The following is a 57315-nucleotide window of genomic DNA, read 5'->3' on the forward strand; positions in this document are numbered from 1 at the left end:
TCAGCGCCTCGATCTGCTTGGTTCTCTAAATCCTCCTTTTTAAACGTGTATTGAAAGGAAGTTTAAAAAGTCCGGTTTAGATAACTGTCGTATCTCATCGTTGCTTCGCCAGTCCGGTGCTCGAGTAGTATTTTTCTACACTGCGCTCCTCCTGGCTTCAGCGCCTCGATCTGCTTGGTTCTCTAAATCCTCCTTTTTAAACGTGTATTGAAAGGAAGTTTAAAAAGTCCGGTTCAGATAACTGTCGCATCTCATCGTTGCTTCGCTAGTCCGGTGCTCGAGTAGTATTTCTACACTGCGCTCCTCCTGGCTTCAGCGCCTCGATCTCCTCGGTTCTCTGAATCCTCTTTTTTAAACGTGTATTTAGGAAGAAATGAAATTCTGGTCTATGTTTTCATTTTCGAAATATGTATTTTTAGGAATTCTATAACTTTTTCTATACAAATAGTCGGAAAAACGCTAGAATACATGGTAGACCATTTTTGTAATAGGAGTGTAGAGCTGAATGTTACATCAATTTTCACGTAATGAATTAGCCTTCGGTAAAGAAGGACTTGAAATATTAAAAAATAGTACAGTCGGTATTTTAGGAATTGGCGGCGTAGGTTCATTTTCAGCTGAAGCGTTAGCGCGTTCTGGAGTAGGACGTCTCGTATTAGTTGATAAAGACGTTGTAGATATTACAAACGTAAACCGTCAAATTCACGCTTTAGTATCTACTGTAGGACGTTCAAAAGTAGAATTAATGAAAGAGCGTATTGCAGACATTAATCCGGAATGTGAAGTAATTGGACTAGAAATGTTTTATACAGATGAAACATATGAAGAGTTTTTTAAACACGGTTTAGATTTCGTAGTGGATGCATCTGATACGATTACGTTCAAAATCCATTTAATTAAACAATGTTTACGTCGTAAAATTAAAATTATCTCATGTATGGGTGCAGCAAATAAAATGGACCCAACTCGTTTCCGTATTGCGGACATTTCTAAAACACACACAGATCCGATTGCGAAAGTCATTCGTACGAAGCTTCGTAAAGAGGGTATTAAAAAAGGTGTAAAAGTTGTCTTCTCTGACGAAAACCCAATCGTAATTCGTGAAGAAGTACGTAAAGAAATCGTACCAGACGAAAATGCAAAAATTCGTAAAGCGAAATTACCGCCTTCATCAAATGCATTCGTACCATCTGTGGCAGGCTTAATTATGGCAAGTCACGTTGTACGTGAACGTATTAAAAATGTAGAAGTGAAACGTGTAGGGCAAGAATAAAAGAAAAGCATATATCCATTTTGGATATATGCTTTTTTATATGTATTAAAGAAATATGGAAATTTGCATCACTACTAGTTCAAATGTAAGTAAGGTTAGTAAGTAAAAATCATATTTATCTGATTTATAGGCGGATGTCTTTTTTAGACTGTTAATGGTGAAAAGAGCTAAAGTCAGGACGAGAAGGCCAAGAGTTATTTTGAAGATTATTAATGAAATAGCAACCATCCCCCTTTAAAGGTATATGTTTATAATAACATTTTAGTAAAAAATATCTAATCCGTTTTAGGAGTTTCCTTGTATGACAAGGAGGAATGTTATTGTCAATCTTTGTCGTTAAATCGATATCCTTTATTGAATCGTTGATATATTGCAAATTGTGATAGATATATTCGAAAAATCGTTGATATATTGCAAGTTACGATAGATATATTCGAAAAATCGTTAATATAATTTCATTTACCGACATGTATATATATGATTTACCGAAAACAAACAAGGATGTCACTCAGTTAAAAAAGTGACATCCCTGTTTTTAATTCTCAGCAGAATAAATAATATCTAAATTCCCGTTTTGATCGGTTTTGAAAATCGGGGCAATTTGCTCTTCTTGCTCTTCGACCGAAACAAGTTTTCGAGCACGATCCATAATTCGAACAAGCATCGCGTAATCTTCTTCGATTGCTTGTTGTTTTTTTGTGAGTACCGCTAATTTCGTTTCAAGTTCATGATTCGTTTTTTGCAGAGAAGTGAGCTGAGCTTGTAATACATCATTTTCAGTTTGCAACTTTGCGAGTGAAGGGTTATTATGCTCCAAGTTTTGCAAAAATGAGATGACATTTTGCATCGTAAGTTCTTGTTTACTTGGCGTAATATCTTCAGAAAACTCAGCATCGATTACGAGTTGTTTCGTTTTCGTGAACTGATTTTTTTCTATTTTAGCTTCAGAGCGCTTTAATTCTTTACGTTGTTTCTTCGCAAGCTGCACAGCATCTTCGTAATTCGGTCTTACTTCAGCATTCCATCTAAAGCCGCAAGCTGCTGAAGTCCGATTCAACGTATCGCCGACTTCATCAAATGCTTTTATTTGTGTACTTCCACTGCGAATATGTCGTAAAACAGTTTCTGCTAAAAGGAGATCATCTTCTTTTGTCCATGCATCTTGACGTGTTTTCATAAGCGAAGCCTCCATAATGGTGACGTTTTCGTTTATGTTACCCTTTATTTTTCGTTTTATTCGAAGTTTGTAATCTTTCATAAACAGTAGAAAGGGCTTGCTCAAATTTCCCTGTCGTTTTCGGTTTATAATATTGCTTGTTTTTTATTTTATCAGGTAAGTATTGTTGCCTTACCCAGCCGTTTGGATGGTCGTGTGGATATAAATATCCAATGCCTCTTCCAAGTGATTCTGCGCCTTTGTAATGACTATCTTTTAAATGGCTTGGAATGTCACCTGTTTGACCGTTGCGTAAATCGTGTAATGCAGCATCGAGTGCTTTATAAGCTGAATTTGATTTTGGTGATAAGCATAGCTCGATAACGGCATTTGCAAGTGGGATGCGTGCTTCTGGGAATCCAACTCGTTCAGCTGATTCAATTGCAGCTAGTGTACGTGGTCCAGCTTGTGGGCTAGCAAGTCCAATATCTTCATAAGCCATAATAAGAAGGCGTCTGCCAATACTTTGTAAATCACCTGCTTCAATAAGGCGTGCTAAATAATGGAGCGCTGCATTTACATCACTTCCGCGCACTGATTTTTGAAATGCTGATAATACGTCATAATGAGCATCGCCGCCTTTGTCGTGAACGAAGCTCTTCTTTTGTAAGCATTCTTCCGCAATCTCGAGTGTGATTTCAGCCGCTTGATCGTCTGTAGTAAAGCTAGATAATACAGCAAGCTCAAGTGCGTTATAAGCGGAACGCATATCACCACCAGAGGCGTTTGCAAAGTGATGTAGTGCTTCATCTGTTACCGTTACAGCATATTCTCCAAGGCCTTTTTCTTTATCTTCTAAAGCTCTTTTTAACCCAATTAAAATATCATCTTCTGTTAGTGCGTGTAATTCGAAAATTTGACACCTGCTTCGAATAGCGGAGTTTATTGCATGGAATGGATTACTTGTCGTTGCGCCAATTAAAGTAAGAAGTCCGCTTTCTAAGTGAGGTAATAGAAAGTCTTGCTTTGCTTTATCTAGACGGTGAACTTCATCTAAAATTAAAACGAGGTGTCGATGCATCTTCGCTTCTTGTACGACAACTTCCATATCTTTTTTATTGTGAGTAACAGCATTCAATAGACGAAACGGGGTACCGGTACTTCCAGCAATTGCACTGGCAATGGATGTTTTTCCTGTACCTGGAGGACCGTATAAAATCATAGATTGAAAATGATTGGCTTGGACCATTCGCCATAAAATCTTTCCTTCACCAACTAAATGTTGTTGCCCAATAATTTCTTGAATATTTGTAGGGCGCATTCGATGTGCGAGTGGTTGTTTCATTTGGACCGTCTCCCTTAATATATAATCTCGTTCTATCGTATCATTTTTTTCTACGAAATTTGAAATAGGATGCTGTTTTATGGGAAAAATAAAGGATAATATTTTCATTTTTCTTTCAATTGTAATAATTCCCGAGTTTTTCAATGTGATTTTATGTTATCATTTTGATACACAAGTTGAAATTTCTTATAATACTATATTATGCTATAATTTCATAGGATTTTAAATTGTGTTCTTTTTATAAATAAGATATAACCAATAGAAGTGAAAATTTGAAAAGAGGTGCAAAATAGATGAAAATTTCAACGAAAGGCCGCTATGGCTTAACAATTATGATTGATCTTGCAAAAAAGTTTGGTGAAGGTCCGATTTCATTAAAATCAATTGCGCAGGCGCATGACTTATCCGAGCATTACTTAGAGCAATTAATTTCACCACTTCGTAACGCTCGTCTTGTAAAGAGTACGCGCGGGGCATATGGCGGATATGTATTATCTGATCAACCGGCTAACATTACAGCTGGGGATGTAATCCGTGTATTAGAGGGACCGATTAGTGTTGTAGAAATGATAGAAGAAGAAGAGCCAGCGCAGCGCCAGTTATGGATGCGTGTTCGTGATGCGGTGCAAGAAGTGTTAGATAGTACAACGTTAGAAGATTTAGTACGTTATGAGGAAGAAAATCACGGGGGCTATATGTTTTACATTTAATTCCTTGTGAAACGATTTGGAAAGAAGGAGATTTAATGGAACGCATTTACTTAGATCATGCTGCGACATCTCCGACTCACCCAGAAGTGGTCGAAAAGATGATTCCATATATGACAGAAATATTCGGGAACCCGTCTAGTATTCACTTTTATGGACGTCAAACTCGTCACACAGTAGATGAGGCGAGAAGAGTGTGTGCACGCAGCATTCATGCGAATCCGAATGAAATTATATTTACGAGCGGTGGTACAGAAGCTGATAATTTAGCGCTTATCGGTGTAGCACGTGCGAACCGTCATAAAGGTAACCACATTATAACGACGCAAATTGAACATCATGCGATTTTGCATACGTGCGAATTGTTAGAGCGTGAAGGGTTTGAAGTGACATATTTACCTGTCGATGAAACAGGGCGCATTCAAGTTTCTGACATACAAAAGGCATTAACAGAAGAGACGATTCTTGTATCTGTTATGTTTGGGAATAATGAAGTAGGGACGATGCAACCGATTGTGGAAATAGGAAAGCTGTTAAAAGAGCATCAAGCGTATTTCCATACAGATGCGGTACAAGCTTACGGTTTAGTAGAAATTAATGTGAAAGAGTTTGGTATTGATTTATTATCAATTTCAGCTCATAAAATTAACGGGCCAAAAGGTGTAGGTTTCTTATACGCTGGTGCAAATGTGAAATTTGAACCGTTATTAATAGGCGGAGAGCAAGAAAGAAAACGCCGTGCTGGTACGGAAAATGTGCCTAGTATTGCTGGGCTTCAGTATGCAATTCTTATAGCTGAAAAAACTCGTGAGCAAAAAAATGCCCAATATGAAGAGTTTAAAGATATAATGGTATCTGTCTTCAAAAATGAAGGCATTACTTTCGAGGTAAACGGAAACTTAGAACATCGCTTACCGCATGTACTTAATGTAAGTTTTACAGGAATGAACATTGAACCGTTTCTTGTGAACTTAGACTTAGCTGGCATTGCAGTATCAAGTGGTTCTGCTTGTACAGCTGGTTCGATTGATCCATCACATGTATTAGTAGCGATGTTTGGAAAAGACTCCGATCAAATACGTTCATCCGTACGCTTTAGTTTTGGACTTGGAAATACGAAAGAGCAAATTGAAAAAGCGGCGTACGAAACAGTGAAAATCGTGAAGCGATTAACACAAAATTAGCATGGGAGGTGACATGATGAACAAACTACCTCACGAAACACGCGTTGTCATCGGTATGTCTGGTGGCGTCGATTCATCTGTAGCAGCACTTTTATTAAAAGAGCAAGGTTATGATGTAATCGGAATTTTTATGAAAAACTGGGATGATACAGATGAGAATGGTGTCTGCACAGCAACAGAAGATTACAATGATGTAATTGAAGTGTGTAACCAAATTGGTATTCCGTATTATGCAGTAAACTTTGAAAAACAATACTGGGATAAAGTATTTACGTACTTCTTAGATGAGTACCGAGCTGGTCGTACACCAAACCCAGATGTAATGTGTAATAAAGAAATTAAATTTAAAGCATTTTTAGAGCATGCAATTGCGCTTGGTGCGGATTATGTGGCAACAGGCCATTATGCACGCGTTGCTTATATGGACGGCGAATATAAAATGCTTCGCGGTGTTGATGACAATAAAGATCAAACATATTTCTTAAATCAATTAAGCCAAGAGCAATTATCAAAAACAATGTTCCCGTTAGGTGAATTAAAGAAACCGCAAATTCGTGAAATGGCGAAAGAAGCTGGCTTAGCGACAGCGGCGAAAAAAGATAGTACAGGTATTTGCTTCATTGGTGAGCGTAACTTTAAAGATTTCTTAAGTAACTACTTACCGGCACAACCAGGTGTAATGCAAACATTATCTGGTGAAGTGAAAGGGAAGCATGACGGTTTAATGTATTATACAATTGGACAACGTCATGGCCTTGGAATTGGTGGTAATGGTGATCCATGGTTTGCTGTTGGGAAAAATCTAAAAGAAAACATTTTATATGTTGATCAAGGATTCCATAACGAACTTCTATATGGTGATGAAGTTATTGCTACGAATGTAGGATGGGTAAGTAACAAAGAAAAAGAAACAGAATTTAAGTGCACGGCGAAATTCCGTTATCGTCAAGAAGACAATAAAGTAACGGTTCAAATCGTTGATGAAAATACAGTTCGTATTCTTTGTGATGAGCCAATTCGTGCAATTACACCAGGACAAGCAGTCGTTTTCTATGATGGAGATGAGTGCTTAGGCGGTGCTACAATTGATGAAGTATACCGTAGTGGTAAGAAATTGGATTATTTAGGATAAATGAGAAGCCTCTGCCGATTAGCGGTTAGAGGTTTCTTTTACATAAAGCGAATTTTCGTTCGCTTGGAAAATACATTCTTTGTTATAATTTGTTGTAGAGGTGAAGGACATGTCAAACAAACTTGAAACAGGTATTCAATATATGCAAGAAGGAAACTGGGAAGAAGCAGCTAAAAATTTTACAGAAGCAATCGAAGAAAATCCGAAAGATGCGCTTGGGTACATTAATTTTGCAAATTTATTAGACGTATTAGGTGATAGCGAGCGAGCGATTTTATTTTATAAACGTGCACTAGAGTTAGATGATAAATCTGCAGCAGCCTATTATGGTTTAGGAAATGTATATTATGGCCAAGAGCAATTTACTGAAGCGAAAGCTGTATTTGAACAAGCAATGCAAGCTGGATTACAATCAGCTGATGTAACATTTATGTTAGGTATCACACATGTACAGCTTGGAAATGATCGTCTTGCACTACCATTCTTACAAAGAGCAACAGAATTAGATGAAAACGATGTAGAAGCTGTATTCCAGTGCGGACTTTGCTTCGCGCGATTAGAACACGTTCAAGAGGCGAAACCTTATTTTGAAAAGGTATTAGAAATGGATGAGGAGCATGCAGATGCGTATTACAATTTAGGTGTTGCGTACGTATTTGAGGAAAATAATGAGAAGGCTCTCGCTTTATTTAAGAAAGCAACTGAAATTCAGCCAGATCACTTTTTAGCGGGTAATGGCGTTCGTTTGTTAGAGCAAGAAGCTGAATAAGATAAAAATATAGTTTAATGGGTAGTTATCCCTCATCTAAAAAGGTGGGGGATGTACTGCTCATTAAAGTGAAAATACCGGAAAGGAGAGGAAAAATGGGAAATCAACATGCAATGGATTTGTTTGAGGAAGAGAAAAAGTTTATAAAAGCGCAAGTTCTTCATACCATTTTCCACAACGAAGAAAACCTCTATTCCGTTGTCAGTATGAAAGTCATTGAAACGAATGAAACGTATGACGAAAAGAAAGTAATGATAAACGGTCATTTTCCCCGCATGCATGAAGATGAAGTGTTTACATTGACAGGTCATTTTAAGGACCATCCAAAGTATGGAAAACAATATATGGTTGAAACATTTAAAAAAGAATTGCCGCAAACAAAAGCAGGTATGGTGCAATATTTAGCGAGTGATTTATTTAAAGGGATAGGAAAGCGTACAGCTGAAAAAATTGTGGACCATCTCGGAGAACATGCTATTTCTAAAATTATGGATGACCCTGAGGCATTAAATGGTGTCGTTAATAAACAAAAGGCTCAGGAAATATATGAGACAATTGTTGAACATCAAGGGCTAGAGAAAGTAATGAGCTTTTTAAATGGCTACGGTTTTGGAACGAAACTTTCTATTAAGATTTACCAGCAATATAAAGAGATGACATTAGAAGTGATTCGTAATAATCCGTATCAACTTATCGAAGAAGTGGACGGGATTGGTTTTGGAAGAGCGGATGATATAGGGCGTGCGTTAGGGATATCGGGTAATCATGACGACCGTGTACGCGCAGGATGTTTTTACACATTAGAGAATGTCTCATTACAACTTGGTCACGTTTATATGAGGAAAGATCAACTTGTAAGAGAAACGATGTCACTTTTAAACAATCAAGAAGGAAGAGTGACTGAGGAAGATATTATAGGTTGTATTGAAACGATGCAAAGTGAAGGGAAAGTCATCATAGAAGAAGAACGAGTGTATTTAGCAACGTTATTCTACTCTGAGAAAGGTGTTGTAAAGTCTATTCGCAGGCTTATGAATCAAGAAGAAACACCTTCATTTCCAGAAGCAGAAGTGTTAAAAACGTTAGGTGAAATTGAAGAACAACTGAACGTACAATATGCACCGTTTCAGCAAGAAGCAATTCAAACGGCACTTCATAAACCGATGATGTTATTGACAGGTGGACCAGGAACAGGGAAAACAACAGTTATTAAAGGGATTGTTGAAATGTATGCATCACTACACGGGTTATCGTTAAATCCGAATGAATACAGTGATGATAATCCATTTCCAATACTATTAACAGCTCCAACAGGAAGAGCAGCGAAGCGGATGAGTGAATCGACAGGACTTCCAGCTTGCACAATTCACCGTTTACTTGGTTGGACGCCAGAAGGATCTTTCCAGCGTAATGAAACGGATCCTGTCCAAGGTAAGCTCCTTATTATCGATGAATTTTCAATGGTTGATATTTGGCTTGCAAATCAGCTATTTAAGTCGTTGCCGACGAACATTCAAGTTATCGTTGTAGGTGACGAAGATCAGTTGCCATCTGTAGGACCTGGACAAGTATTAAAAGATTTATTAAATGCAGGCGCAGTTCCGACAGTGAAGCTTACTGAAATTTATCGTCAAGCGGAAGGCTCATCAGTGATTCAACTTGCCCATGCGATAAAAAATGGAACTCTACCACCAGATTTAGCACAAAATCAAAAAGATCGTTCATTTATCGGCTGTACAGGAGCTCAAATTGTTGAGGTTGTGAAAAAAGTTTGTGAAAATGCTAAAACAAAAGGCTTTAGCGCAAGAGATGTACAAGTATTAGCACCGATGTACCGCGGGCCTGCTGGTATTAATGTATTAAACGAAGCGCTGCAACAAGTATTTAATCCGAAGAGGGAAAAGAGTAAAGAAATTGCTTACGGTGATGTTGTGTACCGAAGAGGCGATAAAGTACTGCAACTCGTGAATCAGCCGGAGAGCCAAGTGTTTAATGGTGATATTGGGGAAATTGTTTCGGTGTTTTATGCGAAAGAAAACGTTGAGCAACAAGATATGATTATCGTTTCATTTGATGGAATTGAGGTAACGTATACGAAGCCCGATTTAAATCAAATTACGCATGCATATTGTTGTTCCATTCATAAATCACAAGGTAGTGAATTTCCGATTGTTATTATGCCAATCGTGAAAAGTTACAACCGTATGTTACGTCGTAATTTAATTTACACGGGCATTACAAGAAGTAAGAAGTTCCTTATTATTTGCGGAGAGGAAGCAGCTTTCCAATCTGGTGTAAATCGCCTTGATGATGCAATGCGTCAAACAACCTTAGCTAGTCGCTTGCAAGAATCACAAGGAGAAGTACAGATGGTCACAGTTAATGGCGAGGAAATGGACGTGGAAAACATTTCACCGTATGATTTCATGTAACAAGGTGAAATTATATAGTGAAACTTTCAAACGCATAGCGTTGAAAGGCTCCAGTAAAATGTATAAATGAATGCAGTTTGGACATAATGGCGAATAGAATCTGGGAGACTGTAAGGAGATGAAAGCCATATGTTTATTTGTCCAAATTGCAAAGGGAAAGACATTGGAAAAATAGGTGTCAACCAATTTTATTGCTGGAATTGTTATATCGAATTATCGGTTTCAAAGGGGAAAATCCATACGCATCAAGTTGAGGAAGATGGTTCACTAAGCTCTCTTGATGATTTATTTGATGAGAATGAAAGAACGATCGGATAACGAAAAGGGGGATTTACTTTGAATCTACGCAATTCATTAATCGCATTAGGTGTTGGAGCTGCAGCATATCAATATGCTCGTAAGCAAGATGTATTTTCAAAACGCAATATGAAAAAAGCACGTAAGATGATTAAGTCTTACTTATAATCATTTCGATAAAGTGAAAAACTCCCTTGTAGACAAGGGAGTTTTTTTATGCACCCATATGCAAATAAAAAAGTCCGATCTCTGAGAAAAGATAAGATAGACCGTAGCAGCCAACGCCAAGTATTCCATACTGCCATAATTGCTTCGCTTTTTCTTTACGTGAGGAATGAATAAAGAACCCCTTCCAAATACCGAACCCGATACAAATCCATTCAAGAATCATAAAAAGTGCTGATAATCCAAGCATAAACAAAACCATAATTAGCCCTCCTGATTATATTAATTCATGCTGTATTCTCAGGGGTGGTTGTCCTTGTTATGTTATTTATATGTACGTCTTTAAAAAACAGTATGGTCCGTATGAAAAGATTTTAAAAGTTTCGCACATAACCTACCCCATTTATTTTCAAAATAAAGGTGGAGGAGGTTTTTCATGTGAAGAATCTTAAAATCATTTGGATATATCGTTTAGGATTATTGTTACTTGTTTTTCTTTGTCTGCTCGTCTTTTTAAAAATTAAGCCGCTATGGGCACCGATTATTTTTGTATTTAAAGTAGCAATCACGCCGTTTCTTATCGCGTGTTTTATTGCGTATTTATTGCACCCTTTAATTGAAAAAATTCATAAGGAAGGGATGCCCCGTACACTTGCCATTTTGCTCATTTATATCCTTTTCTTTGGCGGAATTGGTTATGGGATTTATAAAGGAACACCAGTCGTTATTAAACAGTTACAAGAGATTAATGAACAATTTCCGCAGTTTACAAAAATGTACGATTCGTGGATGGATGGCGTTACAGAACAAACGGCGAATTTCCCTTCGTTCATTCATGAAAAGGTGAAACAACTTTTTGTGGGTGTGGAAACGAAGATTCAAGCGCTTTTAAATAAAGTGATGAGTACAGCTCGTGGTGTACTCGATTCATTGCTCATTATTTTCTTAATACCGTTCATTGTATTTTACATATTAAAAGATTATGGTGAGTTTTATCATATCTTTTGGAAACTAGTCCCAAGTAAATGGCGAGGTACGGGGCAAATGCTTGCGAAAGAAATTGATAAATCACTTGGAAGTTATATTCGAGGACAGTTATTTGTTTGTTTAGTATTAGGGGGAGTATCAGCTCTTTCTTTTTGGTTTATCGGTATGAAATATCCATTATTGCTTGGCATTATTATTGGGGTAACGGATATAATCCCGTACTTCGGTCCTATTTTAGGAGCAATCCCGACGTTAATGATTGCAGCAACAGTATCAACGAGTTTACTTATTAAGGCGGGGATCACAATTGCGATTTTGCAATTTGTGGAGAGTAACATTTTATCGCCTTACATCGTTGGTAAGTCACTTCGTATGCATCCCGTTATTATTATGCTTGCCTTACTAGTTGGGGGAGAGGTAGCTGGGATTGTAGGGTTGCTAATATCGGTTCCGATTTTAGCAGTTATTCGCACTGTCATTGTTCATGTGAGACCGCTCTTGAAAAAAGAAGATGTGTAAGTATAGAAGCCCTCTATGTAAGAAATAGAGGGCTAATCATATATTTATTTAGAAAGCTGCTCGTGTATCTTTTGAACGAGGGAGCTCACATCATTTGTTTGAATATGTTTTATTTTTTTCCATTCGTTATCATACATAAATACAATTTGATTGTTGAAAAGACGCTTTTGTTCTTTTAGATTAGAAATTTTTGCGAAAGAGTACTCTTCAAATATTGGATTCTTACTTACATCTGGCCCATAAAAGAATAGCCTTTTGTTCGTTAAAATTAGCAATCCTGGCCTTGCGACGGAACGATAAATAAATATGTCTAATGAACATGCTGCGTAAAATAATATCGTTTCGTCAGTCGCTAATATGTTTTTAGCTTTGCTAAGTAAGGTTGTCATTGTGATCGCTCCTTTATTTTATTAACAATAATTTAATTATAACAAAAAAAGTAATATTTAGAAATTTTTATAAATTATTCTTATAAGGAGATTCCGATTTATTAATAAATGCATACTATATGAAAAGGCTGTTAAGAATGAATAGTAGAATACTTATGATTAATAAGTAATTAATCCAATATAAATGATTATCTACATTGACAAACTTAAGAGAATTCTATTATATTTAGTCATATAATACATTAAATCAATGACGGAACAAGTACGTTACAGTCCATTTATAGAGAGAAGCTTCCATATGGCTGAAAGAAGCTTTAAATGAAGGGTAACAGAAAGCTAATCCTGAGAGCAGCTAATCACTGCCGTCTTGCCACGTTACGGCACCATGAGGTGATGAATTGATTGTTATTGTAATCAATTCATAATTAGGGTGGTATCGCGAGTTAACTCTCGTCCCTTTTATAGGGACGGGAGTTTTTTATATTTAAGGAGGAAAATACAATGAAACAACTAACAGGCGCACAAATTCGTCAAATGTTTTTAGACTTTTTCCAAGAAAAAGGACATGCAGTAGAACCTAGTGCATCACTAGTTCCGCATGAAGATCCATCTCTTCTATGGATTAATAGTGGTGTAGCTACATTAAAAAAATATTTTGATGGACGTGTAATCCCACAAAATCCACGTATTACAAATGCTCAAAAATCAATTCGTACAAACGATATTGAAAACGTAGGGAAAACAGCTCGTCACCATACATTCTTTGAAATGTTAGGAAATTTCTCAATTGGTGATTACTTCAAAGAAGAAGCAATTACATGGGCTTGGGAATTCTTAACGAGCGACAAATGGATCGGATTCGATAAAGAATTACTATCAGTTACAATCCATCCAGAAGATGAAGAAGCATTCACAATTTGGAATGAGAAAATGGGCGTTCCAAAAGAGCGTATTATTCGCTTAGAAGAAAACTTCTGGGATATCGGTGAAGGACCAAGTGGACCGAATACAGAGATTTTCTATGACCGCGGAGAAGCCTACGGTAATGACTTTAGTGACCCAGAATTATATCCAGGCGGAGAAAACGAGCGTTACTTAGAAGTATGGAACCTTGTATTCTCTCAATTTAACCATAATCCAGACGGTTCATATACACCACTTCCTAAGAAAAACATTGATACAGGGATGGGTCTAGAGCGTATGACATCTATCGTTCAAGATGTGCCTACAAACTTCGATACAGACCTATTCATGCCGATGATTGGTGCAACAGAAACAATTTCTGGTGAAAAATATCGTAATGGCGATTTAGAAAAAGATATGGCATTCAAAGTAATTGCTGACCATATCCGTACAGTAACATTCGCTGTTGGTGACGGTGCTCTTCCATCTAACGAAGGCCGTGGTTATGTATTACGTCGTTTATTACGCCGCGCTGTTCGTTATTCGAAGAAATTAAACATCAATCGTCCATTTATGTTTGAATTAGTACCGGTTGTTGGAGAAGTAATGAAAGACTTCTATCCAGAAGTACTTGAAAAGAAAGATTTCATTGCGAAAGTTGTGAAGAATGAAGAAGAGCGTTTCCATGAAACACTTCATGATGGTGAAGCGATTTTAGCTGAAGTAATTGCAAAAGCAAAAGAAGAAAAAACAACTGTTATTTCTGGAGTAGATGCGTTCCGTCTATATGACACATACGGTTTCCCAATTGAATTAACAGAAGAATATGCAGAAGAAGCTGGCATGACAGTTGATCATGAAGGTTTTGAAAATGAAATGGAAAAACAACGTGAGCGTGCACGTGCTGCTCGTCAAGACGTTGATTCTATGCAAGTTCAAGGTGGTGTCCTTGGAGAAATTAAAGTAGCGAGCGAATTCGTTGGTTACGGTACAGTTGCAACAGAAAGTAACGTTGTTGCACTTGTGAAAAACGGTGAATACACAGACAGCTTACAAGCTGGTGAAGAAGGACAATTAATGCTTGATGTAACACCATTCTATGCTGAGAGCGGTGGACAAATTGCAGACCGTGGTTACCTTCTTGCGGATGGTGTGAAAGTTCTTGTAAAAGACGTACAAAAAGCACCAAACGGCCAAAACTTGCATAAAGTTGTTGTTGAAGAAGGTACATTAACGAAAGATGCGGCTGTAAAAGCTATTATCGATACGAAAAACCGTAGTAGCGTTGTAAAAAATCATACAGCAACTCATTTACTACACCAAGCATTAAAAGACGTACTTGGAACACACGTTAACCAAGCAGGTTCTCTTGTAACTTCTGAACGTCTACGCTTTGACTTCTCTCACTTCGGTCAAGTACAAGCTGACGAATTAGAAAAAATTGAGCGTATGGTAAACGAGAAAATTTGGGAAAGTATTGATGTTGAGATTTCTCAAAAAGCAATCGAAGAAGCGAAAGAAATGGGCGCAATGGCATTATTCGGTGAAAAATACGGAGATGTTGTACGCGTTGTACAAGTTGGCGATTACAGCTTAGAGCTTTGTGGTGGTTGTCACGTTGATAATACAGCTTCTATCGGTATTTTCAAAATCGTTGCTGAGTCTGGTATCGGTGCAGGAACTCGTCGTATTGAAGCAGTAACTGGTAAGTCTGCATACGAATTAATGAACGATCAAGTAGGTTTATTAAAAGAAGCAGCAGGAAAAATGAAAACAAATCCGAAAGATATTTTAACAAGAGTTGATGGTCTATTTGCTGAAGTGAAACAACTGCAAAAAGAAAATGAATCTCTTGCTGCGAAATTAAGCAATATCGAAGCTGGAAACTTAACTGATTCTGTAATGACAGTTGATGGTGTGAATGTATTAGCAGCGAAAGTAAATGTTGCAGATATGAATAACTTACGTACGATGATGGATGATCTGAAAAATAAATTAGAGTCAGCAGTTGTTGTATTAGCGTCTGTTAATGACGATAAAGTAAACATCCTAGCAGGTGTAACGAAAGACTTAATTAGCCAAGGTTACCATGCTGGTAAACTTGTGAAAGAAGTAGCTTCTCGTTGCGGCGGTGGCGGTGGCGGCCGTCCTGATATGGCACAAGCAGGCGGTAAAAACCCAGCTCAAGTCGAAGAAGCTTTAGCATTTGTACAAGAGTACGTTAAATCTGTTTCAAAATAAAGAGATAGTAGTGTACAATGGTAGGGAGAGGAGAAGTTCTTCTCCCTATACTTACTATATAAGTGAGGTGCTTGAAATGGACGGTTTTGATAAAACAATGAAGTTTAGCATTCAAGATGAAAAACAGAGTGTCCATGTAAATGATGTACTTTTAACTGTGTATGATGCACTTCAAGAAAAAGGCTATAATCCGATTAACCAAATCGTCGGTTATTTATTAAGTGGAGACCCAGCATACATACCTCGCCATAAAGATGCACGTAGCATCATTCGCAAGCTTGAACGTGATGAGTTAATTGAAGAGCTTGTGAAGTCTTACTTGAAACATCATCGTGAGGAGTAGTTTATGCGGATATTAGGTTTAGATGTAGGTACAAAAACAGTCGGAGTTGCAATTAGCGACGAAATGGGCTGGACAGCACAAGGATTAGAAACAATTAAGATTAACGAAGAACGAGGTCACTTTGGTTTTGATCGTATTTCTGAGTTAGTAAAGCAGTACAATGTGGACAAGATAGTAGTAGGTTTACCTAAAAATATGAATGGTACAATTGGCCCGCGTGGTGAAGCGTGCCAACAATTTGCAGAAAACCTACGAGAGCTGTTACAATTAGACGTTGTAATGTGGGACGAGCGTTTGTCAACAATGGCAGCGGAACGTCTGCTCATTTCAGCCGATGTAAGCCGTAAGAAGCGAAAGCAAGTAATCGATAAGATGGCTGCAGTCGTAATCTTACAAGGATTTTTAGATAGAAAATAAGAGGTGACCAAAATGGAAGAACGTCAAATTACAATTGTAGACGAAAAAGGTAACGAACATTTATGTGAAATTATTTTCACTTTTGATGCTGACAAATTTGGTAAAAAATCATACGTAATCTTCTCTCCAATCGGTGAAGTAGATGAAGATGGAGACCCAATTTATGATGCAATGGCTTATGAACAAAATGAAGAAGAGGGCGGAGTTTTACTTCCAATCGAATCTGAAGAAGAGTGGGAAATGGTACAAGAAACGTTTAACACTATTGCTGATGAGCAAGAAGCTGAATAATAAGTACTGAAAAGATGGACGATATACAGTCCATCTTTTTTTGTATTTATATGTAAAATGAAAGATTTTTTGTCGAAACTGTGTAAGTCTTTGTAGTATAATGAGACGGATTGTAGAAAAATAAAGTGTCAATTAAAAAAGATAAGTAAATTTTTAGCGTTTTTACATCGTGCTGTATAGAAAGGTGTACATACGGTCTACAATTAAGTAAGGAGGAAATGTTTTGATAGAGAATCAAGTGAAAAAGAAGCGTAGACGCATCTTTTTATTTTCGATTATTGCACTGCTTTTAGTTTGTGGTTCAGTCTATGCGTATATTTCATCCGCATTAGGACCAGTTGATAGCGGGAATAAAAAAGAGATTGAAGTAGAAATTCCGAAAGGATCATCTACAAGTAAAATTGGAGAAATTTTAGAAGAAAAAGGCGCTGTAAAAAACGGTACAGTTTTTAGTTTTTATACAAAGGCTAAATCGAAAAGTTTACAAGCAGGTACATATTTATTAAATCCTTCAATGAATGCTGAAGATGTGATTGAACAAATGTCATCTGGCAACGTGCATCGTCCAGCTCTTTATAAAGTGACGATTAAAGAAGGGGCGCAAGTAACTGAAATTGCAGAAACGATTGCGACAGAACTAAAGTGGAATAAAGATGATGTTACGCGTCAATTAAACGATAAAGCATTTATTCAAAAAATGCAGCAAAAGTATCCGAAGTTATTAACGGATAAAATCTTTGATAGCAATATTAAATACCCATTAGAAGGTTATTTATATCCTGCAACGTATTCGTTTTATAAGAAAGATACGACGTTAGAAGAAATTGTAATTCCAATGCTTGAGAAAACAAATGCAATCATTGTTCAAAATGAGGCGAAAATGAAAGCGAAGAATTGGGATGTTCATCAGCTTTTAACATTATCTTCACTTATTGAAGAAGAGGCAACTGGTTTTACAGATCGTCAAAAGATCTCTAGTGTCTTTTATAATCGTTTAGCAAAAGGTATGCCGCTTCAAACGGATCCAACGGTATTATATGCACTTGGAAAGCATAAACAACGTGTATTATACGAAGATTTAAAGGTCAACTCACCGTACAATACGTATGTTGTAAAAGGATTACCGGTAGGGCCGATCGCAAACTCTGGTAAACATTCAGTAGAAGCTGCGTTAGAACCTGCGCAAACAGATTATTATTATTTCTTAGCTGCACCAAGTGGTGAAGTGTACTATGCGAAAACATTAGAAGAGCATAATGCATTAAAGCAAAAATACATTACGAAAAAATAGTGAAATGGGGAGGGATAGCGAAAAAAGTCGCACATCCCTCTTTTTTGTGGTAAAATATATCGGGTTAAAAACTGGCAGAAGAATCGTTTTTAATATCAAAACGGGACGTACAAGCTAAGGATAAAGCTGGCTTGTATTTTTATTGCATTCTATGTGTGAAAAGACGTCATAGAGGCACTTCTCCATGTAAATAAGGAGGACCATTTATGGAGGATGCAGTTAACGAGTACCTATTATCATTTATTGATCCGAAAGATAAATTAATTCTTGAAATGGAAGAATATGCAACAGAAAATCATGTGCCGATTATGGATCGACTTGGAATGGAATTTATGCTGCAATTTTTACGTTTAATTGGACCGAAAAGCATTTTAGAACTTGGAACAGCAATCGGTTATTCTAGTATTCGTATGATGCAAGCTATTCCAAATTCACGTATTGTGACAGTTGAGCGCAATCGTGAGCGATATGAAAAAGCACTTGAATATATAGAACGTTCCCCAGTAACAGATCGTATTTCAGTTATTTACGGTGATGCGTTAGAGACAGGTGAACAAGTAAAAGAACACGGGACATTTGACGTTATTTTTATTGATGCAGCAAAAGGACAGTATCGTCGCTTTTTTGACTTATATGAACCGTTATTAAATCCTGGTGGCGTAATTATTTCAGATAATGTTATGTACCACGGTCTTGTAACGACAAAAGAGAAAATTGAAAACAGACGTACACGTGGTTTAATCCGTCGTATTAAGACGTACAATGAGTGGCTTATGAACCATGAAGGATATGATACAACGATTTTCCCAATTGGTGATGGAGTAGCTGTTAGTAAAAAGAGAGGGTGACCAAGGTATGAAGAAACCTGAATTGTTAGTAACGCCAAGAGCGGTGGCGGATATCGAACAACTTGCGAAAGCAGGAGCAGATGCGGTAATGATCGGTGAGCAAAAGTTTGGTTTACGTTTAGCAGGGGAGTTTTCACGTGAAGATGTAAAACAAGCTGTGAAGATTGCACATGAAAATGGTGTGAAAGTATACGTAGCCATGAACGCTATGTTCCACAACGATAAAGTAGAAGAATTAACAGATTACGTTTCATTTTTAAACGAAGTAAATGTAGATGCAATTGTTTTCGGAGATCCAGCGGTATTAATGGCTGTTCGTGAAGTAGCACCAAATATGCAGTTGCACTGGAATACAGAAACGACAGCAACAAACTGGTTCACTTGTAATTACTGGGGACAAAGAGGATCAAAGCGTGCTGTATTAGCTCGTGAGCTTAGCTTAGATGAAATTGTTGATTTAAAAGAAAATGCTGAAGTGGAACTGGAAGTACAAATTCACGGTATGACTTGTATGTTCCAATCGAAGCGTTCATTAGTAGGAAACTACTTTGAGTATCAAGGACGTAATCTTGACATTGAAAAGAAAAAATATGAAGAGAATATGTTCTTATATGACCCAGAGCGTAACAATAAATATCCAATTTATGAAGATGAAAATGGTACTCACATTATGAGTCCGAACGACATTTGTTTCATCGATGAATTAGAGGAACTAATCGATGCTGAAGTTGATAGCTTAAAAATCGACGGTGTACTAAAAAGCTCTGAATACATTATTGAAGTAACGAAGAAATATCGTCAAGCGATTGATTTATGCGTAGAAGATCGTGATGCATATTATGACGTGAAAGATGATCTATATAAAGAAATAGAAGAAATGCAACCAGTAAATCGTCCGTTAGATACAGGATTCTTCTTTAAAGAAACGGTTTACTAAACGAGGAGGGTGTAGGAAATGACTGTACAAGAAATTTCACGAGTGATCGATGGCAAACGTGTTATTGTGAAGAAACCTGAACTGTTAATCCCTGCGGGTAACTTAGAAAAATTAAAAGTAGCTATCCATTACGGGGCAGATGCTGTATATTTAGGTGGACAAGAATTTGGTCTTCGTTCGAATGCAGGTAACTTTACGCTAGAAGAAATGGCAGAAGGCGTTGAGTTTGCAAAGAAGTATGGAGCAAAAATATACGTAACAACAAATATCTTTGCACATAATGAAAATATGGACGGGCTAGAGGAATATTTAAAAGGGATTGAAAAAGCTGGCGTAACGGGAATTATCGTTGCTGATCCGCTTATCATTGAGACTTGTAAACGCGTAGCGCCTTCTGTTGAGGTGCATTTAAGCACACAGCAATCACTATCCAACTGGAAAGCAGCACAGTATTGGAAAGAAGAAGGTTTACATCGTCTTGTATTAGCTCGTGAAGCAAGCTATGAAGAAATGAAAGAAATTAAAGAAAAAGTGGATATTGAAATTGAAGCGTTCGTCCATGGTGCAATGTGTATCGCATATTCAGGAAGATGTACATTAAGTAACCATATGACAGCGCGTGATTCTAATCGTGGTGGTTGTTGCCAATCTTGCCGCTGGGATTATGATTTAGTTCAAACAGTATCACAACATAAAGATGCAAAAGAGCTTCCTCTATTCCAAGAAGGAGATGCTCACTTTGCGATGAGTCCAAAAGATTTAAATTTAATTTTATCAATTCCAAAAATGATTGAAATCGGAATCGATAGCTTAAAGGTAGAAGGACGTATGAAATCAATCCATTACGTAGCGACTGTAGCAACTGTATATCGTAAAGTAATTGATGCGTATTGTGCGGATCCAGATAACTTTGAGTTTAAACAAGAATGGTTAGATGAGCTTGATAAATGTGCAAATCGTGATACAGCTCCTGCATTCTTTGAAGGGGTTCCAGGACATCAAGAGCAAATGTTTGGAAATCATAGTAAGAAAACAACGTATGATTTTGCTGGTTTAGTGTTAGATTATAATGAAGAAACGGGCATCGTAACGATTGAGCAACGTAATCATTTCAAACCAGGACATGAAGTGGAGTTCTTTGGACCAGAAATAGAAAACTTTACGCAAACGGTGGAGAAAATTTGGGATGAGGATGGAAACGAATTAGATGCAGCGAGACATCCGTTGCAAATCGTGAAATTCAAAGTGGATCAACGAGTGTATGTGAATAATATGATGCGCAAAAGCATACTTCAATAAGAAAGAGTGATAGTCGAATGGGGACGAATAAGCCTGTTGTAATTGGAATTGCTGGTGGTTCGGGATCAGGTAAAACGAGTGTAACGAAAGCGATTTTTGACCATTTTAAAGGTCATTCTATTTTAATCTTAGAGCAAGATTATTATTACAAAGATCAAAGCCATTTACCAATGGAAGAGCGTTTAAAAACAAATTATGATCATCCGCTTGCGTTTGATAATGATCTGTTAATTGAACATTTGCAGCAGTTGCTTGCATATGAGCAAATTGATAAGCCTGTATATGACTATACATTGCATACGCGTTCAGAAGAAATTATTCCGGTTGAGCCGAAAGATGTAATTATTTTAGAAGGAATTCTTATTTTAGAAGACCCACGTCTTTGCGAGTTAATGGACATTAAATTATTCGTTGATACGGATGCTGACCTTCGTATTCTGCGCCGCATGCAACGTGATATTAAAGAGCGCGGTCGTACGATGGATTCAGTTATTGATCAGTACGTAAATGTTGTACGTCCAATGCACAATCAATTTATTGAGCCTTCTAAGAAATTTGCGGATATTATTATCCCTGAAGGTGGACAAAACCACGTTGCAATTGATATTATGGTGACAAAAATTGCAACAATTCTTGAACAAAAAGTAAATTTGTAATAGCATAGTAAAAGATATACGGTAGGAAGGGATTTTTTCCCTTCTTATCGAATACAATGAAACATGCAACCTCATCTATATATAGGTGAGGGCATATTTATATCAACTTTCCATACATATCTTCTTTATATAAAGAAGAATTGGAAATACGGGGTTGTATGTGACAACTCCGCTAGTGCAAGGGTACTAGAAACCTCCGCTAACAATGGAAGCGGAGGAGTTTTCATATGGAACTCCTCTTTTTTTTCGGGGGATTGGTATATAAAAGGAGTGGAAAATATGTCAACAGAAAAAACATACCCTATGACGCAAGAGGGTAAGCAAAAACTAGAGAACGAACTTGAGCAATTAAAAACAGTAAGACGTAAAGAAGTAGTAGAACGTATTAAAATCGCACGTAGCTTCGGGGATCTTTCTGAGAACTCTGAGTACGATGCAGCGAAAGATGAGCAAGCGTTCGTAGAAGGACGTATTACACAATTAGAAAATATGATTCGTAACGCAGTTATCATTAAAGATACTGGCGAAGTATCTACTGTTGTTACATTAGGTAAAACAGTAACATTTAAAGAATTACCAAACGGAGATGAAGAAGCGTATACAATCGTAGGTAGCGCGGAAGCTGATCCATTCGAAGGAAGAATTTCTAACGATTCTCCAATCGCAAAAAGCTTATTAGGTAAGCAAATTGGTGAGAAAGTAACAATCCAAACACCAGGCGGAGAAATGCAAGTAGAGATTGTCTCTGTAAAATAAAAAAAAAGATTCTCCTATCGGGAGAATCTTTTTTTTTCTGTAGAATGAAAAAAATTGTGTAAACCTTAGAGTGATTCGACAAAAAATGTCAAAAAAACACTTTAAGCTTTGATATCATAATTAGAGACCATAGGTTTTAAAAGGGAAAAGGGGCTAATTATGAAACATAAAATCTTTACAGGATTGGTTTGTAGTATCTCCATATTAGGACTTGCTGCATGCGGAACGAATGAAGAAACTACATCATCAAAGGGAGAAAAAGTGAAGCAAGAAGAAAAAAAGGATATTAAAGCAACTGAGAGTTCAAAAGCCTTAGAAAATCCACAAGATAAAAAGGAATTTAATGATTTTGATGTAGCGTATCAATTAGCAATTGTCATGAAAATATTTCAAGATGTAACGATTAAGTATGATTACGCAATTGGGAATCCAGATTATTTATTGCGAGATTCGATGGATCAAAAAACAATAGATGATATGAAGAATATGTTACAAGAACAGGCGAAGAATAATGATAAAATTTTAAAAGATGAAGTGAATCAAGCATATACATATTTAAAACAATCGAAAGTAAGTAATAAAGATGATATTCAAAAAATAATAGATGCACAAAATAATTATTTACATATTGTAGATAAGATGATTACTTGTATTGATTCTGTAACAGTTGAGAATGCAAAAGAAAAAAGAAATGAAATGGATAATCTTAGTAAGGATTATTTAAAAATAGCGGCTAATGTAACAACCACTGTAATTGAAGTTGCTAAAAACACTGGAGTGAATGAAACTGAATTTAGATCGCTTCTTATGAAATTTTTAGAGAAGCCAAAGAAACAATAATAGCCTTATATAATATCTGTTTTTGTTTTGGAGATTGTATAAATAAAATAGTACCTCGTCTAAACTACAATAGACGAGGTGTTTTTTATGAAAATAAAACGGAGAATTACAATTGTTTTAATTTGTTTTATGAGCGTTATGTTTGTATTGCTTTGTCGTTTAATCCAAATTCAAATTATAGATACAGAATCATTTACTGATCGCAAAATAAATTTAATTGAAAAAAGTGTTACGCAACGCACACAATCCATTACAGTAGACGATGGACGTGGGCAGTTTATAGATCGTAATGGTAAAAAAATAGGTGAGGAAAAATATCCTGTTTTAATTATTTTTCCATTTTTACAAATAAAAAATGACATGTTAGAGAAAATCGCGCATATCATTGGTGTGTCGAGACAAGAGATTAGAAGACAAATGAAAAATAATAAAAATGCATTTACACTACAAGGAGAAACGGCTCCATTTCGAGTGACACGAGAGCAGATGGAGAAGGTAAATGAATTACATGTATTAGGTATTGTAGCAGCTGAAGTGCGATTAAAACAAACTGGAGAGATAAATCATTTAATTGGTGATGTAGGGGAGAACGAAAGGGAGTTTCAAAAGCGATATGGAGAATTGAAAAGAATCTCAAAACAAACGCCGATAGGTATTTCAGGATTACAGCAATCATTTGATGAATTTCTATTGACTGATGGAGAGGCAAAAGTATTATATCAAGTAGATCGGCAAGGAGAACCAATTTTCGGAAAGCAAGCGAAATACACTTCACCAGGAAATCCATTTTATCCAGTTAGGATTCAAACTACTTTACATAAAGAGTTGCAGCAAAAAGCAGAAGAAGTGATTGAAGCGAATGAAATAAAGAAGGGGGGACTAGTATTACTTGATGTAAAGACAAATGAAATATTAGCGATGGCTAGTAAGCCGTCTTTACAAGTAAGGGATGAGAATTTATATAAAACTACACTTGAAAATCAAATGTTAACGCCACATTTTCCAGGCTCTGTTTTTAAAACAGTAGTTGCAGCTGCAGTCATTGATCAAAAAGTAAATTTGTTTAATCGGACATTTAACTGTAATAAAGATTTATATGGTGAAAACGACCCGCAAGTTAGGATGGGTACACTTAATTTTAAAGAGAGCTTTGCTAGGAGCTGTAACAGGACATTTTCCGAGTTAGGTAACGAGCTATTACAAAAGGATAAGACGGTGCTAGAAACATACGTAGCAGCTTTAGGAGCAAATGAAAAGGTTGGATGGAAAGGTTCTGTATTTCATACACCTCATTTTGAGCAAATGCCAGAAGAAAAGGGTACTACTATTTGGGGGAATGAAGAAAATAAAAAGAGTAAAAAAGCGGTAGAACAAACAGCAATTGGACAGAAAGATGTACGTATATCACCTCTAGCAATTGCAAATATGATGGCGACGATTGCGAGGAATGGAGAAAAGATGGAAGTGAAAGCAGTTGAAAAAATAGTATATAAAAATGGAGCGGATTTTTTTACATTTGAGAGCCATACGTTAAATGGAAAACAGCTTTCGTATGAAACAGTGAAAACATTACAAGAGTTATTAAGAGGCGTTGTAACAAGGGAGAAAGGAACAGGAACGGCATTCCGTTCGTTGCCACTAAGTGTCGCTGGAAAATCCGGGACAGCGCAAACAGGGAAAGGGACGAGGGTGAATCGCTGGTTTGCAGGTTATTTTCCGTATGAGAATCCAAGATATGCTTTAGTTGTTGTTGATCTAGAGACTGATAGCAAAGTGAATAAAGTTACACCTATTTTTAAAGATATGGTAGGAGCAATCTATCAATTGGAGAATGAAAAGTAATCTTGCAATTTATAGTGAAATGTCTTCATTTCATGAAAATATCATTGTAAATGTTCAACCTTTCTAGATTTAATGTTACAATAGCAATTAGGAAAAACTGCATGGAGGTTTGGAGAATGGCAGGAGGATCAAGATTCCAACAGAAACAACAAAAACGTCGTCAAAACGGTGTTTTAAATATTGCAATCGCTATTGTATTACTATTAGTAGCTATTGTAGCATATCAATTGTTCGTTCCTAGTACGAAAGAGCAAGCATCTTCTACTGATAAGAAAGTCTCTCAACAAACAACAAAGAATGAGAAAGCTGGAAAATCAGAAGATAAAGAATCTGCTAAGAAAAAAGAAAAAGAACAAGAGCAAGCAGAAGCTAAGAAAAAAGCTGAAGAAGAGAAGCTAAAGGCTGAAGAAGAACAGAAAAAAGCTGAAGAAGAAGCGAAAGCTAACGAGAAAGTATCAGCTGAGAAAACTGTATCTAAGGCAAAAGAGGCGTATACAAAACCTTCTTGGAAAGCTGTAGGAACAGAACAAGGTTCATCACCAGCGATGACGTTTAAACAGGGTTCATCAGATTGGAATGAGATGCAAAGTGCAATTGCTGCAGGTGTTGAAGTACCAAAAGAGCAATTAGTATTCCATTTTGTTGGAAGAGACAAAACTGGAAAGAGCAAAGCTTATGGTGATGTTCAAGATAAGCAAAGTGGGAAAAGATATTATGTAAATATTGATTGGGTAGACAATGAGGGCTGGAAACCAGTACTTGTTCAAACTCTAAACTAAAAAAGAGAGGCTCCTTAGGAGCTTCTCTTTTTTGTTAACGCAATTTCTTTAATTTAAAATGAACAACCGCGCTATAATACGGTCTTTTACTTTCAGGATCCATAACCATTTGATGTGAGATGTGATGAACTTCAAGCATAAGTGCTTTATTATTATCAATTTGTTCACTAATTTTTCGTTCTAAAGAAGCTAAGTCTCCCGCTTCAAAAAACTCTACTTTATCTTCTAACATTTCAAAGGTAAATGACATGAAGACGGCCCCTCTCCTATGTAATCAACTATAGTGTAACAAAGAAAAGAAGGAAATACCATGTACATTTCAATTGACATTTTTAGAAAGAGGGAATATCATACTGATAAAACCGATAAGAAAAAGGGGAATTTTTATGGGTACAGAATTTAATGGTTTATTTGATGAGTGGGCTCATACGTACGACTCATTTGTACAAGGCGAAGATATACAATATAAAGAAGTTTTCGCCCATTATGAGGACATTCTAGAGGATGTAGTTAACAAGTCATTTGGTAATGTATTAGAATTTGGTGTCGGTACAGGTAATTTAACAAATAAATTATTACTTGCTGGCCGCACAGTTTACGGTATAGAACCGTCGCGTGAAATGCGCATGATTGCAAAAGAGAAATTGCCAAAAGAATTTTCAATTACAGACGGTGATTTTCTTTCGTTTGAAGTTCCAAATTCAATTGATACCATTGTAAGCACCTATGCATTTCATCATTTAACAGATGATGAAAAAAATGTAGCGATTGCGAAGTATAGTCAATTGCTAAACAAAGGTGGTAAAATAGTGTTTGCTGATACGATATTTGCAGATCAAGATGCATATGATAAAACTGTTGAAACAGCAAAACAAAGAGGTTTCCACCAGTTAGCAAACGATTTGCAAACGGAATACTATACACGTATTCCAGTTATGCAGACTATTTTTGAAAACAATGGCTTCCATGTAACGTTCACGAGATTAAATCATTTCGTTTGGGTAATGGAGGCAACTAAGCAATAGAAAGAGGGATTAGATTGAGAATTGCTGTAATTGGAGCAATGGAAGAAGAAGTACGTATTTTACGTGACAAATTAGAACAAGCAGAGACAGAAACGGTTGCAGGTTGTGAATTTACGAAAGGGCTATTAGCAGGGCATGAAGTAATCTTGTTAAAGTCTGGTATTGGTAAAGTAAACGCAGCGATGTCAACGACAATTTTATTAGAAAAATATAAGCCTGAAAAAGTAATTAATACTGGTTCAGCTGGTGGATTCCATCATTCTCTAAACGTTGGTGATGTAGTTATTTCCACTGAAGTTCGTCACCATGACGTAGATGTAACAGCATTTAACTATGAATATGGTCAAGTACCAGGAATGCCGCCTGGATTTAAAGCTGATGAGGCGTTAGTTGCATTAGCTGAGAAATGTATGCAGGTTGAAGAAAATATTCAAGTTGTAAAAGGTATGATTGCAACAGGTGATTCATTTATGAGTGATCCGAACCGCGTTGCAGCCATCCGTGATAAATTTGAAAATCTTTATGCGGTAGAAATGGAAGCAGCAGCTGTTGCACAAGTATGCCACCAATATGAAATTCCGTTTGTTATCATTCGCGCACTTTCTGATATTGCTGGTAAAGAATCAAATGTTTCATTTGATCAGTTTTTAGATCAAGCAGCTCTTCATTCTACAAACTTTATCGTAAAAGTGTTAGAAGAGTTAAAGTAATGTAACAAAAAGGCAACTGTCTCATATAAAGAAAATACATACAGTTGCCTTTTCTTTATTGGCAAACAAGGGGGAGAACACGATGAATGTATATCGTGGAGTTCATGAGTTAATTGGTCATACACCAATTGTAGAAATTACTCGTTTTTCACTTCCGAAAGGAGTCCGTTTATTTGCAAAGCTTGAATTTTATAACCCAGGCGGAAGCGTTAAGGATCGTTTAGGAAGAGAATTAATCGAAGATGCGCTAGAAAAAGGGCTTGTGACCCAGGGTGGAACAATTATTGAACCGACTGCTGGGAATACTGGTATTGGACTGGCACTTGCAGCATTAGAACATGATTTACGTGTTATTGTTTGTGTACCAGAGAAATTTAGTATTGAAAAACAAGAATTAATGAAAGCACTAGGTGCAACGGTCGTGCATACACCGACTGAGCAAGGAATGACCGGTGCAATTGCTAAAGCAAAAGAGTTAGTAAATGAACTACCGAATTCATACTCTCCAAGTCAGTTCGCAAATGAGGCAAATCCTCGTGCATATTTTAAAACACTAGGACCTGAACTGTGGGACGCATTGAATGGAGAGATTAACATATTTGTTGCTGGAGCAGGAACTGGCGGTACGTTTATGGGGACTGCATCTTATTTGAAAGAAAAAAATATAGATATTAAAACAGTTATCGTAGAGCCAGAAGGATCTATTTTAAATGGTGGTAAGGCTGGTTCACATGAGACCGAAGGAATTGGACTGGAATTTATCCCGCCATTTTTGAAGACATCTTATTTTGATGAAATTCATACGATTTCTGATCGAAATGCATTTTTACGAGTGAAAGAATTAGCGCAAAAAGAAGGACTTCTCGTTGGGAGCTCTTCAGGAGCAGCATTTCATGCGAGCTTACTGGAGGCAGAGAAGGCAGCACCAGGTACAAATATTGTAACGATTTTTCCTGATAGTAGTGAGCGCTATTTAAGTAAAGACATATACAAAGGATGGGAATAAAAAATGAGAGCAAAGACAAAGTTAATTCATGGTATTCGCATAGGAGAACCTTCAACTGGATCTGTAAACGTACCGATTTATCAAACAAGTACGTACAAACAAGAAGCAGTTGGTAAGCATCAAGGATATGAATATTCACGTACAGGTAACCCAACACGTGCAGCTTTAGAAGAAATGATTGCTGTATTAGAAAATGGGCATGCTGGATTTGCATTTGGTTCAGGAATGGCTGCTATTACAGCGACAATTATGTTGTTCTCAAAAGGTGACCACGTTATTTTAACAGATGATGTTTATGGCGGAACATACCGCGTTATTACGAAAGTATTAAACCGTTTCGGTATTGAGCATACATTTGTAGATACAACAAACTTAGAGGAAGTTGAAGAAGCGATTCGTCCAAATACGAAAGCAATTTATGTGGAAACACCAACGAACCCACTACTAAAAATTACTGATATTAAGAAAATATCTACTCTTGCTAAAGAGAAAGACTTATTAACAATTATTGATAACACATTCATGACGCCATATTGGCAGTCGCCGATTTCTTTAGGAGCAGATATTGTGCTTCATAGTGCAACGAAATATTTAGGAGGTCATAGTGATGTAGTTGCAGGTTTAGTAGTTGTAAATAGCCCACAACTAGCAGAAGATCTTCACTTTGTACAAAACTCAACAGGAGGTATTCTTGGGCCACAAGATAGCTTCTTACTACTTCGCGGTTTAAAAACATTAGGAATTCGTATGGAAGAACATGAAACGAATTCACGTGCTATTGCTGAGTTCTTAAATAATCATCCAAAAGTAAAAAAAGTATATTACCCAGGTCTTGAATCACATCAAAATCACGAATTAGCAACAGAACAAGCAAACGGGTTTGGTGCTATTATCTCATTTGATGTAGATAGTGAAGAAACATTAAATAAAGTACTTGAGAAACTACAATACTTTACACTTGCTGAAAGCTTAGGAGCGGTAGAAAGTTTAATTTCTATTCCATCTCAAATGACACATGCATCAATCCCAGCTGATCGCCGCAAAGAATTAGGAATTACAGATACATTAATTCGTATTTCTGTCGGTATTGAAGATGGTGAAGATTTAATTGAAGATTTAGCACAAGCGCTAGCATAATAAAAAAAGCACTGCTCTATATTAGCAGTGCTTTTTTTATTATGTCTATTTTGTGAAACATTTCACAAAATAGACATACACAAACGAAATGATTTCATGTATATTGAATTCAGGAAACGTTACTCACGAACAAACTTGTGAAATTTTTCACAAACAATGAAATTCATGTAGGAAAGCATCTCTATTTTTTTGTGTTAATTGGGACTTATTTTGATCTGCAGGGACATATAAGGACCGTAATAGTAGAATAGGAGGAAATTCACATGGTAGTCAAAGAGAAAGTTGTAAATGAAATGCAGGAAGTAAAAAAGATGATTGATACGCTAGTAAATAATGGTCAACAAGCTTTACAAGCATTAGAAAGTTTTACACAAGAGGAAATTGACAACATTGTTCATGAAATGGCATTAGCAGGTGTTGATCAACATATGCCGCTAGCAAAATTGGCAGTTGAAGAAACTGGCCGTGGTGTATATGAAGACAAATGCATTAAAAATATTTTTGCCACTGAATATATTTGGCATAGTATAAAGCAAGATAAAACGGTAGGGATTATTCACGAAGATCCTCATGAAGAAATAATAGAAATCGCGGAACCTGTCGGTGTAGTAGCTGGAGTAACACCAGTAACGAATCCAACGTCGACAACAATGTTTAAAGCGTTAATTGCGATAAAAACAAGAAATCCAATTATTTTCGCATTTCATCCTTCCGCACAAAAATGTTCTGTGGCAGCAGCGAAAACCGTATATGATGCAGCGATGAAAGCTGGTGCACCAAAACACTGTATTCAATGGATTGAAAGACCGTCTGTTGAAGCGACGAAACAATTGATGAACCATGATGGTGTAGCACTCGTTCTAGCAACTGGAGGCGCTGGTATGGTGAAATCAGCTTACTCTACTGGAAAACCAGCGTTAGGCGTTGGTCCTGGTAATGTACCGTGTTATATAGAAAAATCAGCACATGTAAAACGAGCTGTTAATGATTTGATTTTATCAAAAACATTTGATAACGGTATGATTTGTGCATCGGAACAAGCAATCATTGTCGATAAAGAAATTTATGATGATGTTAAAACAGAAATGATTGAAAACAGTTGTTACTTTGTAACAGAAGAAGAAAGAAAAAAATTAGAAAAGCTCGTTATAAATGAAAATACATGTGCAGTAAATAGTGATATTGTAGGGAAATCAGCACAGTATATTGCCGATTTAGTTGGGATCACTGTTCCTGGACATACAAAAATGCTTGTAGCTGAAATTCAAGGTATCGGAGCAGCATATCCGTTATCCCGTGAGAAACTGAGTCCAGTATTAGCTTGTGTGAAGGCAAATTCATTAGAAGAAGGATTTACATATTGCGAAGAAATGTTGAACCTCGGTGGTTTAGGACATTCAGCAGTTATCCATTCTACAAATAAAGATGTGCAAAAGCAATTTGGGTTACGTATGAAAGCTTGCCGTCTCATTGTAAATGCACCTTCATCACAAGGTGGAATAGGGGATATATATAATGGATTTATTCCATCACTTACACTTGGTTGTGGTTCATACGGAAAGAATTCAGTTTCCCAAAATGTAACAGCGACTCATTTATTAAATATAAAAAGGCTGGCAAATAGAAAAAAGAATATGCAGTGGTTCAAACTGCCACCAAAAATTTATTTTGAAAAACATGCTACAGCTTATTTAGCAAATATGCCTAACATTTCACGTGCATTTATTGTAACGGACCCCGGAATGGTTGAACATGGCTATGTCGATACAGTCGCGCACTATTTAAACAAGAATGCAAATGATGTGAAAGTTGAAGTTTTCTTTGAGGTCGAACCAGATCCATCAGATGAAACTGTTTTCAAAGGTGCGGAAATGATGAAAAGCTTTAAGCCAGATGTAATTATCGCACTTGGTGGTGGTTCAGCTATGGATGCAGCAAAAGGAATGTGGTTATTCTATGAGCATCCAGAAACGACATTCTATGGTATTAAACAGAAATTTTTAGATATAAGAAAACGTACATGTAAATATCCGGAATTAGGAAATAAGGCGCAGTTTGTTGCGATTCCAACGACATCAGGAACGGGATCAGAAGTGACACCATTTGCGGTTATTACAGATAAGAAAAATAATATAAAGTATCCGCTCGCAGATTATGAATTAACACCAGATGTAGCAATTGTTGATCCACAATTTGTAATGACAGTACCACCACATGTAACAGCAGATACTGGTATGGATGTTTTAACACATGCAATTGAGGCGTATGTGTCTGTTATGGCAAATGACTATACAGATGGATTAGCATTAAAAGCTATTGATCTCGTATTCAAATATTTACCGAGAGCATATAAAGATGGAAATGATGAAGAAGCAAGAGAAAAAATGCATAACGCTTCTGCAATTGCAGGGATGGCATTTGCAAATGCTTTCCTCGGTATTAATCACAGCTTAGCACATAAGATTGGACCAGAATTCCATATTCCGCACGGACGCGCAAATGCCATTCTAATGCCGCACGTAGTCCGCTATAATGCTATTAAGCCAAGAAAACACGCATTGTTCCCAAAATATGAGCACTTTGTGGCAGATGAAAGATATGCACATATAGCGAGAATGCTCGGGCTTCCAGCAAGTTCGGCAGCAGAAGGGGTGGAATCACTCGTCCGAGCAATTATTGAGCTTGGAAAAAGCTTAAATATTAATATGAGTATTGCGGGACAAGGAGTCGATAAAGAGCAATTTGAAGAGGTTGTTGGAGTATTAGCAGAAAGAGCTTTTGAAGATCAATGTACAACTGCTAATCCAAAGTTACCGCTTATTTCAGAGCTGAAAGAAATTTATATGGAAGCATATAAAGGTGAATAATGATAAAAAAAGAGCCGCAGTAAAAGCGGCTCTTTTTTTATTGGAAAACATCTCCCAGAATGGCTGTATTTACTGGTCTTTCAGTTTCATAGAATATGATACAGTGAAATGGAGGAGTGAGAATATAATGAAAGAATTAAAAGGAAAAATAGAAGATTATACTCGGTTTGGACAAATGCTTCTCGCTGTAAGTACATTGTTAATGGTTGGCTTATTGATTCCGAGTGGAGCAAAAGAGACAATCCAATTTTTTGTTATGATGGGGAGCATCGTTATATTTTTAAGCTTATCGTTCTTTTTCTTTCAGCGTGTGAAAGTGATGCGTGACCAGCTAGAGGAAAATGAATGTGAATAATATTGTTAACTAGAGCGCAGCGAAAAGAAAAAATCTTTTTGTCGCGCTTTTTGTTTTTTTGTAGGAAAATATATGCGTTTCGTGTTGACAATGATAATCCTTATCAATTAAAGTAGAATAGTAGTTAATGATTATCATTATCAATTAGAGGTGAAGGAATGAAAAAATCTATTACGCTATTTACAGCGATTTTATCTATTTTTTTCTTGTTAATAGGTTGCAGTGCCAAAGGGGACGAAAAAGCGTCTGCAACCAAAACAGAAAAAGGAAAAGAGAAAATCGAAATTACCGACCTATCAGGAAGAAAGGTAACATTCGATAAAGTGCCAGAAAGTTTTGCAACATTAAGTATGGGGGACATGGATATTATTCATGCTTTAGGTGGAAAAATAGTAGGTCGCCCGGATACGAAATTAACTCTTCCAGATGAGCTAAAGAAAGCACAAGTAATTGGGAATGCACATCAACCGAATTTTGAGCAAATTGCTAGTTTAAAGCCCGATGCACTTGTTGCTAACAATGGATTCCAAAAGAATGTGCCAACGGTTGAAGGACAAGGAACGCAAGTTATCATTTCTTCTGCGAATTCTGTACAAGATATTCAAAAAAATATTGAATTATATGGAACGGTAATGAAGAAAGAAGATAAAGCAAAAGAAATTAATCAAAAAATGAATGATCAAATGAAGAAATATGAGAAAAAGAGCGATGCGAAAGCATTGCTAGTGTATGGCGCACCAGGAACTTATTTAGCGGCATTACCAACATCTTTATCAGGTGATATTTTAGAAAAAACAGGCGGAAAAAATATTGCTTCTGATTTTCCAGAAACGAAAGCATATCCGCAATATGCACAGCTAAGTGTAGAACGTATTATTGAGGCGAATCCAGATGTGATTTATTTAATTACACACGGAGATCCAAAAAGTGTGAAAAAAGCATTCGAAGGCGAAATGATGAAAAATGAAGCGTGGAAAAATTTAGAGGCAGTAAAACAAAACCGCGTAGTTATTTTGCCACCTGATTTATTTGGATCTAATCCTGGTACAAAAGTTACAGAAGCAATGGACTTTATGTATAAAAGTATACAAGATGTAAGGAAATGATACTATGGAAAGTAGTGAAGTAGTAAGAGAAAAGGAACATCCTTTTGCGAAAAAAAGATGGATAATAGCAGTTACTTTAGTTGTATTAACAATCCTAGGTCTCTTTTACGGTCTTTTCGCAGGAAGTTTATCCTTTTCTGTACGAGATATTCTAACGGGTATACAAGATGAAGGTTCGACAGTTCATCGAATTGTATGGGATCTTCGCATACCGAGAGTGCTCATTGGGTTTATAGTAGGAACATGTTTAGCTGCATCTGGTACACTGCTACAAGGAGTTATGAGAAACCCTCTTGCAGATCCTGGTATTATCGGAGTTTCATCTGGGGCAGGCCTTGTAGCAATTGTCATCATGATTTTATTCCCACAGCATCTAGCTTTTTTACCACTAGGGGCGTTTTTAGGAGCTTTCATAACAGCGATGGTTATTTATGCTTTATCATGGCAAAAAGGGGCACCACCTTCAAGAATCGTCTTAGTAGGGGTGTCGATCAATGCATTAATTGGTGCAGCAACGTCAGCATTAATGTTATTACATAGTGACAAAGTACAATCGGTGTTACCGTGGCTAGCGGGTGGTATTGGTGGTGTAAGTTGGGCACATTTAAATATGATTATTTATTATGCAATATTCGCCATTATATTAGCTTTCTTTGGTATTAAGCATATTCGAGTGTTAATGCTTGGAGATGAAATGGCAAAGTTATTAGGACATAACGTGGAAAAAAGTCGGTTTTATTTAATCGTAGTAAGTACATTATTAGCTGGAATTGCAGTAAGTGTGTCTGGTCTTATTGGATTTGTCGGTCTTGTCGTACCACATATGCTACGTTTATTAGTTGGAAATGATTATAGATATTTGCTACCTTTATCATGCCTTGGCGGCGGGGTATTACTTGTTTTTGCGGATGCAATAGCTCGAAGTTGGTTTGACCCAATCGAATTGCCTGTTGGTATTTTACTGTCCTTCTTAGGTGGTCCGTTCTTCTTATATTTAATTCATAGAGGAGGAAAACAAAGTGATTTCCGTTAACAAAGTGTTTTACGCACACTCTGAAAGATTTCAAATGCAAAATATGAATGTACATATTAAGGCTGGAGAAATCGTTAGTTTAATTGGTCCGAATGGATCGGGAAAATCTACTTTGCTTCGTTTAATAGCAAGGCTACTGAAACAAAGCGAAGGGGACATCATTTTAGATGGAAAAAATATTCATATGATGAAGAGTGCTGATGTAGCGAAGCAATTAGCAATGTTACCACAAATGCATGATCATCAATTAGATTTAACAGTGAAAGAACTAATTGAGTTCGGAAGAGGTCCACATAAATCATGGAGTAGCCACTTAAATAAAGAAGATGAAGAAATTGTTGATTGGGCATTGTCTGTTACAAATCTTGAAGGGTATGAATATCGTCTTTTACATTCTTTATCAGGAGGGGAACGGCAACGTGCTTGGATTGCGATGACGCTAGCGCAACGTACAAATGTCTTATTATTGGATGAACCAACAACCTTTTTAGATATCGTTCACCAGTTGGAAGTAATGGAACTTGTGAAACGATTAAATGAGGAGTTTGGAATGACAATTATAATGGTTTTACATGACATTAACCAAGCTGCTCAATATAGCGATCGTTTACTTGTATTAAAGCGAGGAAAAATTCAGTATGATGGTATACCAGAAGAAGTACTATGCCATGAAATGTTTCAACATGTATTTGGCATAGATGTAGATATTTTTCAGGGAAGTGACAAGCCTTTTTTTACACCGAAACGAATTTCTAAAAGGGGAGAAGAGCGATGCAAACAGAAGAGCGTATTACCATTGAATTAGTAAGAGAATTTGTTATGGCAGCTCACGGGGATTTAGAGAAAGTACAAGAGCTATTGGTTGAATCACCAAGCTTACTTCACGCCTCTTATAATTGGGGTGGATCAGATTGGGAAAGTGCGTTAGGCGCATCGGCACATGTAGGTCGTAAAGATATTGCTCTTTATTTACTAGAAAAGGGTGCTCGGATGGATATTTTTGCAGCAGCTATGCTTGGTGAATTAGAAGTTGTACAAGCTATTTTAGTAGCTCAACCAGAAGCATTGCGCGCATCTGGTCCTCATGGTATTTCTCTTCTTCAACATGCACGAATGGGTGGAGAGAAATCTAAGCGTGTATATGATTATTTAGCAATACTATCTTAATGAACGAAGGAAGTTCTTATGTGCGGTAAACTTTTCACTTGAAACAATTGGAAAGTTTACCGCCCGTTAGAACGGGATAAGTATCTAGTATATTTGAAAATCCTACACCCCCCTCAATTGTAGTTTTCTTTATGCTAGTTATGATATGGATGCAGTGGACAATATTTGTCTACTGCTTTTTTTGTTTCTATAAGATTGAATATTCTGTGTTATGTGGTTGGTTCATTTATAATAAATGGTAACACTTATTGTGCATACAAAATATGATTGTGAAATTAAGAAGAAATTAGTAGAAAGGAGTGAAGGAATGTTTCATACAGACCGTTTACAAATTCGTAAATATACAATGGATGATTTACAGTTCTACGCTTCACTATGGGGAAACGAAAAAGTAATGCGCTATATTGGAAATGGGAATTTAAAAACATATATGCAATGTAAAAAAAGTTTGGAAGAGTGGGTAATTCCTAGCTATAAAAACGGCCTCGGTTTATTTGTATTAATTGAAAAGGAAACGGGGATACGGATTGGTCATGCAGGATTAGTAAAGCAGCAGATAGATGGAAAAGAGGAAATTGAAATTGGTTATTGGTTATTACCTCAGTATTGGGGAAAAGGCTATGCGAGAGAAGCAGCGGCAGCATTTCGAGACTATGGCTTCCAAGCGTTACGAATGAATAAATTGATTTCTCTTATTAATCCGGACCACCCCGCCTCAATCTTTGTTGCTAGAAAAACGGGGCTTAGTTATGAGAAAACAACTTCATTTCATGGGATGGATGTTCTTGTTTATTCCATTAGGCGCGTTGGATGAAAAAAGGTTAATTGCATTTTTTGAAGAATGGTATATAAAAATAAAGGGGGGATTACATGTACATTTATCATAATGGACTTATTATTCGTGAGGGGACGAATGGTGTACCTGCATATGCAATTAAGACTTTATTCGAAGATGCCGGTTGGAGCAATGATAATATCCCTTCTTGGCAAATTGAAAAATTCACGATAGCATTTGAAAATTCAACATGGGCATTCACAATTTGGGATGAAGAAGAGATGATTGCCATGGTTAGAGTCATTTCTGATGGAATCATGGTCGCGAACATAGTAAATTTAGTTGTGAAATGTGAATATAGAGGGAAGGGATTAGGTAAGAAACTTGTCGCTCTTTGTTTGCAAAAGCTACCACATGGTGACTGGTTTGCACATACTTCTGCGAACAATTTTGATTTTTATAGAAGCTGTGGATTTGAAGTTAGAGAGCTATCGAGAAATGGAACATGTGCGTATTATGGATATCAAGTCGCGAAAAGAGATGGTCACCGATAAATGAATGAAAAGTAAAAGTTTAGCGAGGTAATTTTGAGGATTTGATAATAGAGAATGGATTGAGGCACATTTTATGATAAAATAAAAGAAAATTCTGTTTATTATTAGGGGGATAAAAATGAGTATAAAAGTTGGGGATGTATTTAAATATGAAAGAAGATTTACTGAGGAAGAGGTGTTTGAATTTGCAAATATTACCGGAGATAAAGGTAGACACCATGTTGAATATGATGAAAATGGAAGATTAATGGTCCATGGTTTATTGACTGCTAGCATTGGAACGAAAGTAGGCGAAGAATTACATTACATAGCAAGAGAATTAGTAAGTGAGTTTATTAGACCAGTTTTCACAGGAGATACAATCACTTGTGAATTAACTTTAACAAATGTTGAGCAAATGGAAGGCTATAAAAAAGTTTCAATCGAGTCAGTTTATCGCAATCAACACGAAAAGACTGTACTAGTGGGGACAAGTTATGGAATTATAAGGGGATAAAAAAGAAGCCTGTTTAGCAGGCTTCTTTTTTATTATTTAGTAAACACGTTTTCGATTTTCCGCATAACTAGAGATGAGTAGTAATGCAGTTTCTTCTCCTATATTACGAACAATATGAGGAACGCATGCATTCCATGAGAAAGAATCACCTTCTTCTACAATTGCAATATCTTCACCGTGCTGAACTTCTAGTTTTCCGCGTAATACAAGGTGACATTCTTCCCCTTCATGGGCATTTGGTGAGTTTTCTTTCGGGAATCCAGTAGGGATTTCTACTAAAGATAGGCGAAGGCCCCCTTGCTCCGCAACATGTTCAATTCTTTGCTCATCTTTGCCGTATACACTGTATTTCCGTTCTTCTTTTTTGACAATTTTTAATCGATCTTTTTGCTCTAACAATAAATAGGGAAGGGGAACGTTTAAAAAATTGGAGATCGTTTCTAAAGTTGAGATAGATGGTGATGTTTTATTATTTTCAACCTGACTCATAAATCCTTTAGAAAGACCTGTTCCCTCACAAATTTGTGCGATTGTTATGCCCCTACGTTGACGAATTTCACGTATTGCAGAACCAATATTCATAAAATCAAGCTCCTTTTTGTAAACAACTATTTGTATCATAGCAAAAAAAATATATTTTTTCCCAGTGAAAATGAATTGACGAATAAAAAAAATTAGTGTATGTTTTGTAATGTAAATAAAAGTTTTGTATAATAAAACTATAAAGGAGAGAAAGAAATGAATCAACATATTGGTAACTTAATTATTCGTATCGTGTTAGGGGTAACATTCTTCATGCACGGTTTAACAAAATTCCAATCAGGAATTGACAATATTGCAGGGTGGTTTACAAGCATTGGTTTACCAGGAGGACTTGCATACGGTGTAGCAACATTTGAATTAGTTGGAGGCCTATTATTAATTCTAGGTTTAGGTGTAAGATATATTGGATTATTATTTGCACTTGTTATGGTTGGAGCAATCGTAAAAGTGAAATGGTCAGCTGGTTTATTGGGAGATGGAAAAAATCCTGGTTTCGAATTAGAACTTGCATTATTAGCAATGGGTGCATACTTATTTGTTGCAAAAGCTGATGGTTTTGTAGATAATTTCTTAAAAGAAAAAATGTCAAAGAAGAACTAATTTAAATGGGGGGCTAACAAGATGAGTTTTCAACTTCATCCCGATACAACACTGGATGTTGTTCATTTATACGTATCTAATGTAAAGAAATCACTAGAGTTTTATACGGAAGTACTAAGTATGAAGGTGCTAAAAGAAGAAAAAGCAGTCGTTACATTTGGGAATGAAAATGATGAACCACTTCTTATCATTGAAGAAAAGAAAGAAGCTTTTCCGAAGCAAAGAGGAAGAACAGGGTTATATCATTACGCAATTTTATTACCAAGTAGGCAGGATTTAGCGAATGTTCTTCGTCATCTTGTAGAAATGGTATATCCACTACATGGCGGGGCCGATCATTACTTTAGTGAAGCTCTTTATTTAGCTGATCCAGATGGAAACGGGATTGAAATTTATCATGATCGACAAAAAGAAGTTTGGCGTGATGAGAATGGAGAGCTCCCATTTGTTAGTAACCCGTTAGCTGGTGAAGAATTATTGCAGCAAGGAAGTACATGGAGTGGATTTCCAGCTGGTACTGTGATGGGGCATATTCATTTCCATGTAGCTGATTTAGAGGAAGCGAAGCGTTTCTATGTTGATGGTCTTGGTTTTGAAGTAACAATCCCAGCTCGTAATGGAGCGTTGTTCGTATCAGCAGGTGGCTATCATCACCATATCGGTTTAAATACATGGCAAGGTGAAGGGGTACCACCGCAAATGCCAGGTTCTGTTGGTTTGAAATATTTCACAATTGTATTAGCGGATGAAAAACAAAAAGAGCAAGTATGTGAAAGCTTAAAAAATATTGGTAAGATTGCTACGTACAAAGATGGAATATTACAAGTCGAGGATCCATTTGGACATTGTATCCATTTCCAAATAAAAGGAGAAGCCTAAAAAGGCTTCTCTTTTTTATTTTCTTATAATTGCATTTTCGTTTTGTAAAAATAGTTCATCAAATTGTTTTGCAAGCTCAAAATCTAGTTTCGTTAAACCTTTTGCATTCCAAGATGACAAAGTAATAATAACTGCTTTATACTGGATAAGGATAAATGGATGGTGATTATGTTCTTCTGATAGTTTGGCGGCTTCAGAGACAAATTCGACTCCTTTTAAGTAGTCGGAAAACATATATTTTCGTTCAATCCATTTCTCATCTTTTACCATCCATTTATCTACCTTCAATAATTCCTCGTGAACTTCTTCTTCAGTTAATCTTAGCATCATTTTTCACATCCTTTATTGGAAGTAACGCAAGACCATTGTTAATAAGGCGTGTTACAGCTTCGTCAGTTGTGAAAGTAGAAAGTTGATGTAGTAATGCTGCAGATGTTTCATGCCCTTTGTTATGCTCTAAAAGTAACTCTAATACTTCAAGGCGCAGCAACCATTCTTTCGCATAAAATTTATTTAATACTTCTTGGATTGCTACTAATTGATCGATATGCGCGTCGTGTAAAATCCCCTCACTTCGAATATCTCGAACTGTTTGATACATACGCTCGAGTTCATTCAGTACAAGCGGAGCAGGAATTTCTTGAACTTCTTCATCCATTGGGAAAAATGCTGCTGCATCTGCGGCACCTGGGAATACTGAAGTGATTTGTGAGCCAACAGCCATATCAAATGCGCCCCATGAAGCATCAAATAAAACGCGGGCGTTATAAGTAACTGTGCAATCGATAAAGGAAATAAGAGCAATTTTCTTATCATTTTTCACAATATCTGTTACTGTTCCTTTTACATGAATACCACTTGCAAAAGTAAACTCAGCGATAGTTCCAATTTTAATTCCTAATGATTGTAGTTGTTCGTCTGTACAATTTTCTAATGCAATATTTTCAGTAAGTAATCCAATCGGTGTTCCAAATCCGTCACTGTGTACAGAAGTAGAATGATTCGCTAACTGTTTATTATGAAGCGCTAATGCCGTTGGCGAATTTGTTCGCATGTAAATTAATTCACCTGCATCGTTTTCAATTGTCTCGCTAAATGTACCTGTAATTTGTAATCCACTATTTAGCTCAGCTGTTGCATAGTTCTCAGAGCGAATTGCTTTTTCTAAACCTTCTTTTCCACCTGTTTTAAAGGCCATCGTTTCAGAGAATTTCTCAAGTGCTTCTGTTAATTCTTCAAAGGATTCACAAACAAATAGTTGTGGTTGCATTTTTGTTACGTCATAAGTTGTCCCTGTACATGCTTCGATAGAAAATGGAACCTTTTCTACAGCGTCTGTTAAGCAATGTTTGCTTTCGCCAACAGAAGAAAGGAGACCAGCACCATATATTTTTGGAGCATCTATATTTCCGATTAATCCATATTCTACTGTCCACCAGAAAAGACGTGAAATTTGTTCAGCTTCCGATAAACCAGAAACTAAGTTTTGTTTTTCAATTACAGCATTTTCAGCAGCCTTAACTTCATCAGGAGTAGAAGTAGGGCTTTCTTTTACTATCGTTAATGTACGAACAGCTTCAAATGCATCATGTTCTTCTTTTGTAGAGAAAGCTTTTGCACCAATTTGCCCAAAACGTTTCACATATTTTGCATATGTAGGATCAAGTAAAATCGGTGCGTGTCCTGCGGCTTCATGTACGATATCTGGAGCTGGTGTGTACTCGATATTTTCTACTTTCCGGATATCTGTTGCAATCGGTAGTAATCCGTGTCCTTGAAAATCGAAGAATGCTACGCCAGGAATAAGTCCGTCAATTGTTACAGCGCCCCAGCCGCTTGGTGCTAAACACTCATTCATTTCTTCTACTTTTGGAATTGCATCTATATTAATACCAGATGATTGTAGTCCGTTCACATAGGCTGGATGAGCAACGTCTTTTAAGAAGCTATGATTTTGTCTCATAATATAACGCCACACAGCGTGATTCACCGGTGTGTATTGATCATAATGTTGTGTGGATACAAATGGTTTTAAATGCGATGGAATTTCTGTTTTCTTTGTCATTTAGACATCCTCCTTTTTTTCAATAAAAATGAATATCGATTTCGTATAGCTTGTATCACCCCCTTTCATTTTTTGTAAGCGCTTATAAAATTTTATCATAAGATTCGGAATTATTTAACATATGTTTCTGTGATAAATAGAAAAAGCCCCTATCGGAAAATCCGATAGGGGCGAAAGAATCGCGGTACCACCCTATTTGTAAGTGAAAATATACTTACATCTCAATTAATGATAACGGAAAAATTCCGTCTTTTCCTTCATGCATAAAAGCACTACGAAAAAGAAGCTCCAGAATTGTAATTCATACTTATATATGTGCTAATTTCCACCGACCATTAGCTCTCTGTAACAGGGATATAAGATACTACTGCGATTCTTTCAACGCGTATATATGAAATTGTGTAAGAGGATGGATGCAAAAAAGTCCCTATCGGAAAATCCGATAGGGACGATAAAAATCGCGGTACCACCCTATTTGTAAACAACTAATTGTTTACCACTCACTTTACGATAACGGAAAGATCCGTCTTTCTCTTCATGCATAAAAAGCATTACGGGAAAGAAGCTCCAGAATTGTAATTCACGCTTGTATATGTACTGATTCGCACCAACCATCAGTTCTCTGGGACAGTGATATAAGTCGCTACTAGCATTCCTTCAAAGCCGATATATAATTCGTTCAACTAAACTATGTTTTGTATTATAAAACTATATTAAAAAAATTGTCAACAAAAATTTTTTATCCCGTGTTAATGAGCAGTAAAATTCCTACCTCAAAATTCGGTGGGAGAATAACTGCCCGTAACCCCCGATTGGTGAAGGCTAATAATCAGTGGGGATGAACAAAATCTCTACTGATTAAGGCTTCACTTTATTTCACTTCTAAATTAACAGTTAAATTAGAGGTATTGCCAGCTGCATCAGTTGCTACAATGTGAATAGTATTTTTTTCTTCGTGTAATTGAGTGCGATCGAAATAAATGTCATAGCTTTTCTCCCAAGGGTTCAGGAATGCCTGTTCCCATACACCATTTCCGTTAATTTCATATTGCATTCTCACTGGAATACCAGGTGCTATCCAACCAGATTCTGACATCCAATCTAGTAGAATATCATCAACTTTTCCTCTAATTACGAGATTTTCTTGGTCAACTTCGTGTGTTAACTTAGGTGCAGTTCGATCAAGAAATACAGCAGCTGTTTGTTTTGTTTCTCCACCAGAATTAGAAGCAACTGCTTCGATTTGATATAGCCCGTCAGCTAAAGGAGTGCCATCTGCTTTTGTACCATTCCATTTGAAAGGTTTGCATCCAGGAGTTGCATTTTTAGCTTGATGGATAATCCCTTGATACGTTACACGTTCTTTCGTAACTAAATTTGCATGTAATGTTACATCATCCACAGGCGCAACTAAATAGTAGTTGATGAGATTATCATCTAGTACGTGGTCGCCATTTGGGCTAAAAGTAGAATTAATAATTTCAAGTCCATCGATACGTTTATAATCTTTAGGATCGATACTAAATGTGAATGGAATTCGAATTTCTTCTTTTGCCCCTTGTTCTTTTACATATACATTTCCAGTATACACACCTTGTGGTAGTGAGCTATCTACCGTGATAGTAAATGGTTTTTCGGTACTACTATTCGGTTGTATGCTAATCGATGAAGGGACAGAAGCTTTTACTTTTGTTTTTGTGTTGGCATCTAGTAATTCCACACGAGTTGAAAAACTTTTCTTTTTACTAGAAAGGTTTTGTAATGTAACATTTTGCGTCAGTTTTACTTTTCCGCTATTTGGCTTAATAAGACCAAAGCTGACATTGTTAGGTTTTACTAATACATTTGTTTGAGCTGCTTTCGGAATGTTAATTAAACCAGATCCTTGTGCCATAACAGGGTATGTATTTTCATTGACATCATGTAATGTTTTTGCATTGTTAGCAAGAGCCGCTTTCAATTGTTCTGTCGTCCAATCCGGATGCATTTGACGCAAGAGGGCAACCGCTCCAGCTACTTGCGGAGCAGCCATACTTGTTCCGTTATGCGATTCATAGCCGCCTCGCGGTACTGTACTAGTAATTTGTACTCCAGGTGCAACAACATCAGGCTTTATTAGCCAACTTCCTTGTGATGGTCCTCTTGAACTAAAGTTACCGATAAGTTCTGTTTGCTTTGGTTGTCCAATTTTTATATTTTTCTTTCGTTTTGTGATTAAAGTTTTTAATTCTTCCCCATTTGTATTTGATAATTGCATTACTGGAATAACCAGATGTTCACGCGAAAAATATTCCGTCATCATATTAATTTCTTTTTCGTTAGAGATTAATAACACACCAAGTGCCCCAGCTTGCTTCGCTTGTTCTGCTTTTACTAATGTACTAGAAGTACCTTGTAAAATAAGTGCGAATTTCCCTTTCACATCTTGTTTTGCATAATCACTTGGATTGCCATAACCAACATATACAAGAGGGGAATCATTTCCTATTGGAAAATCGGATTTTGATAACGGTAACCCTTGATATGTTTTGCTGGAACCAGCTACTTGGAATGTTGGAAACGGGATAGAAACCGTAGATGCTCCAACAGAAATGACACTACTTACGTTACCGGGAGCATCAACAGACCAAGGTTTTGGTCCGTCATTTCCATTTGAAACGACAGTAGTAACACCAAGTTTCGCTGCTCGTTCTAACGTTAATGTTACAGGCTGATCAGGTACATTTAAATCTTGCCCAAGGGAGAGGTTTAACACATCCGCACCATCTTGAATCGCTCGCTCAATCCCTTGGATAATATCATCTGTTGTACCAGTTCCACCGTCATTCATTACACGATAGGCTAGAATAGAAGCGTTTGGAGCAACGCCTTTAATTTTTCCATTACCCGCAATAATTCCAGCTACATGAGTACCATGTACGTTACCATCCATTGGATCGCTATCTTCATCAACCGTGTCATATCCACCGATATAATTTGCCTTTAAGTCAGGGTGTGTATAGTCTACGCCAGAGTCGATAATGGCTACTTTCATGCCTTTTCCATCAAGCGGTTTGCCAGATGGATCTTTTAAATTCCACGCTTCAGGTGCACCAATTGTCGGTCCACCGATATTTGGTGCTTCTTCGTTAGTAGTACTTTTCGATGTTTCATGCAATTTATATGTTAAGTTCGGATAGACTGCTTTTACTTCAGGTAAAGAGGCAAGAGAGGTAATTTGATCTCCAGGAACTGAAATAGAGAATCCGGAAAATAACGTATTATACACTTCTTTAATTTTTGCACCAGGTGCTTTTTCTTTTATTTTCTTAGTCGTATCTTCTTGTGCTTTTTTTAGCTCAGCATGATAAGACTGAGCATTACTATTTTGTAAATCTGGAGCATGCTGAATATTACTTTGAGCAGCGAGAGGTGCATGTTGCAATTCTACAATTACTGATATTTCTTTTGTTGTTTTCGTTTCAACATTTTGAGCAATTTTATGTTCTCCCCACTGTTCAATCGTTGTTTTTAATTGTGGACTAAATTGCTTCTCCTTTTGTAGTGATTCAGCATGAGCGCTTAAAGCTCCAAAACTAGAAAAGACAAGCGCCATGCTTAATAGTGTAGATGTAGTTTTTTTCATTGATACTCCCCCTAATAAAAAGTGCCAATATTCAGAAATAAAATCTTACATTTTAGTTATAACTTATAAATATAAATGTTGGCTAAACTATACTTTCGACATAATTCATACCAATCCTCTATGAATTGAAAATTTCTTGGGAAATTTTTTCTGATTATGTCGAATCGATATTTTTCACATATTGTAGGAAGAAAGTGAGGAATGCTATGAGGGAAATGGAGTGATGGTATGAAAAGGCTAATAGTAAGTGGTAGTGTAGTGTTGTTTATGTTTTTGTGTTCTATCACTATTACTAGCGCAGAAAATAATAGTGTGAAAGTTGCTTTTATTCGTCATCATAACCTTTGGATTAAAGTTGAGGGGAAAGAAAAACAACTTACAAAAGGAGAGAACATAACAGGGCCAAAGTGGTCACATGATGGAGAATGGCTGGCATATGTAAAAGGGAAGAAACAAAATATTCTTGAGTTATATCGGCTGAAAGATGGAAAGAAAGTTACGCCGTTTCAATCAGAAGCATCGAATTATCAATGGTCACCAACAGAAAATATAATTGCATTTATATTTACAGGTACATTAAATACATTTGATGTAGAAAAAAAGAATGCAGATTTTGAAAATGTATCGGCTGGTGTAGGGGATTATGCATGGTACCCCGATGGAAAGAACTTTCTTGTATCCTCTGAAGCGCACTTACTTCCAACAGGATGGACAGGGGCTCAGCTATATGAAGTGCAAAAAGATGCACATATGAATCCTCACAAAATGAAGCATTTGTATGCATTGCCAAATGAACATGATGATTTCCTAGCGCTAGTAGCAAGTGGCTTTAAGTGGTCACCAGATCAAAAGTGGATTTCATTTTTAGCAGTACCGACAGCTTCATGGTCAGCTGATAGTAATACGCTTTGCTTAGTTCGTGCAGATGGCAGTCGGTTTGAAAAAGTAGATCAAATGTTACTAAACGCACAATGGTTTCAATGGGCACCATCAAAAAATATATTAGCTTATATTGAAGGGAGCGGAAGAGTTGCATTAGAAAATAAGCATTTAAAAGTAAAGGAATTGCCAGCACTTCAGCAGAACATATTTACGCCGAAAGGATATGTTGATTGGGATTTTGTATGGAAGAACGATAGAGTAATTATCGTTTCACGAGCAAAGGAGGCAGGGATAGAAACTCCACCAGAAAAAAGGCCACTACCATCTTTGTATGAGGTCGATAGTACAAGTAATGCACAGCATCAAATCACAAAGAAAAAGAACAAGCAAGGGGATTACCACCCGATCTTCATGAAGAAGAGTAATCAATTAATTTGGATACGTTCAGACCGTAAGAAAGCGGATGTATGGCTTGCTCATAAAGATGGGAAACAGGAAAAGAAGTGGATTGAAAATATAGATGTACCAGCGTGGTATTATGAGAAATGGAATTGGGAAAATGTCATCTCGGTGAAATAACAATAAAAAACTGCCTAAAAGATCATTTTAGGCAGTTTTTTATTGTTATTTATGCGTTTTATTTGGCTTTTTTTTCGCTGGGTTTCCGTTCCCTTGGCGCTTTCTATTTTGTTCATCTTTTGCTTGTTTTTCATGTAGTGTATCTAAAAATTCATTCGAGTTACTCATTTTTCTATCACTCCTTTCATTTCGTCCTAATTACTATAACCATTTAGGAGGATAATCATGAGTTAGAAGTTAGGCACTTAATTTTCTTCGATAATGTAAGTAAAATATTCCATACATAACAAATAGCATGAGTAAAACTTGTAACTCTACATTTTCCTTTAAAACAGCTGCGATAGGGTCTGGTAAGTACGGTGATTTATCGTTTGTGTTTAAACCTAACCATTTATTTAAGAGGCTAATGGTACAAAACATAAAAACACCGGACCAGCTTGCCGTAATTGCTTTTTGTTTAATTTTTGTTTCACGTTCATCATCTGTAATCCAAGGATTAGCAGTTTTATCCCGCATTAACGGGCAGTAAGACCCCCACCTCAAAATTCAGCGGAGGCAAAGAAGTTAGGTGGGGATCAACTGTCCGTAAAAGCCCGATTGGTTCAACTAATAATCCGTGGGGGATGAACAAAACCCCCACGGATTAAAGTTTCACTTTATCACTACTAAAAAATCCATTTATGTATCCCCATATAATCATTCCAATTAAGATGGTTATCCATTTCATATTTTTTGATTCACTTCTCCCTTGTAAAAAGTGTTTTACATATCAGTTTTTCATATAGCAGGAATAAAGTATAAGATAGGGAAGAAATATGTAAGAGGATTTCATAAAGAGAGGAGGAAGAGGATGAAAATCGTTTTTGTTCGGCATGGTGAAGGTGAACATACAACGGATTTACCAGAAAGTTTACAAGTGTTTGACCCACCATTGACGAGAGTAGGAAAGGCTCAAGCTAAATTACTTCAATGCAATGTGCCATTGCAAGAGACGGATATATTAATTGTTAGTCCTACACTTAGAACTTTGCAAACGGCGACAATATGGAGTGCGAAAGTTGCTTGTCAAAAACTAGTCCATCCATATGTATCCCCACGTATTTTTCCTTATCGAGAAGGAGCGAAAACATTACCGTGCGATTATATAGTAGATCAGGGAATGATAACAAAGTTATTTCCGCATTTTTCGATAGAGAAAAGCTCAAATAATCAGTTATGGAAGGAAGGTATAAACACTATTTCAGAGAATAGTTTTCAGCAAATAGTAGATGAATTTCTTCTTTGGTGTTATGAACTGGGTGCTGAAAGAATTTGCATTGTATCTCACGATGGAACAATTACAGCATATAGGCAATATTTACAGAAAGTCGTTTTAACTAGATCAGATTTTTTGAAAGAAACGGGCATATATGAAATGGATTTATCCCATAAAATTCTGATTGATAAGGGCTGATTATAGGATGGGGGTTGTATGTTGAATATTGCATTAGTAGTTGGTTTTAATTCGGATTTAGAAGCGCAATCAATTCGAGCATCTCTTGAATATTTTGGTGCAAGGGTTGTGACATATTGGATTGGTAGACCGAAAGATTTTGTGGAAGTTCTTTCTGGAAAGAACTTATTTAACAATATTAATTATATTATTTTTTGCTTTCATGGTGAAGAAGGGAAGTTTGTCATGGAAGAGTTAGGCGAAGAAGTATATGAACAAGATGAACCGAGAGGGGATTTTGGTACAGAAGAAATTTATAAATATGCAAAATTGCATAATACACATATTGTAAATAGCGGGTGCACGTTAGGGGAGCAAAATCTAGCAAAATCTTTTTTACATAGTGGTGCGAAATCATATATTGGATCGATTGATTATGTAGATGGAAATGCAGCACTTATGTTTACTATACGCTTATTTTATGGGGTTATTAACCATGGGAAAACGTTAGAAGAAGCGTTTCAAGAAGCGAGTTTAATTGATGAGGAGACACATACATTTCGATTCTATAATTAGTGTGAAACAAGTTTATTCTATATTCGAATAAACGTGTTTCACATTTAACTCACATTTTTTTTACATTTTTTTCAATGAAAATGGTTATCACTTGTGGTATGATATGTTCAAGTTTTTACAGGTAATAAAAGTTACTATATAAACGTTAGTTTTTAATGTTTCATACGCATGTCACAGATTATTCATAATTAACGTTTGAAAAATAAGTAACTAATGTTATTATATTATCTGTAACTAACTTAATTACAACTTTAGGAGGAAGATATGGTTATTCAATTTTTAAGAGAAAACAAAGCAGTTTCTTTTGCATTAGCAGTAATTCGAGTATATCTTGGTTACACATGGTTAATGGCTGGAATCGGTAAACTACAAGGAAAAGGATTCGATGCAACAGGTTATTTGCAAGGGGCAATTGAAAAATCTAAAGGTGCACAACCGGCTGTTCAATCTTGGTGGGCATCATTCTTACAAGAATTTGCAATTCCAAATGTAGATTTGTTTAATACACTTGTAACATGGGGAGAAATTTTAGTCGGAATTGGTTTAATTGTAGGCTGTTTAACAAAAACAGCGGTCTTTTTTGGTCTTGTAATGAACTTTTCCTATATGTTTAGTGGGTCAATTGGTGTGAACCCTGAGATGGTTATCTTATCTATGTTTGTTCTTGTTTCCGGTATGAACGCTGGGAAATTTGGAATGGATGGCTTCGTTATCCCGAAAGTATTAGGATCAAAAACTCCAAAACGCCAAAAGCAAGCTGCTTAATATATGAAAACGGGTATCTCATTTTGAGATACCCGTTTATGTTATTTTTCAACTTTAATCGGATTGTTCTTAAAGAAATCTTTTACATACCCGACAAATTCTTGTGGTTCTTGGCGAAATGGTGCATGATAACCTTTTTCAATAATATGTAAAGTGCTATTTTTTAAGAATTGATGATACGTTTCTCCTTCTTTCCAGGAAACGCTACTATCATTTCTGCCCCATATAATTAAAGTTGGCTGTTTTATTTCATTTGCATTAATTTTAAGACGTCTAGGCCATAATTTCATTTTATTATAATGCTCTTCATCATTACGTTTGAATTTCACTTTGCTTTCATCATAATCTGTAATAGAAGAAACGGCATTTAAATCAGTCGACAATTGTGGTTTTGGTGAGCCTTGTTTATTAACGAATGTATGAGGGCCACCTGTAGCATCAGTTAAAATAAGGTGAGTAACTGCTTCAGGATATAAATATGTTAAATTTAGAGAAATTTCTCCCCCCATGGAATGCCCCAGTATTGCGAATGAATCATACCCTAGTTTTTTCATTAATTTATAATACAAATTTGCATGAGTTGGAAAAGAATAATAAAAATCCATTGGCTTAGATGAGCGCCCGAATCCTAAAGCATCTACAGAAATAATTGTATGATCTTTTGCTAAATCGGAGTAAATCTTTTGAAAACCATCTGATGACCCTCCAAAGCCATGAATCATAAGTAAAGGTGGTTTTTCATTACCAATCTTTTTAAAGTAAATGGTTTGACCATCTATTTCTACCATTTTTTCCTCGGTAGCTAGTTTCGCTGTAATTGTATTTTTAACTTGTTTTACTTGTTCTACTGGCTTTTCTGCTGCACTACATCCTACTAATAGTGTAAGAGTAAGACAACCTACCATAAAATAGCTAAATCGCTTCAATTAGGTGTCTCCTTTCTAACATAACGCTGTATCTATCATAGCAAATAGCATATTACGATTTCCAGGAAGTTGGCTACCATTTTTTATCATAAGAGGTGAAAGGAGCGTTTCTTGGAAATTTTCTGTTTGAAGAAATTGACGAAATGTAAATTGTGAGTGTGGAACATCAATTCGTACTATACCATTCCAACATTCACATATCTTTTTTAATAATTGGATAGCATCTTCTTCTTGCTGGGCGATAAGTGGATTGATACATAATATATTGCCCTTTTGTATGCATAATGAAAAAGCTTCTATACAGTTATTTCTTTCAATTTTAAAAGAGTGTACGGCCCTTGGTAATAGCAAAGAGTAAAGTAGAGAACGATTCATACCAGTTGCAATTTGATCCAGAGAAGTAACAGGTATAAGGTCTTCTTGTACTTGTTGTAAGTGAGAAGGGTACGTCTTAATAGTTTGCTTTTCAAAACGATGAATCGTTGTTGCTGTTTGAAATCCGCATGATGTGTATAGAGGTTCGCCAGCTTTTGTCGCAATAAGTGCAATGGGTTGTTTTGGATGAATTTGTTCCAAGCAATGATTTAGCAACATGCGCCCTATTCCGCGTCCTTGAAAATTAGGGTGAACGATTAACATACCAATGGAAGCGAAGTTACTTGTAAAGGGAAATACTCCTCCAGTCGCAATGAGTTTGTTTTCATGAATGTAACCTACAAGTGTGCCGATAGAAAGATACATTTCGAATTGTTTTTTCATAAAAATTTCATCGTGTAACCATCCAACAGATTTGCAAAGATTAAGTAATTCAAAAATAAAAGATTCATTTAGCTTTACTATTTTCATAAAGGCTCACCGCATTTCTATTTATTTTCATAAACATAGAGTCAAAATGTAAAAAAAGAGATTTACGTTAAATGAAATCCAACTTGTTTATATTTAAATTGTAAAGGGCGGAATGATTGATACAAAAAGACAAACTTATACAAATTATAACTGATATTTACATAAGTTAACAAAAAATTTACATACAGCTAATTTTCTCTTAATAGTCTTCCATTAAATTTGATAGTGGGAAATGAATAACCTAATTAGGGGGACAAGACAGTGAAAAAGTTTGTGAAAAAAGCATGGCCATTTGCAGTTGTGGCATCATTAGCAGTTACTTCGGTAGCAACATGGAATTTTACTCGTTCTAGTGAGGTTAATGCAGATGAGAACGGAAGCAATGCAAAGATTAAAAATGTTATCGTATTAATTGGGGATGGTATGGGTCCTTCATATATGACGGCTCACCGTTATATGAAAGATAATCCAAAAACCTTTGAAATGGAATCTACAGAATTTGATAAGCATCTTGTAGGAACACAAAAAACATACCCAGAAGATGAACATGAAAATATTACAGACTCTGCATCGGCAGCAACAGCTATGTCAGCAGGAATTAAAACATATAATGCTGCAATTGCAGTTGATAATGATAAAGCGGAAGTGAAAACAGTTCTTGAGCAAGCGAAAGAAAAAGGGAAATCAACGGGACTCGTTGCAACTTCTGAAATTACACATGCAACACCAGCTGCTTTCGGTGCGCATGACATTAGCCGTAAAAATATGGACGCAATTGCAAATGATTATTTTGATGAGAAAATTAAAGGGAAGCATAAGGTAGATGTTATGCTTGGCGGCGGCGTAAAGAACTTTGTTAGAAAAGATCGTAATCTTACAGAAGAGTTTAAGAAATCTGGTTATAGCTATGTAACGGATCGAGATCAATTGTTAAATGATAAAAATGATCAAATTCTTGGTTTATTTGCACCAGGTGGATTAGATAAAATGATTGACCGCAATGAGAAAACACCTTCATTAGAAGAAATGACTAATGCAGCAATTGAGCGTTTGAACAAAAATAAAAATGGTTTCTTCTTAATGGTGGAAGGAAGTCAAATCGACTGGGCTGGACATGATAATGATATTGTTGGTGCAATGAGTGAAATGGAAGACTTCGAAAAAGCTTTCAAAGCAGCGATTGAGTTTGCGAAAAAAGATAAAAATACGTTAGTTGTTGCAACGGCAGATCACGCTACTGGTGGCTTATCTTTAGGTGCCAATGGCGAGTATAACTTTAAAGTAGATCCAATTAAAGCTGCAAAACGCACACCAGACTTTATGGCAAATGAGATTGCAAAAGGTGCAAATGTAGAAGAAACATTGAAAAAGTATATTGATTTACAATTAACTCCAGAAGAAATTCAAGCTGTAAATGATATAGCTCCGTCAAAAGATGTAACAAAGATTGATAATGCAATTGAAGATATTTTCAATAAGCGCTCGGTTACAGGCTGGACAACAGGTGGACATACAGGGGAAGATGTGAACGTGTATGCATTTGGTCCAGGTAAATACTTGTTCTCTGGCGTTCAAGAGAATACAAATATAGCGAAACGTGTCTTTGATATTGTTGGCGGTGGCGATCCCAATAAAGGAAGACGCTAATTAAGAGCGAAAGTGAGGCGGAATGCCTCACTTTTCTTTTTAGGAGTTGGGAATATGGAAAAATTATTTAGAAAATTAAGATTCCTTTTAGTGTTTGTAGTACTACTAGTTGGATGTCAACAAGAAGAGAATAACGTAGAACAAAAATCTACTACTAAAAAAACTGAGGAAAAGGTACAAATAACAAAAGAAGAAGAGAGATCTATTCAAGATGTTATTCATACATTTGTGCGAACGACCAATGAAAAAAATCTTGCAGAACATATGGAGTTATTTTCAAAGAAGATGCCTAGTGCTGAAGACTTAAAAACACAAAAAGAAGCCGCATTTCAAAAGGGAAATAAGAAAATTGAATTGGAACATATAGATATGAAAGTTAGTAAAGTAGGGTATGTTATTGTTGAAACGAAAGAAAAGGAAGTAGACGACAGTATTACTCTTCAAAAGAAAGTACAGTATGCCCTTGGAAAAGAAGAGGATAAATGGAAGATTGAAGAGGTTCGAACAATAGAGAAAAAATAACGTGAAACTTTAATAAGTGTGGAGTCGTACTTCCCAAAAATGATAGAAAAAAGGTTCTCATTGGCGAGAACCTTTTTTTATAGTGGTAGCATAATTTGATTTGAACATGCCTCAATATCATCAATATCTTGACGAATTGTGGCCATTTTATTATCCAGATCTTCAGCTTTCATTGCTGCATCATGTAGTTCATCTTTTAAATACTCCGGTATTTTCCCTTCATATTTATAATAAAGTTTGTGTTCTAAACTTGCCCAAAAGTCCATTGCCAGTGTACGTAACTGAATTTCTGCAAATACATCTTTTGTACCAGAATTTAGTGATAAAGGGTATTTAATGATCATGTGTAAACTTTTATATCCGTTTCGTTTTGGGTTAGCGATATAATCTTTTACTTCTATGACTTCCATATCTTCGCGTTTTTGAATGACTTCTTTCAAATGATAGATATCTTCTACGAAGCAACATGTAATACGAATACCAATAATATCTTGTAAATGTGTTTGAGCATTTTCAACTGTTGGTAATAAGCTTTTGCGCTCTAGTTTTTTAATAATACTTTCAGGTTGTTTTAGTCTTGTTTTTATATGTTCAAACGGGTTGTAATCCTCTAGAAATTGAGCTTCCCGGTTCATAATTTCAAATTTAGTTTTTAACTCTTCTAAAGCAAATGTATATGGTAATACAAAAGCTTTCCAGTAGTTAACTGTTGATTGATTATATTCCATTTATATACACACCTTTTCCTATTTGCAAGTGAGGTCGTTATTATACTAAATACCAAATCATATAAGCGCAAGCAGCAAATGATGAGATCATAAAGCGATATTTAGTTTTCATACTTTCAACTCCTTTCGAGTAAGATTTTATATAAATAAACGTGATTGTTAATAAGTTCACTATGTACAGTTTCTATAGTAATAGATTCGTGTGAATTTCGTATGAACTAATTGTTTCAGCTTTTTGTCTTTTTTGCTGTTAATCATAATTATTATTCGGATTTAAAGTGTTTTTATTTGATTTATCTATTTGTATAAATTAATGTATATTTAAATTTACAGTTATCGAGGAGGATATATGGTGAACTTTGAAGAATTAGCAATTGCTAGACGTTCTGCAATGAAATTTATACAAGGTATAGAAATCCCTGATGAGGATTTTAAAAAAATATTTGAGTTAACTAAGCTTTCTCCATCTTGCTATAATTTGCAGCACACACATTATGTTGTAATTCGTGATCAAGAGCGAAAAGAAAGATTAAAAGAATTAGCTTTCGGTCAATATAAAGTATCGAGTGCATCAGCGGTAGTGCTCGTTTGTGGTGATAAAAAAGCATACCAAAATGTTGAAAATATTTACTTCGGTATGAAAGTTTTAAAAATGATTGATGAATGTGAATATGAAGATACAATTAGGCAAACGAAAGGTTTATATGAAGGAAAAGGAGAGCGTTTCATGGAGGATGAAGCGATTAGAAATGCTTCGTTAAGCGCGATGACTTTTATGTACGCAGCTAAATATTATGGCTATGATACATGTCCAATGATTGGTTTCGATGAAAAAGCAGTACAAAGTGAATTAAATATGCCGGAGCATATAGTACCTGTTTTAATGATTACGATAGGAAAAAGTGATACGACTAAAACTCGCCCACGAGGATATCGAAAGCCGATTAGTGAGTTTGTTACATACGAATCGTTTTAATAAAGTGAAACTTTTAATCAGTGGGGGTCTTACTGCCCGTTAATGCGGGAGAAAATTTATTTAACTATAAAAACAAGGGGATTCTAAATGGAATCTTCTTGTTTTTGCAATTGACAAATGGAATGAAGTTTTATAATGTATAAATCGTAATCATTACGTTTTAGTTGCGATTTTTGAAAGAAAGGAGAATTAAATATGCGTGTAAATATTACATTAGCTTGTACGGAGTGCGGTGATCGTAATTACATTTCTAAAAAAAATAAACGAAACAATCCAGAACGCATCGAATTAAAAAAATATTGTCCACGATTAAAGCGAGTAACGTTACATCGTGAAACGAAGTAGAAGACTAGAGATATCTCTAGTCTTTTTTTATAGTTCTTTAGTTTTGTTTGTTATAATTACCTTAAATTGTAATAAAGGGAGCAGTATGATGAATCAAAAAGATAAAGAAAGAAAAGAGCAAGTGGCTCATATTATTAATATTCCAGATGAATATAGTCTTGTTGTAGATGATCAAGAAGGGGTTGATGACCCGTATCATCTATTATGGTGGGAGCATAAAGAGGATCAGGAGAGAACGATACAAATTACATTGAATAGACATACTGGTAATTTAATTGAATTTAGGATAGATGATGAAAATCCTTTTTCAAGTGGCAAGGAAGCGATAGAGGAGAAGAAGGCAAGAGAGATTGCAAATGCGTTCTTGAAAAAATATACAAAAGAAGGATATGAATTCTATACATATGTAACGGTTAAGGACGACAGGCGCGGTTGGAAAGAAGTAAATTATATGCAAGAAGTGAATAGCTATCCATTGCCGAATACAGGGTGCGTTGTGCGAGTGCACTCTTCAGGTAATGTTGTGCATTTTCATTACAATGGACAAAAAGCTATAGAGAAAAAACCGTTATGGCCAAGTGAAATTGTTGAGGAGAATATCGTTTTAGAAAATTTGAAAGCTAGACAAGATATGAGACTTGTATTTATAGATTTAACATACTCTTCATGTGAGTATGAAAACGGGGAAGAAGTAAAAGGGTACCATCTTGTATATGAACCAGAGCCTAGTCATGCGTTTATTGATGCAAGTACAGGTAAAGATTTATTTGGACCAGATCATTATAAATTGCCTTCGGCTGTAGCTGTTGAAAAATCGAAAAAAGGTAACGAACGAGGTGAAGTATTCGAATTATTTGACTGGAATAAAGAAGGTTTTACAAAAGTAGATGAGACAGAAAATGATGATGAAATAAGGATGAAATTTGTTCCGAAAGAGGAATTACAAAAACAGAAAGAAGAAAAGAATCCATATTTAATGAATGAATTCTTTAAAAAGCATTTACCGATGTTGAAATATAATAATTTAGTTAGCGTTAAAATTGATAAATTAACCAATGAATTAACTGGTTTTATAAAACTGACAGATGATAAAGAAGTAAAGCAAATACTGTCTAGAGAGGAATGTTTACAAAAAGCACTTCAATTTTTAGAACGAGTTATTCCAGATATCACACAATATCTGCGTCTTTGGGAGGAACGTGAAGAAGCAGAAGATGGGATTGAAAGATTTATCTTTTCTGTATATATAAATGATATTCCGGCAGAGTATAACCAATTTATGATTAACATCAATGCAGAAAATGGTGCTGTTATGCACTACTCGGGGGAGTCTAGCAACTTTATAAAAGA

General features: G+C 36.1%; 60 protein-coding genes and 3 other annotated features (1 of these 63 only partly in view). Of the genes, 46 read left to right on the plus strand and 14 right to left on the minus strand.

The genetic code is table 11. The features are described 5' to 3' along the window. Positions 1-505 precede the first annotated feature (505 nt). Positions 506-1273, plus strand: coding sequence for a tRNA threonylcarbamoyladenosine dehydratase (locus AB6801_RS08420; protein ID WP_000903182.1), 768 nt, complete (start codon positions 506-508; stop codon positions 1271-1273). 535 nt (positions 1274-1808) lie between these two features. On the opposite strand, the gene AB6801_RS08425 is transcribed toward AB6801_RS08420, so the two are convergent. After that, positions 1809-2450, minus strand: a complete 642-nt coding sequence (locus AB6801_RS08425; RefSeq protein WP_000857722.1) for an RsfA family transcriptional regulator — start codon at positions 2448-2450, stop codon at positions 1809-1811. Between the two features lie 37 nt (positions 2451-2487). Further along, a complete protein-coding gene (locus AB6801_RS08430) occupies positions 2488-3774 on the minus strand; it encodes a replication-associated recombination protein A (RefSeq protein WP_000812919.1) in 1287 nt (428 codons plus the stop codon). 293 nt (positions 3775-4067) lie between these two features. Between AB6801_RS08430 and cymR the strand changes: the two genes are divergently transcribed. The 7 genes from cymR (at position 4068) to AB6801_RS08465 (ending at position 10463) form a co-directional block, all read left to right on the plus strand. Continuing rightward, the gene (cymR, locus tag AB6801_RS08435) at positions 4068-4484 is read left to right on the plus strand and encodes a cysteine metabolism transcriptional regulator CymR (RefSeq protein WP_000704116.1); all 417 of its coding nucleotides are present in this window, start codon (positions 4068-4070) and stop codon (positions 4482-4484) included. A 35-nt stretch (positions 4485-4519) separates the two neighbouring features. After that, complete coding sequence (locus AB6801_RS08440) at positions 4520-5665, plus strand: cysteine desulfurase family protein (protein ID WP_000439893.1); 1146 nt, start codon at positions 4520-4522, stop codon at positions 5663-5665. A gap of 16 nt (positions 5666-5681) precedes the next feature. Next, positions 5682-6797 (plus strand): tRNA 2-thiouridine(34) synthase MnmA, encoded by a 1116-nt coding sequence (gene mnmA, locus AB6801_RS08445; RefSeq protein ID WP_001038010.1) that lies wholly within the window; start codon positions 5682-5684, stop codon positions 6795-6797. A gap of 109 nt (positions 6798-6906) precedes the next feature. Next, complete coding sequence (locus AB6801_RS08450) at positions 6907-7566, plus strand: tetratricopeptide repeat protein (protein WP_000066409.1); 660 nt, start codon at positions 6907-6909, stop codon at positions 7564-7566. A gap of 95 nt (positions 7567-7661) precedes the next feature. Continuing rightward, positions 7662-9998: an SF1B family DNA helicase RecD2 gene (recD2, locus tag AB6801_RS08455; RefSeq protein WP_000528086.1), complete on the plus strand. Its 2337-nt coding sequence runs from the start codon at positions 7662-7664 to the stop codon at positions 9996-9998. Between the two features lie 129 nt (positions 9999-10127). Continuing rightward, positions 10128-10316 (plus strand): hypothetical protein, encoded by a 189-nt coding sequence (locus AB6801_RS08460; protein ID WP_000469281.1) that lies wholly within the window; start codon positions 10128-10130, stop codon positions 10314-10316. 18 nt (positions 10317-10334) lie between these two features. Beyond that, the gene (locus AB6801_RS08465) at positions 10335-10463 is read left to right on the plus strand and encodes a YrzQ family protein (protein WP_001053553.1); all 129 of its coding nucleotides are present in this window, start codon (positions 10335-10337) and stop codon (positions 10461-10463) included. A gap of 46 nt (positions 10464-10509) precedes the next feature. Here AB6801_RS08465 and AB6801_RS08470 read toward each other — a convergent pair whose 3' ends face one another. Further along, positions 10510-10722: a hypothetical protein gene (locus AB6801_RS08470; protein WP_000242535.1), complete on the minus strand. Its 213-nt coding sequence runs from the start codon at positions 10720-10722 to the stop codon at positions 10510-10512. Between the two features lie 176 nt (positions 10723-10898). Between AB6801_RS08470 and AB6801_RS08475 the strand changes: the two genes are divergently transcribed. Continuing rightward, positions 10899-11966: an AI-2E family transporter gene (locus AB6801_RS08475; protein WP_000793128.1), complete on the plus strand. Its 1068-nt coding sequence runs from the start codon at positions 10899-10901 to the stop codon at positions 11964-11966. Positions 11967-12010: 44 nt separating this feature from the next. On the opposite strand, the gene AB6801_RS08480 is transcribed toward AB6801_RS08475, so the two are convergent. Beyond that, positions 12011-12355, minus strand: a complete 345-nt coding sequence (locus AB6801_RS08480) for a PH domain-containing protein (protein ID WP_000209579.1) — start codon at positions 12353-12355, stop codon at positions 12011-12013. Positions 12356-12596: 241 nt separating this feature from the next. Further along, positions 12597-12816, plus strand: a binding site (T-box leader). Between the two features lie 40 nt (positions 12817-12856). On the opposite strand from AB6801_RS08480, the gene alaS reads away from it, so the two are divergent. From alaS to AB6801_RS08545, 13 genes are all read left to right on the plus strand, one after another. Then, positions 12857-15499, plus strand: coding sequence for an alanine--tRNA ligase (gene alaS, locus AB6801_RS08485; protein WP_000811831.1), 2643 nt, complete (start codon positions 12857-12859; stop codon positions 15497-15499). 76 nt (positions 15500-15575) lie between these two features. Next, positions 15576-15842 (plus strand): IreB family regulatory phosphoprotein, encoded by a 267-nt coding sequence (locus AB6801_RS08490; protein WP_000348590.1) that lies wholly within the window; start codon positions 15576-15578, stop codon positions 15840-15842. Between the two features lie 3 nt (positions 15843-15845). After that, positions 15846-16259 (plus strand): Holliday junction resolvase RuvX, encoded by a 414-nt coding sequence (gene ruvX / locus AB6801_RS08495; protein ID WP_001221192.1) that lies wholly within the window; start codon positions 15846-15848, stop codon positions 16257-16259. Between the two features lie 12 nt (positions 16260-16271). Beyond that, the gene (locus AB6801_RS08500; RefSeq protein ID WP_000392730.1) at positions 16272-16550 is read left to right on the plus strand and encodes a DUF1292 domain-containing protein; all 279 of its coding nucleotides are present in this window, start codon (positions 16272-16274) and stop codon (positions 16548-16550) included. 223 nt (positions 16551-16773) lie between these two features. Continuing rightward, a complete protein-coding gene (mltG, locus tag AB6801_RS08505; RefSeq protein ID WP_000572137.1) occupies positions 16774-17841 on the plus strand; it encodes an endolytic transglycosylase MltG in 1068 nt (355 codons plus the stop codon). 206 nt (positions 17842-18047) lie between these two features. Then, complete coding sequence (locus AB6801_RS08510; RefSeq protein WP_000389102.1) at positions 18048-18689, plus strand: O-methyltransferase; 642 nt, start codon at positions 18048-18050, stop codon at positions 18687-18689. 7 nt (positions 18690-18696) lie between these two features. Continuing rightward, complete coding sequence (locus AB6801_RS08515; RefSeq protein WP_000742807.1) at positions 18697-19626, plus strand: peptidase U32 family protein; 930 nt, start codon at positions 18697-18699, stop codon at positions 19624-19626. Positions 19627-19644: 18 nt separating this feature from the next. Next, positions 19645-20925, plus strand: a complete 1281-nt coding sequence (locus tag AB6801_RS08520) for a peptidase U32 family protein (protein ID WP_000217974.1) — start codon at positions 19645-19647, stop codon at positions 20923-20925. 17 nt (positions 20926-20942) lie between these two features. After that, positions 20943-21581, plus strand: coding sequence for a uridine kinase (gene udk / locus AB6801_RS08525; RefSeq protein ID WP_000537078.1), 639 nt, complete (start codon positions 20943-20945; stop codon positions 21579-21581). 279 nt (positions 21582-21860) lie between these two features. After that, positions 21861-22337 carry a transcription elongation factor GreA gene (greA, locus tag AB6801_RS08530; RefSeq protein ID WP_000102591.1) on the plus strand — a complete coding sequence of 159 codons (477 nt, stop codon included), beginning with the start codon at positions 21861-21863 and terminating at the stop codon, positions 22335-22337. Between the two features lie 159 nt (positions 22338-22496). Next, positions 22497-23177, plus strand: a complete 681-nt coding sequence (locus AB6801_RS08535; protein WP_000680878.1) for a hypothetical protein — start codon at positions 22497-22499, stop codon at positions 23175-23177. Between the two features lie 87 nt (positions 23178-23264). Further along, on the plus strand, positions 23265-25019 hold the full coding sequence (locus AB6801_RS08540) for a peptidoglycan D,D-transpeptidase FtsI family protein (RefSeq protein ID WP_061138943.1): 1755 nt from the start codon (positions 23265-23267) through the stop codon (positions 25017-25019). A gap of 116 nt (positions 25020-25135) precedes the next feature. Beyond that, positions 25136-25798, plus strand: a complete 663-nt coding sequence (locus AB6801_RS08545; protein WP_000897099.1) for a YrrS family protein — start codon at positions 25136-25138, stop codon at positions 25796-25798. Between the two features lie 34 nt (positions 25799-25832). Here the strand turns inward: AB6801_RS08545 and AB6801_RS08550 are convergent, their stop codons facing one another. Beyond that, positions 25833-26048: a YrzA family protein gene (locus AB6801_RS08550; protein ID WP_000010984.1), complete on the minus strand. Its 216-nt coding sequence runs from the start codon at positions 26046-26048 to the stop codon at positions 25833-25835. A 136-nt stretch (positions 26049-26184) separates the two neighbouring features. Between AB6801_RS08550 and AB6801_RS08555 the strand changes: the two genes are divergently transcribed. The 13 genes from AB6801_RS08555 (at position 26185) to AB6801_RS08615 (ending at position 38029) form a co-directional block, all read left to right on the plus strand. Further along, a complete protein-coding gene (locus AB6801_RS08555; RefSeq protein ID WP_000536315.1) occupies positions 26185-26823 on the plus strand; it encodes a class I SAM-dependent methyltransferase in 639 nt (212 codons plus the stop codon). Positions 26824-26837: 14 nt separating this feature from the next. Continuing rightward, complete coding sequence (mtnN, locus tag AB6801_RS08560) at positions 26838-27533, plus strand: 5'-methylthioadenosine/S-adenosylhomocysteine nucleosidase (RefSeq protein ID WP_001217028.1); 696 nt, start codon at positions 26838-26840, stop codon at positions 27531-27533. An 82-nt stretch (positions 27534-27615) separates the two neighbouring features. Then, positions 27616-28539, plus strand: coding sequence for an O-acetylserine dependent cystathionine beta-synthase (locus AB6801_RS08565; RefSeq protein WP_001103881.1), 924 nt, complete (start codon positions 27616-27618; stop codon positions 28537-28539). A 3-nt stretch (positions 28540-28542) separates the two neighbouring features. Then, complete coding sequence (locus AB6801_RS08570; RefSeq protein ID WP_370941057.1) at positions 28543-29676, plus strand: bifunctional cystathionine gamma-lyase/homocysteine desulfhydrase; 1134 nt, start codon at positions 28543-28545, stop codon at positions 29674-29676. Between the two features lie 263 nt (positions 29677-29939). Then, positions 29940-32543: a bifunctional acetaldehyde-CoA/alcohol dehydrogenase gene (adhE, locus tag AB6801_RS08575; protein WP_000260500.1), complete on the plus strand. Its 2604-nt coding sequence runs from the start codon at positions 29940-29942 to the stop codon at positions 32541-32543. Between the two features lie 127 nt (positions 32544-32670). Then, the gene (locus AB6801_RS08580; protein ID WP_000661265.1) at positions 32671-32898 is read left to right on the plus strand and encodes a YrhC family protein; all 228 of its coding nucleotides are present in this window, start codon (positions 32671-32673) and stop codon (positions 32896-32898) included. 158 nt (positions 32899-33056) lie between these two features. Continuing rightward, positions 33057-34004 carry an ABC transporter substrate-binding protein gene (locus tag AB6801_RS08585; RefSeq protein ID WP_370941058.1) on the plus strand — a complete coding sequence of 316 codons (948 nt, stop codon included), beginning with the start codon at positions 33057-33059 and terminating at the stop codon, positions 34002-34004. Positions 34005-34008: 4 nt separating this feature from the next. Next, positions 34009-35037 (plus strand): FecCD family ABC transporter permease, encoded by a 1029-nt coding sequence (locus AB6801_RS08590; protein ID WP_002000971.1) that lies wholly within the window; start codon positions 34009-34011, stop codon positions 35035-35037. Further along, positions 35024-35842: an ABC transporter ATP-binding protein gene (locus AB6801_RS08595; RefSeq protein ID WP_000626525.1), complete on the plus strand. Its 819-nt coding sequence runs from the start codon at positions 35024-35026 to the stop codon at positions 35840-35842. Before AB6801_RS08590 ends, AB6801_RS08595 begins: the two co-directional genes overlap by 14 nt. After that, positions 35809-36204, plus strand: coding sequence for an ankyrin repeat domain-containing protein (locus AB6801_RS08600; protein ID WP_001192763.1), 396 nt, complete (start codon positions 35809-35811; stop codon positions 36202-36204). The genes AB6801_RS08595 and AB6801_RS08600 overlap by 34 nt, the downstream gene beginning before the upstream one ends. A 235-nt stretch (positions 36205-36439) precedes the next feature. Continuing rightward, positions 36440-37018, plus strand: a complete 579-nt coding sequence (locus AB6801_RS08605) for a GNAT family N-acetyltransferase (RefSeq protein ID WP_000258037.1) — start codon at positions 36440-36442, stop codon at positions 37016-37018. Between the two features lie 56 nt (positions 37019-37074). Continuing rightward, positions 37075-37533 (plus strand): GNAT family N-acetyltransferase, encoded by a 459-nt coding sequence (locus tag AB6801_RS08610; RefSeq protein WP_000276114.1) that lies wholly within the window; start codon positions 37075-37077, stop codon positions 37531-37533. 118 nt (positions 37534-37651) lie between these two features. Next, entirely contained in the window at positions 37652-38029 is a 378-nt protein-coding gene (locus tag AB6801_RS08615) for a hotdog family protein (protein ID WP_000025015.1), read from the plus strand. 36 nt (positions 38030-38065) lie between these two features. Here the strand turns inward: AB6801_RS08615 and AB6801_RS08620 are convergent, their stop codons facing one another. After that, positions 38066-38611 (minus strand): helix-turn-helix domain-containing protein, encoded by a 546-nt coding sequence (locus AB6801_RS08620; protein ID WP_001020693.1) that lies wholly within the window; start codon positions 38609-38611, stop codon positions 38066-38068. A gap of 156 nt (positions 38612-38767) precedes the next feature. Between AB6801_RS08620 and AB6801_RS08625 the strand changes: the two genes are divergently transcribed. Both AB6801_RS08625 and AB6801_RS08630 read left to right on the plus strand, forming a co-directional pair. After that, positions 38768-39172, plus strand: coding sequence for a DoxX family protein (locus AB6801_RS08625; RefSeq protein ID WP_001071553.1), 405 nt, complete (start codon positions 38768-38770; stop codon positions 39170-39172). Positions 39173-39193: 21 nt separating this feature from the next. Next, positions 39194-40051 (plus strand): VOC family protein, encoded by an 858-nt coding sequence (locus tag AB6801_RS08630; RefSeq protein WP_000009844.1) that lies wholly within the window; start codon positions 39194-39196, stop codon positions 40049-40051. A 15-nt stretch (positions 40052-40066) separates the two neighbouring features. Here the strand turns inward: AB6801_RS08630 and AB6801_RS08635 are convergent, their stop codons facing one another. The 3 genes from AB6801_RS08635 to AB6801_RS08645 all read right to left on the minus strand — a co-directional run bounded on the left by AB6801_RS08635 (position 40067) and on the right by AB6801_RS08645 (position 45741). Beyond that, positions 40067-40381: a 4a-hydroxytetrahydrobiopterin dehydratase gene (locus tag AB6801_RS08635; RefSeq protein ID WP_000979538.1), complete on the minus strand. Its 315-nt coding sequence runs from the start codon at positions 40379-40381 to the stop codon at positions 40067-40069. Continuing rightward, positions 40362-42116, minus strand: coding sequence for an aromatic amino acid hydroxylase (locus AB6801_RS08640; protein WP_098279419.1), 1755 nt, complete (start codon positions 42114-42116; stop codon positions 40362-40364). The genes AB6801_RS08635 and AB6801_RS08640 overlap by 20 nt, the downstream gene beginning before the upstream one ends. A 163-nt stretch (positions 42117-42279) precedes the next feature. Then, positions 42280-42507: a binding site (T-box leader), on the minus strand. Between the two features lie 50 nt (positions 42508-42557). Then, positions 42558-42786: a binding site (T-box leader), on the minus strand. A gap of 201 nt (positions 42787-42987) precedes the next feature. Continuing rightward, the gene (locus AB6801_RS08645; RefSeq protein WP_370941059.1) at positions 42988-45741 is read right to left on the minus strand and encodes a S8 family peptidase; all 2754 of its coding nucleotides are present in this window, start codon (positions 45739-45741) and stop codon (positions 42988-42990) included. A 228-nt stretch (positions 45742-45969) separates the two neighbouring features. Here AB6801_RS08645 and AB6801_RS08650 point away from each other — a divergent pair, with 228 nt between their 5' ends. Beyond that, positions 45970-47202 carry a TolB family protein gene (locus AB6801_RS08650; RefSeq protein WP_098567450.1) on the plus strand — a complete coding sequence of 411 codons (1233 nt, stop codon included), beginning with the start codon at positions 45970-45972 and terminating at the stop codon, positions 47200-47202. A gap of 45 nt (positions 47203-47247) precedes the next feature. On the opposite strand, the gene AB6801_RS08655 is transcribed toward AB6801_RS08650, so the two are convergent. Next, positions 47248-47370: a DUF4023 domain-containing protein gene (locus AB6801_RS08655; protein WP_000071866.1), complete on the minus strand. Its 123-nt coding sequence runs from the start codon at positions 47368-47370 to the stop codon at positions 47248-47250. A gap of 69 nt (positions 47371-47439) precedes the next feature. Continuing rightward, positions 47440-47718, minus strand: a complete 279-nt coding sequence (locus AB6801_RS08660) for a phosphoglycerate mutase (protein ID WP_370941060.1) — start codon at positions 47716-47718, stop codon at positions 47440-47442. Between the two features lie 334 nt (positions 47719-48052). Between AB6801_RS08660 and AB6801_RS08665 the strand changes: the two genes are divergently transcribed. The 3 genes from AB6801_RS08665 (at position 48053) to AB6801_RS08675 (ending at position 49975) form a co-directional block, all read left to right on the plus strand. Then, the gene (locus AB6801_RS08665) at positions 48053-48655 is read left to right on the plus strand and encodes a histidine phosphatase family protein (protein WP_000706245.1); all 603 of its coding nucleotides are present in this window, start codon (positions 48053-48055) and stop codon (positions 48653-48655) included. Between the two features lie 18 nt (positions 48656-48673). Beyond that, positions 48674-49210, plus strand: coding sequence for a hypothetical protein (locus AB6801_RS08670; RefSeq protein WP_000931928.1), 537 nt, complete (start codon positions 48674-48676; stop codon positions 49208-49210). A gap of 264 nt (positions 49211-49474) precedes the next feature. Beyond that, positions 49475-49975: a DoxX family protein gene (locus AB6801_RS08675; RefSeq protein ID WP_000236592.1), complete on the plus strand. Its 501-nt coding sequence runs from the start codon at positions 49475-49477 to the stop codon at positions 49973-49975. 41 nt (positions 49976-50016) lie between these two features. On the opposite strand, the gene AB6801_RS08680 is transcribed toward AB6801_RS08675, so the two are convergent. After that, entirely contained in the window at positions 50017-50901 is an 885-nt protein-coding gene (locus AB6801_RS08680; RefSeq protein ID WP_000819810.1) for an alpha/beta fold hydrolase, read from the minus strand. Positions 50902-50916: 15 nt separating this feature from the next. Continuing rightward, positions 50917-51747 (minus strand): GNAT family N-acetyltransferase, encoded by an 831-nt coding sequence (locus tag AB6801_RS08685; RefSeq protein ID WP_370941061.1) that lies wholly within the window; start codon positions 51745-51747, stop codon positions 50917-50919. A gap of 261 nt (positions 51748-52008) precedes the next feature. On the opposite strand from AB6801_RS08685, the gene AB6801_RS08690 reads away from it, so the two are divergent. Both AB6801_RS08690 and AB6801_RS08695 read left to right on the plus strand, forming a co-directional pair. Further along, positions 52009-53394 carry an alkaline phosphatase gene (locus AB6801_RS08690; RefSeq protein ID WP_000714912.1) on the plus strand — a complete coding sequence of 462 codons (1386 nt, stop codon included), beginning with the start codon at positions 52009-52011 and terminating at the stop codon, positions 53392-53394. 54 nt (positions 53395-53448) lie between these two features. Continuing rightward, complete coding sequence (locus tag AB6801_RS08695) at positions 53449-53916, plus strand: hypothetical protein (protein WP_097796377.1); 468 nt, start codon at positions 53449-53451, stop codon at positions 53914-53916. A gap of 77 nt (positions 53917-53993) precedes the next feature. Here the strand turns inward: AB6801_RS08695 and AB6801_RS08700 are convergent, their stop codons facing one another. Next, a complete protein-coding gene (locus tag AB6801_RS08700) occupies positions 53994-54644 on the minus strand; it encodes a GTP pyrophosphokinase (protein WP_000456230.1) in 651 nt (216 codons plus the stop codon). 349 nt (positions 54645-54993) lie between these two features. Between AB6801_RS08700 and AB6801_RS08705 the strand changes: the two genes are divergently transcribed. The 3 genes from AB6801_RS08705 to AB6801_RS08715 form a co-directional block, all read left to right on the plus strand. Then, positions 54994-55620, plus strand: a complete 627-nt coding sequence (locus tag AB6801_RS08705) for a nitroreductase family protein (protein ID WP_000245978.1) — start codon at positions 54994-54996, stop codon at positions 55618-55620. Positions 55621-55815: 195 nt separating this feature from the next. Then, positions 55816-55965, plus strand: a complete 150-nt coding sequence (gene rpmG, locus AB6801_RS08710) for a 50S ribosomal protein L33 (protein WP_001265617.1) — start codon at positions 55816-55818, stop codon at positions 55963-55965. 88 nt (positions 55966-56053) lie between these two features. Further along, a protein-coding gene (locus AB6801_RS08715) for a YcdB/YcdC domain-containing protein (protein ID WP_001072071.1) crosses the window boundary here: on the plus strand, positions 56054-57315 show its 5' portion. It continues 232 nt past the right edge of the window; the window shows 1262 of its 1494 coding nt (coding positions 1-1262); its start codon is at positions 56054-56056; its stop codon lies off the right edge, out of view.

Origin of the sequence: Bacillus sp. RCC_6_1, assembly GCF_041360755.1 — a bacterium.
GTDB classification, from domain to species: Bacteria; Bacillota; Bacilli; order Bacillales; family Bacillaceae_G; genus Bacillus_A; species Bacillus_A cereus.

Excerpts from the sequence above, each read along its gene's own strand:
- alaS (WP_000811831.1), top strand. The coding sequence starts at position 12,857 with ATGAAACAACTAACAGGCGCACAAATTCGTCAAATGTTTTTAGACTTT.
- AB6801_RS08615 (WP_000025015.1), top strand. The coding sequence starts at position 37,652 with ATGAGTATAAAAGTTGGGGATGTATTTAAATATGAAAGAAGATTTACT.
- AB6801_RS08480 (WP_000209579.1), bottom strand. The coding sequence starts at position 12,355 with ATGACAACCTTACTTAGCAAAGCTAAAAACATATTAGCGACTGACGAA.
- greA (WP_000102591.1), top strand. The coding sequence starts at position 21,861 with ATGTCAACAGAAAAAACATACCCTATGACGCAAGAGGGTAAGCAAAAA.
- AB6801_RS08535 (WP_000680878.1), top strand. The coding sequence starts at position 22,497 with ATGAAACATAAAATCTTTACAGGATTGGTTTGTAGTATCTCCATATTA.
- AB6801_RS08585 (WP_370941058.1), top strand. The coding sequence starts at position 33,057 with ATGAAAAAATCTATTACGCTATTTACAGCGATTTTATCTATTTTTTTC.
- AB6801_RS08610 (WP_000276114.1), top strand. The coding sequence starts at position 37,075 with ATGTACATTTATCATAATGGACTTATTATTCGTGAGGGGACGAATGGT.
- AB6801_RS08705 (WP_000245978.1), top strand. The coding sequence starts at position 54,994 with ATGGTGAACTTTGAAGAATTAGCAATTGCTAGACGTTCTGCAATGAAA.
- AB6801_RS08520 (WP_000217974.1), top strand. The coding sequence starts at position 19,645 with ATGACTGTACAAGAAATTTCACGAGTGATCGATGGCAAACGTGTTATT.
- AB6801_RS08590 (WP_002000971.1), top strand. The coding sequence starts at position 34,009 with ATGGAAAGTAGTGAAGTAGTAAGAGAAAAGGAACATCCTTTTGCGAAA.
- AB6801_RS08675 (WP_000236592.1), top strand. The coding sequence starts at position 49,475 with ATGGTTATTCAATTTTTAAGAGAAAACAAAGCAGTTTCTTTTGCATTA.
- AB6801_RS08470 (WP_000242535.1), bottom strand. The coding sequence starts at position 10,722 with ATGGTTTTGTTTATGCTTGGATTATCAGCACTTTTTATGATTCTTGAA.
- udk (WP_000537078.1), top strand. The coding sequence starts at position 20,943 with ATGGGGACGAATAAGCCTGTTGTAATTGGAATTGCTGGTGGTTCGGGA.
- AB6801_RS08700 (WP_000456230.1), bottom strand. The coding sequence starts at position 54,644 with ATGGAATATAATCAATCAACAGTTAACTACTGGAAAGCTTTTGTATTA.
- AB6801_RS08625 (WP_001071553.1), top strand. The coding sequence starts at position 38,768 with ATGAATCAACATATTGGTAACTTAATTATTCGTATCGTGTTAGGGGTA.
- AB6801_RS08460 (WP_000469281.1), top strand. The coding sequence starts at position 10,128 with ATGTTTATTTGTCCAAATTGCAAAGGGAAAGACATTGGAAAAATAGGT.
- AB6801_RS08500 (WP_000392730.1), top strand. The coding sequence starts at position 16,272 with ATGGAAGAACGTCAAATTACAATTGTAGACGAAAAAGGTAACGAACAT.
- AB6801_RS08695 (WP_097796377.1), top strand. The coding sequence starts at position 53,449 with ATGGAAAAATTATTTAGAAAATTAAGATTCCTTTTAGTGTTTGTAGTA.
- AB6801_RS08555 (WP_000536315.1), top strand. The coding sequence starts at position 26,185 with ATGGGTACAGAATTTAATGGTTTATTTGATGAGTGGGCTCATACGTAC.
- AB6801_RS08665 (WP_000706245.1), top strand. The coding sequence starts at position 48,053 with ATGAAAATCGTTTTTGTTCGGCATGGTGAAGGTGAACATACAACGGAT.
- AB6801_RS08545 (WP_000897099.1), top strand. The coding sequence starts at position 25,136 with ATGGCAGGAGGATCAAGATTCCAACAGAAACAACAAAAACGTCGTCAA.
- adhE (WP_000260500.1), top strand. The coding sequence starts at position 29,940 with ATGGTAGTCAAAGAGAAAGTTGTAAATGAAATGCAGGAAGTAAAAAAG.
- ruvX (WP_001221192.1), top strand. The coding sequence starts at position 15,846 with ATGCGGATATTAGGTTTAGATGTAGGTACAAAAACAGTCGGAGTTGCA.
- AB6801_RS08540 (WP_061138943.1), top strand. The coding sequence starts at position 23,265 with ATGAAAATAAAACGGAGAATTACAATTGTTTTAATTTGTTTTATGAGC.
- AB6801_RS08635 (WP_000979538.1), bottom strand. The coding sequence starts at position 40,381 with ATGATGCTAAGATTAACTGAAGAAGAAGTTCACGAGGAATTATTGAAG.
- AB6801_RS08600 (WP_001192763.1), top strand. The coding sequence starts at position 35,809 with ATGCAAACAGAAGAGCGTATTACCATTGAATTAGTAAGAGAATTTGTT.
- mnmA (WP_001038010.1), top strand. The coding sequence starts at position 5,682 with ATGAACAAACTACCTCACGAAACACGCGTTGTCATCGGTATGTCTGGT.
- AB6801_RS08565 (WP_001103881.1), top strand. The coding sequence starts at position 27,616 with ATGAATGTATATCGTGGAGTTCATGAGTTAATTGGTCATACACCAATT.
- AB6801_RS08420 (WP_000903182.1), top strand. The coding sequence starts at position 506 with ATGTTACATCAATTTTCACGTAATGAATTAGCCTTCGGTAAAGAAGGA.
- AB6801_RS08660 (WP_370941060.1), bottom strand. The coding sequence starts at position 47,718 with ATGCGGGATAAAACTGCTAATCCTTGGATTACAGATGATGAACGTGAA.
- AB6801_RS08580 (WP_000661265.1), top strand. The coding sequence starts at position 32,671 with ATGAAAGAATTAAAAGGAAAAATAGAAGATTATACTCGGTTTGGACAA.
- AB6801_RS08450 (WP_000066409.1), top strand. The coding sequence starts at position 6,907 with ATGTCAAACAAACTTGAAACAGGTATTCAATATATGCAAGAAGGAAAC.
- AB6801_RS08655 (WP_000071866.1), bottom strand. The coding sequence starts at position 47,370 with ATGAGTAACTCGAATGAATTTTTAGATACACTACATGAAAAACAAGCA.
- AB6801_RS08670 (WP_000931928.1), top strand. The coding sequence starts at position 48,674 with ATGTTGAATATTGCATTAGTAGTTGGTTTTAATTCGGATTTAGAAGCG.
- AB6801_RS08430 (WP_000812919.1), bottom strand. The coding sequence starts at position 3,774 with ATGAAACAACCACTCGCACATCGAATGCGCCCTACAAATATTCAAGAA.
- rpmG (WP_001265617.1), top strand. The coding sequence starts at position 55,816 with ATGCGTGTAAATATTACATTAGCTTGTACGGAGTGCGGTGATCGTAAT.
- AB6801_RS08490 (WP_000348590.1), top strand. The coding sequence starts at position 15,576 with ATGGACGGTTTTGATAAAACAATGAAGTTTAGCATTCAAGATGAAAAA.
- cymR (WP_000704116.1), top strand. The coding sequence starts at position 4,068 with ATGAAAATTTCAACGAAAGGCCGCTATGGCTTAACAATTATGATTGAT.
- AB6801_RS08650 (WP_098567450.1), top strand. The coding sequence starts at position 45,970 with ATGAAAAGGCTAATAGTAAGTGGTAGTGTAGTGTTGTTTATGTTTTTG.
- AB6801_RS08630 (WP_000009844.1), top strand. The coding sequence starts at position 39,194 with ATGAGTTTTCAACTTCATCCCGATACAACACTGGATGTTGTTCATTTA.
- AB6801_RS08550 (WP_000010984.1), bottom strand. The coding sequence starts at position 26,048 with ATGTCATTTACCTTTGAAATGTTAGAAGATAAAGTAGAGTTTTTTGAA.
- AB6801_RS08510 (WP_000389102.1), top strand. The coding sequence starts at position 18,048 with ATGGAGGATGCAGTTAACGAGTACCTATTATCATTTATTGATCCGAAA.
- AB6801_RS08640 (WP_098279419.1), bottom strand. The coding sequence starts at position 42,116 with ATGACAAAGAAAACAGAAATTCCATCGCATTTAAAACCATTTGTATCC.
- AB6801_RS08425 (WP_000857722.1), bottom strand. The coding sequence starts at position 2,450 with ATGAAAACACGTCAAGATGCATGGACAAAAGAAGATGATCTCCTTTTA.
- AB6801_RS08440 (WP_000439893.1), top strand. The coding sequence starts at position 4,520 with ATGGAACGCATTTACTTAGATCATGCTGCGACATCTCCGACTCACCCA.
- AB6801_RS08515 (WP_000742807.1), top strand. The coding sequence starts at position 18,697 with ATGAAGAAACCTGAATTGTTAGTAACGCCAAGAGCGGTGGCGGATATC.
- AB6801_RS08620 (WP_001020693.1), bottom strand. The coding sequence starts at position 38,611 with ATGAATATTGGTTCTGCAATACGTGAAATTCGTCAACGTAGGGGCATA.
- AB6801_RS08570 (WP_370941057.1), top strand. The coding sequence starts at position 28,543 with ATGAGAGCAAAGACAAAGTTAATTCATGGTATTCGCATAGGAGAACCT.
- AB6801_RS08645 (WP_370941059.1), bottom strand. The coding sequence starts at position 45,741 with ATGAAAAAAACTACATCTACACTATTAAGCATGGCGCTTGTCTTTTCT.
- recD2 (WP_000528086.1), top strand. The coding sequence starts at position 7,662 with ATGGGAAATCAACATGCAATGGATTTGTTTGAGGAAGAGAAAAAGTTT.
- AB6801_RS08605 (WP_000258037.1), top strand. The coding sequence starts at position 36,440 with ATGGTAACACTTATTGTGCATACAAAATATGATTGTGAAATTAAGAAG.
- AB6801_RS08685 (WP_370941061.1), bottom strand. The coding sequence starts at position 51,747 with ATGAAAATAGTAAAGCTAAATGAATCTTTTATTTTTGAATTACTTAAT.